57 protein-coding genes, 1 tRNA gene and 1 pseudogene are annotated in these 56,522 nt (G+C 58.7%); 26 read left to right on the top strand and 33 right to left on the bottom strand.

Features of this window, described 5'->3' with window-relative positions; all coding sequences use genetic code 11:
• Positions 1-82 precede the first annotated feature (82 nt).
• Positions 83-991, top strand: coding sequence for a LysR family transcriptional regulator (locus B9Z45_RS01280; RefSeq protein ID WP_108405429.1), 909 nt, complete (start codon positions 83-85; stop codon positions 989-991).
• Positions 992-1,117: 126 nt separating this feature from the next.
• Positions 1,118-2,521: an 8-oxoguanine deaminase gene (locus tag B9Z45_RS01275; RefSeq protein ID WP_108405428.1), complete on the top strand. Its 1,404-nt coding sequence runs from the start codon at positions 1,118-1,120 to the stop codon at positions 2,519-2,521.
• Between the two features lie 155 nt (positions 2,522-2,676).
• Here B9Z45_RS01275 and B9Z45_RS01270 read toward each other — a convergent pair whose 3' ends face one another.
• The 14 genes from B9Z45_RS01270 to B9Z45_RS01210 all read right to left on the bottom strand — a co-directional run bounded on the left by B9Z45_RS01270 (position 2,677) and on the right by B9Z45_RS01210 (position 15,585).
• On the bottom strand, positions 2,677-3,171 hold the full coding sequence (locus B9Z45_RS01270; protein WP_108405427.1) for a DUF2796 domain-containing protein: 495 nt from the start codon (positions 3,169-3,171) through the stop codon (positions 2,677-2,679).
• A 24-nt stretch (positions 3,172-3,195) separates the two neighbouring features.
• The gene (locus tag B9Z45_RS01265; RefSeq protein WP_108405426.1) at positions 3,196-3,957 is read right to left on the bottom strand and encodes a ZIP family metal transporter; all 762 of its coding nucleotides are present in this window, start codon (positions 3,955-3,957) and stop codon (positions 3,196-3,198) included.
• Positions 3,958-3,992: 35 nt separating this feature from the next.
• A complete protein-coding gene (locus tag B9Z45_RS01260) occupies positions 3,993-4,955 on the bottom strand; it encodes a succinylglutamate desuccinylase/aspartoacylase family protein (protein WP_108405425.1) in 963 nt (320 codons plus the stop codon).
• Between the two features lie 12 nt (positions 4,956-4,967).
• Positions 4,968-5,477 carry a phosphoribosyl-AMP cyclohydrolase gene (gene hisI, locus B9Z45_RS01255; RefSeq protein WP_108405424.1) on the bottom strand — a complete coding sequence of 170 codons (510 nt, stop codon included), beginning with the start codon at positions 5,475-5,477 and terminating at the stop codon, positions 4,968-4,970.
• On the bottom strand, positions 5,474-6,403 hold the full coding sequence (gene folE2 / locus B9Z45_RS01250) for a GTP cyclohydrolase FolE2 (RefSeq protein ID WP_108405423.1): 930 nt from the start codon (positions 6,401-6,403) through the stop codon (positions 5,474-5,476). The genes hisI and folE2 overlap by 4 nt, the downstream gene beginning before the upstream one ends.
• Positions 6,404-6,425: 22 nt before the next feature.
• Entirely contained in the window at positions 6,426-6,803 is a 378-nt protein-coding gene (locus B9Z45_RS01245) for a DUF1636 domain-containing protein (protein ID WP_233252035.1), read from the bottom strand.
• Positions 6,800-7,546 (bottom strand): DUF1826 domain-containing protein, encoded by a 747-nt coding sequence (locus B9Z45_RS01240; protein WP_158270356.1) that lies wholly within the window; start codon positions 7,544-7,546, stop codon positions 6,800-6,802. The genes B9Z45_RS01245 and B9Z45_RS01240 overlap by 4 nt, the downstream gene beginning before the upstream one ends.
• Before the next feature lie 90 nt (positions 7,547-7,636).
• Entirely contained in the window at positions 7,637-7,798 is a 162-nt protein-coding gene (locus B9Z45_RS17305; protein WP_233252034.1) for a hypothetical protein, read from the bottom strand.
• Positions 7,795-8,784, bottom strand: coding sequence for a GTP-binding protein (locus B9Z45_RS01235; protein ID WP_108405420.1), 990 nt, complete (start codon positions 8,782-8,784; stop codon positions 7,795-7,797). The genes B9Z45_RS17305 and B9Z45_RS01235 overlap by 4 nt, the downstream gene beginning before the upstream one ends.
• Positions 8,785-9,081: 297 nt before the next feature.
• Entirely contained in the window at positions 9,082-10,095 is a 1,014-nt protein-coding gene (locus tag B9Z45_RS01230) for an iron ABC transporter permease (protein WP_108405419.1), read from the bottom strand.
• Positions 10,092-11,069, bottom strand: a complete 978-nt coding sequence (locus tag B9Z45_RS01225) for an ABC transporter substrate-binding protein (RefSeq protein WP_108405418.1) — start codon at positions 11,067-11,069, stop codon at positions 10,092-10,094. Before B9Z45_RS01225 ends, B9Z45_RS01230 begins: the two co-directional genes overlap by 4 nt.
• Positions 11,066-11,875, bottom strand: a complete 810-nt coding sequence (locus B9Z45_RS01220) for an ABC transporter ATP-binding protein (protein ID WP_108405417.1) — start codon at positions 11,873-11,875, stop codon at positions 11,066-11,068. Before B9Z45_RS01220 ends, B9Z45_RS01225 begins: the two co-directional genes overlap by 4 nt.
• A 7-nt stretch (positions 11,876-11,882) precedes the next feature.
• Complete coding sequence (locus tag B9Z45_RS01215; protein WP_158270355.1) at positions 11,883-14,249, bottom strand: TonB-dependent siderophore receptor; 2,367 nt, start codon at positions 14,247-14,249, stop codon at positions 11,883-11,885.
• Between the two features lie 91 nt (positions 14,250-14,340).
• Positions 14,341-15,585, bottom strand: a complete 1,245-nt coding sequence (locus B9Z45_RS01210; RefSeq protein ID WP_108405415.1) for a GTP-binding protein — start codon at positions 15,583-15,585, stop codon at positions 14,341-14,343.
• Positions 15,586-15,678: 93 nt separating this feature from the next.
• On the opposite strand from B9Z45_RS01210, the gene B9Z45_RS01205 reads away from it, so the two are divergent.
• Complete coding sequence (locus B9Z45_RS01205; protein WP_233252033.1) at positions 15,679-16,116, top strand: Fur family transcriptional regulator; 438 nt, start codon at positions 15,679-15,681, stop codon at positions 16,114-16,116.
• A gap of 28 nt (positions 16,117-16,144) precedes the next feature.
• Here the strand turns inward: B9Z45_RS01205 and B9Z45_RS01200 are convergent, their stop codons facing one another.
• From B9Z45_RS01200 to B9Z45_RS01190, 3 genes are read right to left on the bottom strand one after another with little or no spacing between them, the layout of a single operon-like run.
• Positions 16,145-16,654 carry a hypothetical protein gene (locus B9Z45_RS01200; RefSeq protein ID WP_146180855.1) on the bottom strand — a complete coding sequence of 170 codons (510 nt, stop codon included), beginning with the start codon at positions 16,652-16,654 and terminating at the stop codon, positions 16,145-16,147.
• Between the two features lie 12 nt (positions 16,655-16,666).
• Positions 16,667-17,686 carry an AraC family transcriptional regulator gene (locus B9Z45_RS01195; protein WP_108405412.1) on the bottom strand — a complete coding sequence of 340 codons (1,020 nt, stop codon included), beginning with the start codon at positions 17,684-17,686 and terminating at the stop codon, positions 16,667-16,669.
• 45 nt (positions 17,687-17,731) lie between these two features.
• Positions 17,732-18,571, bottom strand: coding sequence for an oxidoreductase (locus tag B9Z45_RS01190; RefSeq protein ID WP_108405411.1), 840 nt, complete (start codon positions 18,569-18,571; stop codon positions 17,732-17,734).
• 223 nt (positions 18,572-18,794) lie between these two features.
• Between B9Z45_RS01190 and B9Z45_RS01185 the strand changes: the two genes are divergently transcribed.
• From B9Z45_RS01185 to B9Z45_RS01175, 4 genes are all read left to right on the top strand, one after another.
• On the top strand, positions 18,795-19,094 hold the full coding sequence (locus tag B9Z45_RS01185; RefSeq protein ID WP_108405410.1) for a CcdB family protein: 300 nt from the start codon (positions 18,795-18,797) through the stop codon (positions 19,092-19,094).
• A gap of 60 nt (positions 19,095-19,154) precedes the next feature.
• Complete coding sequence (locus tag B9Z45_RS16995; RefSeq protein ID WP_158270354.1) at positions 19,155-19,310, top strand: hypothetical protein; 156 nt, start codon at positions 19,155-19,157, stop codon at positions 19,308-19,310.
• A gap of 418 nt (positions 19,311-19,728) precedes the next feature.
• Positions 19,729-20,391 carry a YceI family protein gene (locus B9Z45_RS01180; RefSeq protein WP_108405409.1) on the top strand — a complete coding sequence of 221 codons (663 nt, stop codon included), beginning with the start codon at positions 19,729-19,731 and terminating at the stop codon, positions 20,389-20,391.
• 97 nt (positions 20,392-20,488) lie between these two features.
• A complete protein-coding gene (locus B9Z45_RS01175; protein ID WP_108405513.1) occupies positions 20,489-21,535 on the top strand; it encodes an Ldh family oxidoreductase in 1,047 nt (348 codons plus the stop codon).
• Positions 21,536-21,594: 59 nt separating this feature from the next.
• On the opposite strand, the gene B9Z45_RS01170 is transcribed toward B9Z45_RS01175, so the two are convergent.
• From B9Z45_RS01170 to xdhC, 5 genes are all read right to left on the bottom strand, one after another.
• On the bottom strand, positions 21,595-23,088 hold the full coding sequence (locus B9Z45_RS01170) for a tripartite tricarboxylate transporter permease (protein ID WP_108405408.1): 1,494 nt from the start codon (positions 23,086-23,088) through the stop codon (positions 21,595-21,597).
• A 70-nt stretch (positions 23,089-23,158) separates the two neighbouring features.
• The gene (locus B9Z45_RS01165) at positions 23,159-23,632 is read right to left on the bottom strand and encodes a tripartite tricarboxylate transporter TctB family protein (protein ID WP_108405407.1); all 474 of its coding nucleotides are present in this window, start codon (positions 23,630-23,632) and stop codon (positions 23,159-23,161) included.
• Positions 23,633-23,640: 8 nt separating this feature from the next.
• Positions 23,641-24,624, bottom strand: coding sequence for a tripartite tricarboxylate transporter substrate binding protein (locus B9Z45_RS01160; RefSeq protein WP_108405512.1), 984 nt, complete (start codon positions 24,622-24,624; stop codon positions 23,641-23,643).
• A 140-nt stretch (positions 24,625-24,764) separates the two neighbouring features.
• Complete coding sequence (locus tag B9Z45_RS01155) at positions 24,765-25,982, bottom strand: urate hydroxylase PuuD (RefSeq protein ID WP_108405406.1); 1,218 nt, start codon at positions 25,980-25,982, stop codon at positions 24,765-24,767.
• Between the two features lie 172 nt (positions 25,983-26,154).
• Complete coding sequence (xdhC, locus tag B9Z45_RS01150; RefSeq protein WP_233252031.1) at positions 26,155-26,952, bottom strand: xanthine dehydrogenase accessory protein XdhC; 798 nt, start codon at positions 26,950-26,952, stop codon at positions 26,155-26,157.
• A 106-nt stretch (positions 26,953-27,058) separates the two neighbouring features.
• Here xdhC and B9Z45_RS01145 point away from each other — a divergent pair, with 106 nt between their 5' ends.
• Positions 27,059-27,592: a hypothetical protein gene (locus B9Z45_RS01145; protein ID WP_108405404.1), complete on the top strand. Its 534-nt coding sequence runs from the start codon at positions 27,059-27,061 to the stop codon at positions 27,590-27,592.
• 18 nt (positions 27,593-27,610) lie between these two features.
• Here B9Z45_RS01145 and B9Z45_RS01140 read toward each other — a convergent pair whose 3' ends face one another.
• From B9Z45_RS01140 to uraH, 6 genes are all read right to left on the bottom strand, one after another.
• Positions 27,611-28,837, bottom strand: coding sequence for an MFS transporter (locus B9Z45_RS01140; protein ID WP_108405403.1), 1,227 nt, complete (start codon positions 28,835-28,837; stop codon positions 27,611-27,613).
• Between the two features lie 93 nt (positions 28,838-28,930).
• Positions 28,931-30,079 carry an MFS transporter gene (locus tag B9Z45_RS01135; protein ID WP_199221811.1) on the bottom strand — a complete coding sequence of 383 codons (1,149 nt, stop codon included), beginning with the start codon at positions 30,077-30,079 and terminating at the stop codon, positions 28,931-28,933.
• A gap of 355 nt (positions 30,080-30,434) precedes the next feature.
• Entirely contained in the window at positions 30,435-32,795 is a 2,361-nt protein-coding gene (gene xdhB, locus B9Z45_RS01125) for a xanthine dehydrogenase molybdopterin binding subunit (protein ID WP_108405401.1), read from the bottom strand.
• Positions 32,796-34,271 carry a xanthine dehydrogenase small subunit gene (xdhA, locus tag B9Z45_RS01120; protein ID WP_108405400.1) on the bottom strand — a complete coding sequence of 492 codons (1,476 nt, stop codon included), beginning with the start codon at positions 34,269-34,271 and terminating at the stop codon, positions 32,796-32,798.
• A gap of 101 nt (positions 34,272-34,372) precedes the next feature.
• Positions 34,373-34,945, bottom strand: coding sequence for a thermonuclease family protein (locus tag B9Z45_RS01115; protein ID WP_158270353.1), 573 nt, complete (start codon positions 34,943-34,945; stop codon positions 34,373-34,375).
• 106 nt (positions 34,946-35,051) lie between these two features.
• Positions 35,052-35,405 (bottom strand): hydroxyisourate hydrolase, encoded by a 354-nt coding sequence (uraH, locus tag B9Z45_RS01110; RefSeq protein ID WP_108405398.1) that lies wholly within the window; start codon positions 35,403-35,405, stop codon positions 35,052-35,054.
• A gap of 173 nt (positions 35,406-35,578) precedes the next feature.
• On the opposite strand from uraH, the gene B9Z45_RS01105 reads away from it, so the two are divergent.
• Genes B9Z45_RS01105 through B9Z45_RS01090 form a run of 4 tightly spaced genes read left to right on the top strand, consistent with a single transcriptional unit; the run spans position 35,579 to position 40,248 of the window.
• A complete protein-coding gene (locus B9Z45_RS01105; protein WP_108405397.1) occupies positions 35,579-36,244 on the top strand; it encodes a GntR family transcriptional regulator in 666 nt (221 codons plus the stop codon).
• A 19-nt stretch (positions 36,245-36,263) separates the two neighbouring features.
• The gene (gene puuE, locus B9Z45_RS01100; RefSeq protein ID WP_108405396.1) at positions 36,264-37,214 is read left to right on the top strand and encodes an allantoinase PuuE; all 951 of its coding nucleotides are present in this window, start codon (positions 36,264-36,266) and stop codon (positions 37,212-37,214) included.
• Positions 37,215-37,216: 2 nt separating this feature from the next.
• Positions 37,217-38,992 carry a 2-oxo-4-hydroxy-4-carboxy-5-ureidoimidazoline decarboxylase gene (gene uraD, locus B9Z45_RS01095; RefSeq protein ID WP_108405395.1) on the top strand — a complete coding sequence of 592 codons (1,776 nt, stop codon included), beginning with the start codon at positions 37,217-37,219 and terminating at the stop codon, positions 38,990-38,992.
• Positions 38,989-40,248 carry an ArgE/DapE family deacylase gene (locus B9Z45_RS01090; RefSeq protein WP_108405394.1) on the top strand — a complete coding sequence of 420 codons (1,260 nt, stop codon included), beginning with the start codon at positions 38,989-38,991 and terminating at the stop codon, positions 40,246-40,248. Before uraD ends, B9Z45_RS01090 begins: the two co-directional genes overlap by 4 nt.
• A gap of 15 nt (positions 40,249-40,263) precedes the next feature.
• Here the strand turns inward: B9Z45_RS01090 and B9Z45_RS01085 are convergent, their stop codons facing one another.
• Together B9Z45_RS01085 and B9Z45_RS17515 are read right to left on the bottom strand one after the other, a co-directional pair.
• Positions 40,264-41,157, bottom strand: coding sequence for a DUF2892 domain-containing protein (locus tag B9Z45_RS01085; protein WP_158270352.1), 894 nt, complete (start codon positions 41,155-41,157; stop codon positions 40,264-40,266).
• A gap of 49 nt (positions 41,158-41,206) precedes the next feature.
• Positions 41,207-41,335, bottom strand: coding sequence for a hypothetical protein (locus B9Z45_RS17515; protein WP_255561974.1), 129 nt, complete (start codon positions 41,333-41,335; stop codon positions 41,207-41,209).
• A gap of 64 nt (positions 41,336-41,399) precedes the next feature.
• Here B9Z45_RS17515 and B9Z45_RS01080 point away from each other — a divergent pair, with 64 nt between their 5' ends.
• The 6 genes from B9Z45_RS01080 to B9Z45_RS01055 all read left to right on the top strand — a co-directional run bounded on the left by B9Z45_RS01080 (position 41,400) and on the right by B9Z45_RS01055 (position 49,184).
• Positions 41,400-42,887, top strand: coding sequence for a nucleobase:cation symporter-2 family protein (locus B9Z45_RS01080; protein ID WP_108405392.1), 1,488 nt, complete (start codon positions 41,400-41,402; stop codon positions 42,885-42,887).
• Positions 42,888-43,048: 161 nt separating this feature from the next.
• Positions 43,049-45,346 (top strand): NADP-dependent malic enzyme, encoded by a 2,298-nt coding sequence (locus B9Z45_RS01075; protein ID WP_108405510.1) that lies wholly within the window; start codon positions 43,049-43,051, stop codon positions 45,344-45,346.
• Positions 45,347-45,538: 192 nt separating this feature from the next.
• Positions 45,539-46,573 (top strand): ABC transporter substrate-binding protein, encoded by a 1,035-nt coding sequence (locus B9Z45_RS01070; protein ID WP_108405509.1) that lies wholly within the window; start codon positions 45,539-45,541, stop codon positions 46,571-46,573.
• A gap of 158 nt (positions 46,574-46,731) precedes the next feature.
• A complete protein-coding gene (locus tag B9Z45_RS01065; protein ID WP_108405391.1) occupies positions 46,732-47,550 on the top strand; it encodes an ABC transporter ATP-binding protein in 819 nt (272 codons plus the stop codon).
• Between the two features lie 13 nt (positions 47,551-47,563).
• Positions 47,564-48,331, top strand: a complete 768-nt coding sequence (locus tag B9Z45_RS01060) for an ABC transporter permease (RefSeq protein WP_108405390.1) — start codon at positions 47,564-47,566, stop codon at positions 48,329-48,331.
• A 22-nt stretch (positions 48,332-48,353) separates the two neighbouring features.
• On the top strand, positions 48,354-49,184 hold the full coding sequence (locus tag B9Z45_RS01055) for an urease accessory protein UreD (protein ID WP_108405389.1): 831 nt from the start codon (positions 48,354-48,356) through the stop codon (positions 49,182-49,184).
• Between the two features lie 49 nt (positions 49,185-49,233).
• Here B9Z45_RS01055 and B9Z45_RS01050 read toward each other — a convergent pair whose 3' ends face one another.
• Both B9Z45_RS01050 and B9Z45_RS01045 read right to left on the bottom strand, forming a co-directional pair.
• Positions 49,234-50,931: an ATP-binding protein gene (locus tag B9Z45_RS01050; protein WP_108405388.1), complete on the bottom strand. Its 1,698-nt coding sequence runs from the start codon at positions 50,929-50,931 to the stop codon at positions 49,234-49,236.
• 23 nt (positions 50,932-50,954) lie between these two features.
• A pseudogene (locus B9Z45_RS01045) lies at positions 50,955-51,281 on the bottom strand (transporter substrate-binding protein); the annotation flags it as partial.
• 222 nt (positions 51,282-51,503) lie between these two features.
• Between B9Z45_RS01045 and ureA the strand changes: the two are divergent.
• From ureA to B9Z45_RS01005, 8 genes are all read left to right on the top strand, one after another.
• Complete coding sequence (gene ureA / locus B9Z45_RS01040) at positions 51,504-51,806, top strand: urease subunit gamma (RefSeq protein ID WP_108405387.1); 303 nt, start codon at positions 51,504-51,506, stop codon at positions 51,804-51,806.
• Between the two features lie 18 nt (positions 51,807-51,824).
• Positions 51,825-52,004 (top strand): hypothetical protein, encoded by a 180-nt coding sequence (locus B9Z45_RS01035; protein WP_146180854.1) that lies wholly within the window; start codon positions 51,825-51,827, stop codon positions 52,002-52,004.
• A gap of 8 nt (positions 52,005-52,012) precedes the next feature.
• Positions 52,013-52,342, top strand: coding sequence for an urease subunit beta (locus B9Z45_RS01030; RefSeq protein WP_108405508.1), 330 nt, complete (start codon positions 52,013-52,015; stop codon positions 52,340-52,342).
• A gap of 1 nt (position 52,343) precedes the next feature.
• Positions 52,344-54,062 (top strand): urease subunit alpha, encoded by a 1,719-nt coding sequence (ureC, locus tag B9Z45_RS01025; RefSeq protein WP_108405385.1) that lies wholly within the window; start codon positions 52,344-52,346, stop codon positions 54,060-54,062.
• Positions 54,062-54,691, top strand: coding sequence for an urease accessory protein UreE (ureE, locus tag B9Z45_RS01020; RefSeq protein ID WP_108405384.1), 630 nt, complete (start codon positions 54,062-54,064; stop codon positions 54,689-54,691). Before ureC ends, ureE begins: the two co-directional genes overlap by 1 nt.
• Positions 54,681-55,370: an urease accessory protein UreF gene (locus tag B9Z45_RS01015; RefSeq protein ID WP_108405383.1), complete on the top strand. Its 690-nt coding sequence runs from the start codon at positions 54,681-54,683 to the stop codon at positions 55,368-55,370. The genes ureE and B9Z45_RS01015 overlap by 11 nt, the downstream gene beginning before the upstream one ends.
• Positions 55,367-56,065: an urease accessory protein UreG gene (gene ureG, locus B9Z45_RS01010; protein WP_108405382.1), complete on the top strand. Its 699-nt coding sequence runs from the start codon at positions 55,367-55,369 to the stop codon at positions 56,063-56,065. The genes B9Z45_RS01015 and ureG overlap by 4 nt, the downstream gene beginning before the upstream one ends.
• A gap of 21 nt (positions 56,066-56,086) precedes the next feature.
• A tRNA-Ser gene (locus B9Z45_RS01005) sits at positions 56,087-56,174 on the top strand.
• 114 nt (positions 56,175-56,288) lie between these two features.
• Here the strand turns inward: B9Z45_RS01005 and B9Z45_RS16990 are convergent.
• The coding region (locus B9Z45_RS16990; RefSeq protein WP_108405381.1) for a hypothetical protein at positions 56,289-56,522 on the bottom strand (234 nt) is incomplete at its 5' end.

Raw genomic sequence — 56,522 nt, 5'->3', positions numbered from 1 at the left:
TATGGACCCCTGTGCGGTTTGGGAATTGCATTGGGGGTACTTTCATTCGATACTCCACGTATCGGATTAACCGGAGACCGCGATGGACCGCTTCAAGGAAATTGATGCATTTGTGCAAGTCATGGCCCATGGCAGTCTCGCCGCTGCGGCCCTGGCCGAGGGCGTGACGCCCGTGATGATGGGGCGCCGTCTAGACGCTCTGGAGCAGCGCCTGGGCACACAACTGGTGATCCGAACCACCCGCCGGCTGACGCTGACCGACCAGGGCGCCAGCTACCTGGACGAATGCCGCCAGTTGCTCGCGCGCTGGAACGAGGCCGAGCGTGCCGTGTCATCACAGCACCAGCGCGCCAGCGGTCACCTGATCGTGTCGGCCCCCGCTGCGTTTGGGCGACTGCATGTGGCACCCCACGCCAGCGCGTTCCTCAAGGCCAACCCGCAAGTGCAAATTTCGTTCAACCTGACCGACCGCGTGGTCGACCTGGTGCGCGAAGGTTATGACCTGGGACTGCGCATCGGGGGGCAGATCGACCCCAACTTCGTAGCCATTCACCTGGCCACCAACCAGCGTGTGGTGTGCGGCACACCAGCTTACTTTCGCCGCCGCGGCAAACCCAAGACTCTGGAAGACCTGCGCCAGCACAACTGCCTGGCGTTCAATTTGCAAGGCGGACAGCAACGCGGCTGGTACTTTCAAAAAGACGGCAAAACCGTCACCGTCAAAGCCGAAGGCAACCTGGACTGCAATGACGGCGAGTTGCTGCACCGCTGGGTCAGCGAAGGCCTGGGTCTGGGCTGGCGCTCCACCTGGGAGATTCAAAAACAACTGCAAAACGGCGAACTGGTGACGGTGCTGGACGAGTTCGCCCTGCCCGCCTACGACATCCTGGCGGTCTATGCGCAGCAAAAACACCTGCCCGCCAAGGTGCGGTTTTTCATCGAGCACTTGAAGAAAATCTACGCCCAACCGGGCTACTGGTTGCAAGGCTGAATCACCAGCACAGCCCGGAATGCCCCGCAACGCGTTGCACACCCCAAGCCCTTATTGTTCTGAAGCCCGGGGGATTCAGTCGCAACTTTTTCATACGTTTGATTCATTGCCCAACAAGACAATTTCATGACCACCCTGCTCATCCACCGCGCCCGCTGCATCGCCACGCAAGACGATGCCCACACAGAACTCAAAGATGCTTCGCTGTTGATCCGAGGTGGTCGCATTGAACGCATCATCCCGGCCGGCGAAGCCACGGACATGTTGGCCGCAGAGGTGGACGAAGTCATCGATGCCCGCTGCCATGTGGTGGTGCCGGGCCTGGTCAACACACACCACCACATGTTCCAGTCCCTCACACGGGCGATTCCAGCCGTGCAAAACGCCGAGCTGTTCAGCTGGCTCAAGGGGCTCTACCCGATTTGGGCAGGCCTCACGCCCGAAATGGTGCGGGTGTCCACGCAGGTGGCCATGGCCGAATTGCTGCTGAGCGGCTGCACCACCAGCTCTGACCACCTCTACATTTACCCGAACGGCGTGCGGCTGGACGACAGCATCGAAGCAGCGCGAAGCATGGGCATGCGCTTTACCGCCACCCGCGGCAGCATGAGCGTGGGCGAGTCGCAAGGCGGTCTGCCGCCCGACAGCCTGGTCGAAACAGAGCCCGCCATCCTCAGGGAAACCCAACGCTTGATCGAGACCTGGCACGACGCCCGCTTTGGCGCCATGACGCATGTGGCCGTGGCGCCCTGCTCGCCCTTCAGCGTGAGCCAGGACCTGATGCGCGAAGCGGCCAAATTGGCCCGCTCCTACGGTGTGCGTCTGCACACGCACTTGGCCGAAAACGACCACGACGTGGCCTACACAAAAGAAAAGTTCAACTGCACGCCTGCGCAATACGCGCAAGACCTGGGCTGGGTGGGCGAAGACGTGTGGCACGCCCACTGCGTGAAGCTCGACGACGAGGGCGCCTACCTATTTGCCAAAACCCGCACCGGCATTGCCCACTGCCCGTGCAGCAACATGCGCCTGGCCAGCGGCATCCTGCCCCTGCGCAAAATGCTCGACGCGGGCGTGCCCATCGGCTTGGGTGTGGATGGCAGCGCCAGCAACGATGCAGCCCACCTGCTGAACGAAGCCCGCCAAGCCATGCTGCTGGCGCGTGTGGGCAAAGCGCTGGAACCGTTCGGGTGTGACCGCGGCCCTGCCGACATGACACCCCGCGACGCTTTGCGCCTGGCCACGCGCGGTGGCGCGCAGGTGCTGGGCCGGGCCCAAGAGCTGGGGCAAATCAAGGAGGGCTATTGCGCCGACGTGGCGATGTTTCGCACCGACACGCTGAGCATGGCGGGCGGCGCGGTACACGACCCGGTGGGCGCCCTGCTGCTGTGCGCCAGTGACAACGCCGACTACACAATCGTGAATGGGCGTGTGGTCGTGCGCCAAGGAAAAATCACCACGGTGGACATGGGACCGCTGATCGAGCGGCACAACCAACTGGCTTTGCAGCTGACTCTGAGTGTGAACTGACCTGGCTATAACCTCCCTTTAGGACATCAGCGGATCAAGTTTGCGCTTTTTATATTCAGTCATTGGCAAGTCATTTCTTATGACCGTCACACCCACTACTGAAATAGACATTCAAAATTAGAGCTCTATGAAGCTCCCTGGCTTGGTCATCTGGTTCACCAACTCAATACAGGATTTTTAGGTGTCAAGCGAACAGCACCTTGACTTTTGAGACCAACATGCTGGACTTCAAGTCGATACATCCTTTTGAATGACTTGAAGAGGCTTGTCTCAATCGTCTTTAGCTCTGACGGATTGGCGCATCGGTAGGCATAACTTGCATCAATGTCTGCGTGTCCTCCATCAAACTTAGGCAGGCCTACTTGAGCTGATATAAGTTGGCATCCTGCACTTGGATTGACTACCCATAACAAACCCGCATCTTGTAGTATTTTTCCTGCTGCTTCAAGTGTGGCTTTTTCTTTGTCATTCTTTGGCTTCCTCTCAAAGCCAACAGCTACGTCAAGCGGAAGTTCTAAATTCAAGCTTAAATTTCCTTTATCAACAGCCACATCCAAACGGCCTTCACCATGAACATGTTTTTTTCCATGGGCATAGGCAACTGAACTTAAAAAGATCAACATCAGATAAGTCAAAAAGATTTTTTTCACCAGTTTTCTCCAACAATAAAATATTCAAAGCAATGTTATGGAAATGCCCATCAAAATACAAAGTGAATGCCACCCTAGCCCCTGAAATTCAAACTTGAGCCTGGGCAGCAAATCAGCAATGGCAATGTAGATGAAGCTGGCTGCAGCAATTATCACAATATAGGGAATCCACGCTTCAGTGTGCTCGAGCGAAAAATACGCAATGATGCCGCCAGCTACAGATGCCAAACTAGAAACGCCATTCCAAAACAGTGCTTTTTTACGCTCCCAGCCAGAAGCAAGCAATATTGCAAAGTCGCCAGCCTCCTGGGGAATCTCGTGCGCAATAACCGCCAGTGTGGTTGCCCATCCTATTGCCGGATCTGTCAGAAAAGCAGCGGCGATCAGGACGCCATCCGTGAAATTGTGAAATCCATCACCGATCAAAATTCCCAACACGCCTGCATCCCCGTGATGATGCCCTGAAGTGTGCACCTTCGAACTTATTTCCAGATGACTATCGTCCGCATCATGATGCGAGTGACGCCAGATGGCCAGTTTTTCTAAAACAAAAAAACCTAAAACGCTGGCCAGTAAAACAGGGAACACCTCTTGTGGTGTCAATCCAGAACTCAAGGCCTCAGGCAGCAAATGCAGCATGGAAGTTGCAAGAAGTACCCCAGTAGAAAAGCTGACCGCATAGGACAACCATTTCTTAGGAAGGCCAAACATCACCAGGAAAGCAGCCAATAAACTCAGCACCCCCCCGAGCAGACAAGCCATCAAAATTTGCAGGATCAAAGGCATTTAAATTTCACAATCAATCAGTGAGGACCAGGTTATCAATCAATACTCAGTCGGCTGGAAGCTTTTGCAAGATAGAACCATTCCTGATCAACCTGTGCGCTAGGGTTAGGGAACACAATCCAACCGTCTTGATCGGCAAATAGCCCTGTGCCATCCTTGCGATGAGCAATCAAGTCGCCCTGCTTGACGACTTCAAAACTTCGCCATTCACGACAAAATTGATCGTCGGGATGCAAACGGTCCACAACGCGATACATATTGATCACTTGGTGAGGACTTCGTGGTTCAGAAGGTGCTCCACTGGATGTCATGCCCAGATGCACTAAGGCCTTGCAGATGGCAGCATAGGCAAGCTCTGGCGCTGCAGTGTCTTCGTGCTGACCACATTCCAATGTGATGCCAATGCCGCCCATACGCCTCATGGTTTCAGTTGTACCCATGCCGTAATTGATGTTGGCATCCACGCCACGAACTTGGCGTTCATGCACGCCCTTGGCGTAGGTATCCAGCCAGCCTTCGACAAATCGATGAACACCCAGGCTCCGCACGAAATCTTCTTCTTCATCCGCACGGGCAAACGCCTCCAACTCACCATCGTTATTGGGCGGTCCAATCATGGCAAAGGGGATGCCCGGCGTGTGAAATGAGTGAAGATCCAAAAGCACATCGTGAGCTGCGAGCATCGGACAAAGCACGTTGCAGACGTGGTCTTCAAAGTCCTGTGGCGTTGCAGTGACTTGCATATTCCGATTCAAATTGCGCTGACCCTCACGCCGTCCATTTTGATAGGCAAGCGGATTGGTAATGGGAATCAACGTCAGTGCTCCCCTTTCAATGGAAAGCATTCCTGCTTCTATGTCTTGGCGGATTTTCTGAATGGCAACAGCTCCACAAGTCTCGTTGCCATGCACGGCCCCAAGAACGATCAACTTGGGACCTGTTTGCAAGCCCGCAAATTGGTAAACGGTCAAACTGCTTGGTGTTGTGTTGTCGTTCATTGCCTGCTCGCTTCAAAGTAGCGTGGGATTGGGAGCATCCCCGTAAACCGATTTGGGATCAAACGTTTTTGTGTTTTCTGCGAAAGAGAGCTTGCCCGTCTTTAATTCAACGGTACGGTAAAAACAACTGCGGTAGCCAACGTGGCAACTGGCAGGTTCGCTGCGTATTCCGCTTGAGAGTGACACACATAGCCACACCGCATCCTGATCGTCGTCAATGCGCATTTCGACCACGCGCTGCACCAGCCCGCTGGAACTGCCTTTGCGCCACAGCACCTGTCGGCTGCGGCTCCAGTAGTGCGCTTCTCCTGTCAGAAGGGTGAGTTCCAGTGCTTCACGGTTCATATAGCCCAGCATCAGAACCTCCCTTGTCGTGGCATCTGTGGTCACGCAGGCAATCAGTCCATCGCGATCGAATTTGGGTGCCAGTTCGAATCCTTCTTTGACCTGCTCGACCGAAATTCTGGACGCAAAGAGCAGGCCTGCTGATCCGGATGTTTCGGCTGTTATGGAGTTGCTCATATGGAACCCAATCCAATTTCAGGGCTTGACCATGCCACGGCATCATGGGGATGCAAACTCTCCAAATGGCGCACAAAAATCTCGGGGTGCTCATATCCTTGAAGAGAGGCTTTGATACGGCGTGCAGCATCTTCAACAAACATCAGGTTCTGTCCGTTCAAGGCTGCGAATGCCTGCTCATCCGCTCGCTTGACTGCGGTCTGCACTGGGGTGCCCAAGGCTTGTTCAATGCAATCGATCAGTGCCAGGATTCCTAAACTGCTTGAAGTTTCGTTGACACCGACCGTGACATGCGCTTGACTGCGTTGACTGTGTGGCGTTGCTGCACTGGCATTGTGTCGAATCCACTCAGCCACCTGATGCTTGTCCAGCGAAGGTTGCTTTGCAAATTCAGCCAGAAATGCTTGTTCTATCAATTGCCTAGCCAATGCCGCGGAACATGGACATGTCGACGAGTAAACCACTTTGACTTGAATGCGGCACTGAAATTGACCACTCATCAGAGAGGCACGGATTGTGATCGGATACGACTTCCATCCCGCGAGGCCTTCAGTGACCAAAGCTGGGCGACGCAGTAGCAAGTTGAAATTCAGTTGGAGCCTGGCGTTTTCGCTTTGACAATCCGCGTGGCTCTCAATCATGGCTTTCAAAAATTGGTGAATTCCAGCTGCAGTCAAACCCTGTCCATTCCCCATCGCGTCGAGCAATCGGTACAGCCGTGACATGTGAATGCCTTTGATGTGCGGCGCTGGAAGGTTGACCTGCACATCGGCACATGCATGCAACTCGCGGCTATACCCAGGCTCATCAACGGTCAGAGGCAAGTCAATACCCTGCATGCCAACCCAGGTGAGTGCACTGTGGCGGGGTGCGCTTTCTGATAATGAAATGTCAGGAAGAACACTGGGCTTAGTCGATTGGTTCATGGGGAAGGTTTCAAGGGTGATGTCACCCGATTGGTTTCAATGAAATCGATGGAATACGGGCAAGAATTCCCTGTCGAAGACGCTCGGGTCGAAGGTCGCGGCTGATCAAGCCATCAGCGCTGTTTTGGTGCAACTGAGCACACACCAAAATCTGTTCAGCACTTGTTTCATCAGCGGCAAGATCCCCAAACATGTAGGTGAATTTTTCATGCGCCTGGAGGGAAACCGTACAGTGCCTGTTGCAACCACTCATACATTCCACAGCACGTATCGGAAAACTCAGCCCATCACGTAAAGCCATGTTTTCTACCGCCTCCAGCAGTGCGCGTCCAGGCCGAGGATGTTCTCGTGGCAAGTCAGCTGGGCGACACAGAACGCAGACCAGTATTTCTGTACTCATGATGTGCTCCTGGTCATCGATTCCCTGGCAGCATCAAGAACGAGCACCAGACGGGCAATCCCTTGGCCGGTGATGCTTGGCGAGCGATGCACAACACCGCCTTCATGCGCCTGCCCCGGCCAGCCGCACCCTTTAAAGAACGCCACATCACCGGTCTTCATGGTCGATGCCCATGGCACTTCATCCTCTGACTTTTCTAAAGTCTGCCTGCTAAGGTCTGAGGGCACCCACATGGTGCCTGGGCCACGATAGGTACACACCATGCGCAGCGGTGTGCAATCACGGTGCCATTTTTTGCACGCATTGTCCGTGATGACATCCAGACGCAGTTGCACCTTGTCGCAAGCTGCTTGCGATAAAAAGATTCCGACCAGTTTTGCAATGTCTGCTACGAAGTCGTTTCTTGGCTGGCCATGCGGCATGCCACTGGCATCGCAGGCATCTTGCAGCGCAGGGATTGCTTCATCCAAGCAAACTTGAAGGCGGCAACACGGCAGTGTTTGGCTTGGCAGCTGCGTTAACCACGCTTGCCAATCATTGCGGACCCCACGCTGCCAGACAGTGAGTGCAACGCCCGTTTCAGCGATGGATTTCAATACTGCAGGCTCGACACCGAGCCGAACCTCCTGCGACGCTGTTTGAACGTGCAGATCTTCAAGGCATCCAGCATGGATGCTGACGTTCAAGCGAATTTCAGCCGATTCATCGACTTTTTCGACAATGGTTTGTTGGTGGTTTGTCATGTTGTACCTCCACATCAGGGTGATGCAAGCGGGCGGTCACGGGCATGGATCCACTGCTTGACTGACAGGCGCGATGTGACAAGGGATTGATCACGCGTGCGACGTACGGAACGGCTGCTGACACTGGGTCCAATACCGTCCGCATGCGATGGTGGCGTCTTTGCGTTCAAGCCATCGAGACACCGAGGGGTGAAAAAACTGCGCTTGCGCCAAAAACGCATCGACCTGTGGGGCAGACGTCTGATCGCTCATACTGACTGAACCTCGCCTGCCACACACTGCGCCAAACCCTTGAGCAAAATTTCCTTGGGCATGTCTCGACCAATGAACACCAATTTGCTCTCCCGCGTTTCACCAGGTTTCCACGCGCTGCCGTAGTCGCTGCCCATGAGCATGTGCACCCCTTGGAGCACCACACGTTTGTTGATACCTAAGATGTTCAGTACACCCTTGTAGCGCATCAGTTGGGTTCCGTAGACCTGCACGATGCTGCCCATGAAATCCTCGATCCGGTCCATGTCAAGCGGTCGGGTTTCTCGAAAAACAAATGAACTCACATCGTCGTCATGCTCATGATCGACATCAGTCAGGAAGTCAGGCTCTATCTCCAGAATAGCAGTGAGGTTAAAGCCACGGATGTCCAGCAAATCGTTGATGTCGGCCACACCATGCAGGGCTTGGGCGATCTTGGCACGGGGGTTCATTTTCACAAGCCGTTGGCGCAACTGTGCAACTTCACTGGGCGTGACGACATCGGTTTTGGTGATCAGGATGCGGTCGGCAAAGCCCACTTGCTCTTGCGCTTCGTGATGTTCGTCGAGTTGTTGCGGAGCGTGTTTGGCATCGACCATGGTGACGATGGCATCCAACACATAGTGCTGAACAATGTCTTCGTCGACGAAGAAGGTCTGGGCTACGGGTGCGGGGTCTGCAAGCCCGGTGGTCTCGATGATGACGCGGTCAAAATTCAACAGACCTGATGATTTTTTGGCCTGCAATTCGCCCAGGATGCGGACCAAGTCGCCACGCACCGTGCAGCAAATGCAGCCGTTGTTCATCTCGACGATCTGCTCATCGCCGCCCTGCACCAGCAAATCGTTGTCGATGCCGGCTTCGCCGAACTCGTTTTCGATCACAGCGATGCGGTGACCGTGTTGCTCCTTGAGGATGCGGTTGAGCAAAGTGGTTTTACCGCTTCCCAGGAAGCCGGTGAGGATGGTGACGGGGATCAGCGACATGGTGATTTCCTTTTCAATCTTGCTTCTTTCTTGCCTGCTCCCAGAAAACCTGAGAGCACGGCCACTGGCAAGCGTTTGGGTTACAAATTTTTTTATGATTTGATGCTATTGATATTCTATTCTCAATAAAGGACGGCGCAATACCCCTATGCACGGCAATGGTTGGCGGATAGGACAGGAAGACTGGCATCTCAATGGAAAAAAACACCAGGCAATATCGAGCTGTTTTGAGCTCTAGTGCGCCTCGCGCGCGGCCCTTGAGGTCATGGCGTCCTGAAGTTTCGATTGGAGAAGCGCTCAAGTTGCGGGCGGGCTGCGCCGCCAAAGCAAGCCGATGACAAAGGCCGCACCGATGCTGGCGGTAACAATGCCCACTGGAAGCTCTTGGGGAGCCATGACGAGACGGGCCAACAAGTCGCTGCCCAGCAGCAGCACAGCGCCCATCAGGGCGCAGGCAGGCACCAGCTTGGCATGCAACAAACCGGCTGAACGCCGCATCAGGTGCGGCACCATCAGCCCGACGAAGCCGATGACCCCGGCCAGTGCCACGCAGCAGGCCGTTGCCAGTGCCGTGATGATGAGTACCTGCGTGCGCAGACGCTGCGGCGCCACGCCCAGGCTGTGCGCAACCTCGTCGCCGGCCAGCAAGGCGTCCAGCGCGCGATGCCGCAGCGCCACGAAGAGGGCCAATGCACCGCATCCGGCAAAGGCCAGCGGCAGGTTGTCCCATCGCGCCAGACCCAAACCACCCAAAGACCAGAACAGCACCGAGTGTGCCGCACGTTGGTCACCAGCAAACACCAGCACATGGGTCAGTGCACCGAACAGGAATGACATGGCCAAGCCAGCCAGCACGATGCGCTCTGCGCCTTGTCCAGCGCTACGCTGTGCCAGCAGCAAAACGCCTGCAGCGGCCACCAACCCACCGGCGAAGCTGGCCAGTGGCAAGGTCCAGATGCCAAAGCGCTCACCGGTGAGCGAGATCACCGCCACTGCGCCTGCTGCAGCTCCGGACGACAGACCAAACAGGAAGGGGTCGGCCAGGTCGTTGCGCGTGACGGTCTGCAACAAGGTGCCGGCCATGGCCAAGCTGGCGCCCACCAGCACCGCCAACAGCACACGCGGCAGTCGAAGGTCGAAGACGATGGCGCGATGGGCTGCATCCGCCACACTCAGGCTGGCAGCACTGGGCTGAAACAGGCTGGCCCAAACGCTGCTGGCGTCGATGCTGACGCCGCCCAAGCCCAGGCCCATCAACAAAAGCAGCGGCAGGCTCGCCGCCAGCGCCACATGCACCTGCCAAGGCTTCATGGTGCCACGGCGCGCAATGCTCGGGCCAGTTTCTCCACCGCCTCGATATTGGCTGGCCCGGGGGTGAGCTCGGCATAACGCAGCGCAATGAAGCGCTGGTGCTTGACAGCGTCGGTGTGGCGCATGGCCGGGTGCGCTTGCAGCGTGCCCATGAGTCGGCTCGGACCCTGCCCGTCCTGATAGTCCAGCAGGATCAGAAATTGCGGGTTGCGCGCGGCCACTGCCTCCCAGGAGCTGTGGGCCCAGCTGATGGGCAGGTCATCCATGACGTTGCGGCCACCGGCCGCTTCGATCAGCGCCGTGGGCATGGCCGCAGCGCCTGCAGTGAAGGGCTTGTCTTCGCCCGAGTCGTAGACAAAGACGCGCAGGGGCGTCGCCTTCGGTGCCGTGCCGGGGACTGGCGGCGGCACCAGCGCTTGCAAGCGCTTGCGCCACTGCGCCACCAGCGCCTCTGCCCGTGGCCGTTGGCCGAACACGGTGCCCAGGCGGAGCATGTCGGTGTAGAGCAGATCCATCGTCACGCGCGAACGCGTCTGACTGGTGTGCACACAGCTTTCGGTCAGCACCAGGGTCGCAATGCCGTGGCGTGCCAGTGTAGCGGGCGTGACGTCACCGCCCGGTTTCATGCCGTAATACCAGCCGGCGAAGAACATGTCCGGACGCGCTGCCAGCAGGTTCTCCAGAGACGGGTACTTGGGTGCCAGCTCAGGAATGGCACCCAGAGCGGCATTGAACTTGGCATCGGTCTTGTACCAGCCCGTGATGCCTGTCACGCCTGCCATCTGGGCTTGCAAGCCCAGCGCCAGTGCCATCTCGGTCATGTTGAGATCGTGGATCACCGCGCGCTGCGGCGGCGCGTTGATGCGCAGTGGCGTGCCACAGTTGTCAACCGTGACAGGAAAGGCGTGAGCGCCACAGACCATGCTGATGCAAAGCAGCAGCAGCAACGCGCTCACGTTTGCGCGGAGTGTCATGCTGCCAGCCTCTCGAAGGCCCAGAGGTCGCGTTGCTCTTGCGGGTGCCGGGTGCGGACCAGGGCCATGCCGAAGACCTGAGCCACCAAGGGTGCCGTCATGGTTTCTGCCGGAGAGCCTTGCCCGACCACTCGGCCACCATTCAAAACCACCATGTGGTCGGCGAACCCAGCCACCAGCGACAGTTCATGCAGCGCTGCCACCACCGTGATGCCCAGACCGCGCACGAGATCCAGCAGTTCGACACGGGCCCGCAGGTCAAGGTGATTGGTTGGTTCGTCCAGCAGCAGCAGAGTCGGCTCTTGCGCCAGTGCACGCGCCAGATGAGCACGCTGCCTCTCGCCGCCGGACAAGGTGTGCAACCCGCGCTGCGCCGTGCCGCACAGATGGCACAGCTCCAGCGAATGAGCGACCACCTCCTGGTGGCGTGCGTTCGAGCAATGTCCTTGGTGGGGCACGCGGCCCAGCCCCACGTAGTCGTGCACGGTCAAGCGCAGGTCGGCATGTTCGGTCTGACCCACCATCGCCACCTGATGCAGGCGCCGGGATGGATGCCCAGACGGGTGACCGAGCACACCGACATGCCCATGCGCCAACCCCGGCACATCGTTCACATGGACAAGCCCCGCCGTCGGTTGCAAGCGCCCACTGATGACACCGAGCAAGCTGCTTTTGCCCGCGCCATTGGGCCCGACAACGGCACAGCGCTGGCCGGCCGCCACAATCATTTCGATGTCCTGCAACAGGTCCACACCTTGCGTGGTGCGCAGGCCCACCCGGTCCAGCCGTACAGATGCGCAGGCCATGTTTTCCTCAGAACTTCAGACCCAGAGACAATTCCAGGCTGCGTGGTGCGCCAAGCAGAACCTGGTCGGGATAGAACGGGTCGCTCCAGACGGCGTAGGTCCGGTCTGTGAGGTTGCGCACGCGCAGACTCAGGCGGGTGCTGGACTTGAGGTCCATGGACACGGCTGCATCTGCCACGGTGTAGGCGGCCAGCCTCACGGTGTTGGCATCGCTGTGGAAGCGTTCACCGACATGGCGCAACGAGCCCGACAGCTCCACCGGCCACTCGCCACCCCAACGGTAGGTGGCGCCCGCATTGGCCACCAGCCTGGGCGCATTGGGCGGTGTGTTGCCGCTGAGCGAGCCACCGGGGCCGGCATAGTCCTCATAGCGCGTGCGGTTGATCGCCAGGTTGCCCCACACACGCCAGGCCTGAGCGGTGCGCAAAGACGCCGACAACTCGGCACCGCGCGAAACCTGTTGCCCTGCCAGCGCCAATGCCTGCCCCCCTTGCGCCGCATAGACGTTGCTGCGAACGATGTCGTACAGCGCCAGCGTCGATTCGCCGCGCTTTGCCCAGAAGCTTTGCTTGACACCCACTTCCAAGCTGCGGGTGCGGGTCAGGTCCAGCGGCTGATTGGCCCGCAACAGGAAGATGTTGTTCGCGGCCACGTCGGCGGCCGTGGCGTATTGGCCATAGATCGTCAGCTCCGGCGCCACGTCCCAAGTCAGGCCCAGCCGACCGGTCGTTGGTCGCCAGGTCTTGCTGAACGGAAAACCCGTGCGCTGAACACCAGCGGCGTTGGCCGAACTGCGGTCCAGGGCAATCGACTCGTGCCGCAGTCCGGCGATCAGTGCCAGGCCGGGGCGCAGCACCAGACGATCTTCCAAGGCCAGCGCCAGGTTGCTAATGTCTGAGGTTTGTCGCTGCGTGGTCAGGAGGCCGAAGCTGCCACGCAGGGGGTCCAGCAGGCTGACGCTGTCTCCGGGAAAATTGGCCGATCCGGGCCGCTCGAACCGGGTATCGGCCCACTCTAACGCCGCCACTAAGCGGTTGCTCAGGCCGCCAACAGGCGTGTCCCACTGCAATTCGGTCTTGTTGCCGACAGTGGTCTGGTCATGGGCCACGAAGAAGCGCTCGCGATCCACCAGGCCGGTGCCGGCGTTGAAGGCCGTCACTTCGTTGTTGAACCACTCCCGGTCAGCGCTGAAGCGGTAGAACTGCGTGCGCAGGGTCAAGGCCGTGTTGGCCTGCCACTCAGCGCCCATGCGCAACCACTGCTCGTCTGCCTTGTTGCGGTTGTCCAGCACGTTGTAGTTGGTGCGCAGCGTGCGGCGATCGATGGTCACGTTGCCCAGGTTGCTGCCGTTGAAGCCCGACACGTAGGTACCCGATACCACACCCGACTGACCCTGGATGCCAGGGGCAGCGGCTGACACCAGCGGCGTGCCCCAGTAGGCACTGCTGTTGTCCTTCTTGAACTCCACCGCACCGAACAGCTTCAAACCCGGCTGGACATACCAGTCCAGCCCACCTGAGAAGTGCCAGTTTTCGTTACGGGTGTCGTTGATGAAGCCCTTGCCTGCCGAGCGGTTCAGGTCGATGCGGTAGTCAAGGCTGTCCACCGACGTGGTGCCGCCTGAACCGAAACCGCTGCGCACGGCACCGAATGAACCTGCGGACAGGTTGATTTCGTGCTGGGGCTTGCCCCGGTGCGGCTGCCGCGTGACGAAGTTGACCGCGCCGCCCGATGCGCCTTCTCCGGACATCAGCGAAGCAGGGCCTTTCAGAAATTCGATGCGATCGAGATTGCCCACGTCCATCACCCGCGAGGTCATGTTGGGCGGGCCGATCTTCAGACCGTTGTACAGCGTGTTGATCTGGCTGTTGGAAAAGCCACGCATTGAAAAGTTGGCTGGCTCAGCGGGAAAGTCGCCAGCGGTCACGCCTGTTGCTGCCTGGGCCGCCTCGGTGACGCTGCGTGCACCGCGCTCGCGCAGCAACCCCTGCGACAAGATCTCGATGGATGCGGGCGTTTCACGCACGCTCAGGTCAAGGCGAGAAGCCGAGCCGGCCGGCTGCTCCAAGGCGGTCAGCACCCGTTCACCGACGATAGTCACAGGTTGCAACGCAACCAAGCTGGGATCGGAGGCTTGTGCAGGCTGGGCCAACAGCTGGCCCCCTTGGACGGTCAGCACAAGGGCCGCACCCAACTTCACGGCACAGATTGGGAATGCAGGGCGTGGCCACCCGGACGGGAGCTTTGGAAGCGGGTGGGCCATCATCTCAGCGCTCCGGTACATGCCGTGTTGCTCTTCGAGAATGCGGTTAAGCAAGGTGGTTTTACCGCTTCCCAGGAAGCCGGTGAGGATGGTGACAGGGATCAGCGACATGGTGAATTCTTTCCATCTTGTTTCTTGAATCGTGGCAACCATCTGTGTACGACTGGGCGCTTTTCGCAGCTCTGAGGCAACAACTGTTTCTTCATGCAAGCGCCTCAGTTCTTTGCCACTCTGGAAATGGGTCAGGCAGGTCGGTCCAACCTGCGTAGCCCTTTTGGCCCTTGCGTGTCTCGGTGAAGTTCAGATGCATGGCCTTCCAAGCCTGCTCGATGGCTGCACGGTCCATCTGGCGACCAATAAAAACCACTTCATTGAGCCGATCCCCATGTGGCTGCTTCCAGCGCGCATCAATGTCGCGGCGCTCTGCGCTGCCCACAGCAGGCAAACTGCTCCTGGGCGCAGCGGCCCACCAGCGTCCCACAGGCTCATGCGTGGCCGTGTTGCCTGTTCGCGAATAGCTCACAACCCAATCGGGGCGACTGGCCAACCAGACATAGCCCTTGGCCCTGAGAAGTCCCGGCAATGGCAACTCCATGAAGGTAGAGAATCGCCACGGGTGCAGTGGCTCCCGGCTTTTGAGGACAAAACTTTCGATGCCATAGGCTTCGGTCTCTGGCGTATGCCGACCTTCTAATTCGTGCACCCATCCTGGCATCTGACTGGCGCGCTCCATGTCAAAGAGCCCTGTTCCAAGCACCTCTTTGAGCTCAATGCGACCATGGTCAGAAAAGATGATTTTCGCGACTGGATTCAAGGCTTTGACAACGGATACCACTTCATTACGACGCGTTGCGTCTACTTTATCGATCTTGTTGACCACCACGACATCGGCAAACTCAATCTGATCAGCCAACAGGGCAGCCAAGGTTCGGGTGTCTTCTGGCCCAGCCGTTTCACCACGCTGCTCCAGCAAATCGGCGCTGCTGTAGTCGGCCAGCAAGTTAAAAGCGTCCACCACGGTCACCATGGTGTCAATCTGTGCGACTTCGTTCAGTGAACTACCATCCTCATCCGTGAAGTCAAATGTTGCAGCCACGGGTAGCGGCTCGCCAATGCCAGTGGATTCAATCAGCAAGTAGTCAAACCGGCCTTCAGCTGCCAATTTTCTGACCTCAAGTAACAAGTCCTCGCGCAACGTGCAGCAAATACAACCGTTGCTCATCTCGACCAGTTTTTCATCTGTTCTAGACAAAGCGGCACCCGCATTGTTTGCGGCTTGGTCTACCAGGGCCGCATCGATGTTCACCTCGCTCATGTCATTGACGATGACCGCCACACGCAACCCCTCACGATTGGCCAGGACATGGTTGAGCAATGTGGTCTTACCTGCTCCCAGGAAACCTGAAAGTACGGTCACGGGCAAGCGTGTTGGTTTGGGGGCGGTCATGGATTTGGTGCTTGGGCTAAATAATTCTTGCGATTTAATGATAATGATATTCTATTCGCAATAAGAAATTGGCACAATGCCCTTTTTGCTGCCATGATCAGCGTACCTTTAAAGCAAACTGATACCGCAATGGAAAGAAAAACTCGGCAATACCAAGCGATCTTCGAGGTGATTGCCTATGGGGGGCGGCCATTGCTTGCACAAGAAATTCAAGAACTTGCTGCCAAAACCGTGCCGCAACTGTCGCTGGCCACGGTGTACCGACAAATCAAGTCTTTACTGGAAGACAGTTCAATTCGACAAGTTCAATTGCCGGGTCAAAACCCGCGTTACGAAATTGGCAGCCACGAACATGACCATGACCACGGTCACCACCATTACTTTCAGTGTCGTCGATGCGAAAAGGTATTTGATGTGCCAACTTGTCCTGGAAATCTTGACAAACTGGCTCCAGCAGGATTCATGGTGGAGGATCACGAGATCATTTTGTACGGGCGCTGTGGTGCCTGCGTGGGTCAGACTGCAGAATGAAATGAATTCGCATTTGCGCAAGATTGACCTAACCAGCAATGCCCGCCAGCGCACGCAGATAAGCCTCCCCGCGCGCCTCGGCAAACAGGTCCAGCGCCAGCGTGAACCCGGCTTGCACCACCAGCCCAATGCCGATGCCGGTAGCCACATCCAATTTTGATAAAAATACGATCAGGCAGACCCCCACCAGCAGCAGCACCAACTCGACGGTTTTGTACATTTTGAAATTGGCCATCACCGTGTTCATGCGCTCGGTTTCTGCTTGCTTGAACTGAGCCGGCGCACTGGCCAGCTGCGTGCTCAGCTGCGTCAGTTGCGCATCGGTGCGCGCAAAAATGGTGACGCCCACCACCAACTGCATCAATGCCACCACCACCAAAGGCAGCGCCATGAAGCGCAGCCGGTGTCCATTGCTCCACAACCAGACCGCCAGTCCTATCGCTATCAAAGCCGCCAAAATGAAAAGCACACTTTCTTGCTTCTCCCCGACAAAATAATCCGTCATGTCTTTCATCATGTGCATCTCTCCTGAGTTCATGTTTAATTCCTGTCAATGCCACTGGGCATCCATGCCCACCCGTTCCTGCCGATAGGCTGCAGGCGTGGTGCCGGTCCAGCTTCTGAAAGCCCGGATGAAGGAGTTGCTTTCCTGGAAGCCCAGCAGCCACGAAATTTCTCCGGCTGATATGTCGGTGCGGCTCAGGTAATGACGCGCCAGTTCATGCCGAACCTCACTGAGCAGTTCTTGAAACCCGACCGATTCGTCGGCCAATTGCCGCTGCAAGGAACGCTTGCTCATCGCCAGGCGCTGGGCCACGGTATCGATGCTGCTGATGCCTGCGGGCAGCGTCTCCAGCAGCACCGCCCTGACCCGCTCGCGCAGTCCGGCTTGCGCGTCCAGCGCCGACAGTCGGCTGTTCAGTGCCGGCTCAAACGCCGCCCACATGGCCATGTTGTCGGTCAAGAACGGTCGGCGTCCATCCTGCGCCGAAAACGCGATCTGGATCTGTTCAGAGGCACCCAGAGCGCAGCCCAGATAGGCTTTGTAGGGTGCAAGATTCAAGGGCAAATCTGGCACAGAGGCCGCCAAGGGCTCGACGCGCTCGCGCGTACCCAGCCGGGCCAGTTGCGTGAAGAACACCAGCTCTGAGACACCCAAGCTGCGGGGAATCGGCTCGGCGCTCCCGTAACAGCTGAGAGTGACCTGCGTGCGGTCTGCGCGGATGTCGACCCCCATGAGCAAGGGGCACATCAGGCGTTTGTAATGCGCCAGCCGCTGCAATGCGGTGTTCAGGTCGGGGCTGCACAAGCAGGCAAACAGGGCAGGGTCAAACGCCTCCACCGACATGGCCTGCGCGAGTTTGAGGGCCAGCTCGTCGCTGCCTGCGGCCTGCTCCAGTCCGCGCCACAGGTCAAAGTACTGCTCAGGCGACAAACTCGCACCCCCCGGGCGTGCAAACAGGTCACCCGGCAGCCGCGCCAGGCTCAGCACATCGGAGGGGGCGTATCCCATGTCCAGGATGAGCAGTTTCCAACCCATCTGCACGGCAAAGCGTGTGGCCTGTTTCACAGTGGGGGCCTTTCTGACGTGTCGTTAGGGTTTCGTGGGGTTGGGTTACTTGGCTTGGCTCATGATGGCCATGTCAAACAGGCGGTCCCCGAAGTATTTGCGGATGAACATCAGGGGCTTGGCCATTTTGCCGATGACGTAGCGGGTTTTCGGGCGGCTTGACCGCACAGCTTGCAGTATGGCATCGGCCACCACCGAAGGTGGCGAGGCCGCGCCCTGTTTGGCGTAAGTGCTGCGCATCGCCTTGGCCATGCCCTGCGCCATGGCTTGGTAAGGGCCTTGACCCGAACGCTGCAGCATCGGCTCCAGCATCACGCCACCCCATTCGGTCGCAATGACGCCGGGCTCGATGATCACCACCTGGATGCCAAAGGGCGCCAATTCGATGCGCAAGCAATCGCTCCAGCCTTCCACCGCGTGCTTGGTGGCGTGGTACCACGAACCCAGGGGCGTGTACATCTTGCCGCCCATGGACGAGATGTTGATGACCTTGCCCGCCCCTTGGCGACGCATGTGCGGCAGCGCCAACTGCGTGAGCCGCGCCATGCCAAACAGATTGACTTCAAACTGGTAACGGGCATCGGCCAGGCTTGAATCTTCCATGGCGCCGTACATGCCAAAACCTGCGTTGTTCACCAGCACATCGATGCCGCCATGGCCTTTTGTGATGGTTTGCACCGCCGAGACGATGTTGGCGTCCACCGAAATATCCATCTGCAGCGGTATGGCGCCAAGGGCCTGCAAATCCTCCATTTGCGCCAATCGGCGCGCCGCGACGTAGACCGTCAGACCCTCTTGCAACAGCCGCTTGGCCGTTTCTTTGCCCATGCCGGACGATGCGCCAGTGACGAGCGCCACCTGTTTTTTGGGGGATGTGGATGCCATGAAAACTCCGTTCGTAGATGTGTTGCGAGTGTTGTCATGGTCGCAGTTTGGATGCCACGCGTCACCATCGGATCACGCCAATGCGCATGCCGAAGATGCCAATTTGAAATACAAAAGTCCCGCACACGAAAGAATTAAATGGGTGGTACGCCCGTCCTTGTAGCTCTTAAACACCAGTCTGGCTGCGTGGAAAAAGAAATTTGAAACCGCATTTAACGACTGGATTGCGGCTCAAAACACCTGGGTCGAAAAGCAAGGCATCCCTTTTGTAGTCGTGGTGCAAAGCGACTTACTCGATGCCTTGGCCACGCGCATGAGCATCCCTTTGGCATTCATTGAATTTTCCGAAAATTCGCCGGACAAGCTCTGCCCGATGGTCATGGTGAACGGCCAAGGCCGGCGTGCTCTGGCACACTATTCAGCGCCCTTGCCCACTCGCAGTTTGCGGCAACAAGTTGGCAACTTGGCATATCAAGCCAGCGTTTTGATCGCAGCGATGGACGTGGTGGTTTTAGGCGTTTAACCACAGCACTCGTTACGAGCGCAGCGGTCAGCCGCGACGAACACCTCGCACTGGTGCCGTGTGGGTCACAAGTCTTTTGCCCCCACCGCCAACGCCGACTACACGATCGTGAATGGGCGTGTGGTGGTGCGCCAGGGCCTGATCACGACTGTGGACATGGGGCCACTCATTGAACGGCACAACCAGCTGGCTTTGCAGTTGGCGCTGGCTGGGTGATTGCCTAAAACCAGCGGTGTTGGACACAGGGGCCTCCAGGGCTTCGGGCAAAAGCGCCGTTGCTTGACCATTGGAGTGGCTGAGCAGACGCCATGTGCCGGCAAGCCAGTGTTTAAGCAGGGCTACGGGTATGTTTCGGCAGAAGTGTGTAATTGTAAAATTTAATTACTTTTAATTACATTTTTTTAATAAAAGGTATTTTTTTATTATTAAATTGGATTTACATTTGTGACTGCTCGGTGCATGGGTGGCCATCAGTGATCGACGATACGCAGGTTTTTTGACGTACTTTGGCCTGTATCGGCGTTTGAAATGCTCACCCATGCTGCAGCAAAGGGCCATCTGATGGTCGGCCTTCAGACTCCTGGCTGTTGGTTGGCGTTTGGTTTGCAATCACTTCTTTTTTAGAGAGCAGCGCATGATCCAACAATTTGCACATCACTGGTTTCGCATACTGTCTTTGGGCTTGGCTTTTGCCTGCGCCCTTGTCTTGGGATTTGGCGGTGCCAGCCAAGCACTGGCCAATGAAACCCCTTCGGATTGGGACATCAGTTTGGCCGATTCAAGCTTGACGTTCACGACCACCAAATCGGGCGTTGCTGGGGTTGGTGGCGCCACTGAAACCAATCGGTTTAAAAGTTTCAAAGGTGGGCTGAACAGGCAGGGCCGCATCCAGCTGCAAATTGAATTGCGCAGTGTCGACAGCGGCGTTCAAATTCGGGATGAACGGCTGAAAACTTTGTTGTGGAATGTGGCCACGCAGCCCAGCGTTCAGTTTTCTGCACAAATCGACCCCCAAAAATTGAAACAAATCAACGACGGCAAGGGCGCGGTTCCTTTAACAGTCGACGGGAAACTGACCATGGCAGGTCAATCCGTCCCCATCAAAGCCCAGCTGTTGGTGGTGGCCATGAAGGGCAACTTATGGGTCAGCACACGTGAAGCGATCGTGATCGACGCCAAAGATTTTGGTTTAACGCCAGGTGTTGAGGCTTTGCGTGCCATCGTGGGGCTGAACTTTTTGTCCACCTCTGCGCCGGTCTCTTTTCAGTTGGCGCTGAAACCCTTGTCCAAAAGCTAAGCGCAGCGCCGAGAGGGCGCGCGCATCAGACTGTTCCGAGCGGACCTGAGTCCGCCTTGTGACAGAGCATGACAGGCTTCTTTTTATGATGAAGCCCATGAACTACGCCCCCCCCGACCTTCTGGCTTTTGCCGACCATCTTTTGCAATCAGCGGGCTTGCCGCCAGACAAGGCCCATGCCGTGGCCGATGTGCTGCTGGAAGGCGACTTGCTCGGGCACACCACCCATGGCCTGGCCTTGTTGGCGCCCTATCTGGCCGAACTGGAAGCGGGCAAGATGCGCAAAGAGGGTCATCCCCTGGTGGTGTCTGACCACCCGGCTGCCGTCACCTGGGATGGTCAGCGTCTGCCTGGCCCCTGGCTGGTGTTGCAAGCCATTGAACTGGCCTCGCAACGTGCCCAGACTCAGGGTACCTGCACCGTGGTCATCCGGCGCAGTCACCACATTGCCTGTCTGGCGGCCTACCACCAGCGGGTCACCGAGCAGGGTTTGATGATGCTGTTGCATTGCTCTGACCCCAACGCTGCCAGCATCGCGCCCTTTGGCGGGCTGGACCCGGTGTTCACGCCCAACCCCGTTTCGGTGGGCATTCCCACGTCGGGCTTGCCCGTGCTGATCGACGTGTCCACCTCGTCCACCACCAACGGCATGACCAACCGTTTGCAAAAAGAAGGCGGCTTGTTGCCTGCCGAGTGGGTGATGGATGGCCATGGCCATGCCAGCCGCGATCCGGCGGTCTTATTCAATGAGCCCAAGGGTACGATCTTGCCGCTGGGGGGCATGGATTCAGGGCACAAGGGCTATGGCCTGAGCTGGATGGTCGAGGCCCTGACGGGCGGCCTGGCGGGGCATGGCCGTGCCGATGCACCCGAAGGTTGGGGCGCCACTGTGTTTTTGCAGATCATCGATCCCCGGGCTTTTGCAGGCTTGTCCGATTTCAATACGCAGATGGTCGAGGTATCGAGGCAATGCCATGCCTCGCGGCCTGCACAGGCTGACCGATGGGTGCGCACACCGGGTGAAAGGGGCTTGAAGTTGAAGGCCGACAGCGCCAGCCAAGGCGTGGCCCTTTACCCGAACATCATGCCCATGCTCTTGCCTTGGGCTGAGAAGTTCAAGACCACGGCACCTTCACCCTTGTAAAAATTCAACCCGGCACACAGGCCGGGATGTGCTGCAGCGATGGAACGAAACGTTTCGCGTCAAGCCATAACGGCCGGTTTGCGCAACAGGCGCAAAAGCACGGGGGCAAACCACACCAGGGCCGTCAGAATGGCCAGACACAAGGCGATCGGGCGGGCCACAAAAGCCGTCAAATCACCGTTGGATTTGATCATCGAGGTGATGAAGTTTTCTTCCAGCATGCCCCCCAGCACCACGCCCAGAATGGCCGGAGCTGTCGGAAACTTGTTGGCTTCCAGCAAATAAGCCAGGATGCCGGCAACCAGCATCACACCCACCTGAAAAACAGAATTATTGATGGCGAAAGTGCCCACCACGCAAAACAGCAAAATCATCGGCATCAGGATTTCACGGGGCACTTTGAGAATGCGCTTGGCCACCTTGATGCACAAAATGCCCAGGGGAATCATGATGATGTTGGCCACAATGAACAACAAGAACACCGCGTAAATGTTCTGCGGGTTGGTGGTGAACAAGGTCGGTCCGGGGTTCATGTTTTTCATGTACAGCACACCGATCACGATGGCCGTGATCGAGTCGCCCGGAATGCCAAACACCAGGGCGGGTATCCAGGCACCGGCCAGCGCACTGTTGTTGGCGGCGCCTGACTCCACAATGCCCTCCACATGGCCTGTGCCGAACTTCTCGGGCTCCTTGGAAAACTTCTTGCTCATGGCATAAGACATCCAGGCGGCGATGTCGGCGCCCGCACCGGGCAATGCGCCCACGGCCGTTCCCAGCACACTGCCACGCAATATTTGCTTGGGGTATTTTTTGGCCAGCGCCCACTGCCCTTTCAGGACGCCACCCACTTCTTCCACCACCAACTCTGCGGGTGGGCTGGTGTCCACCACGTAGCGGATGATCTCTGAGATGGCAAACATGCCGATCATCATGGCGATCATGCCAATGCCGCCCGACATCTCGGTATTGCCGAAAGTAAAACGAGGGAAACCCGCTGGATTGCCCAGTCCAACACAGGCCACCAGCAAGCCGATCAGCAACATCATCAAGCCCTTCACGGGCGCACCGGTTGAAATGAAGACGGCACAGGTCAAGCCCAGCAGCACCAACCAGAAATACTCGAACGAGCTGAAGTTCAAGGCGAAGTCGGCCAAAGCAGGTGCCGCGACGATCAACACCAAGGTGCCAAACAAGCCCCCCACAGCTGAGAACACCAGGCCCGCGCCCAAGGCTTTTTCGGCTTGTCCTTTGCGCGTCATGGCATACGCTTCGTCGGTGTACGCCGCCGATGCTGGTGTGCCGGGTATGCGCAACAGGCAGCCCGGAATATCGCCGGAAAAAATAGCCATGGCCGTTGCCGTGACCATCGCAGCCACCGCCGGAATGGGGGGCATGAAGAAGGTCACAGGCACCAGCAGCGCTGTGGCCATGGTGGCGGTCAGGCCTGGTACCGACCCCACAAACAAGCCATACAAGGAAGCGAGCACCATCACCATCAGGGTGTAGGGCTCGAACACCATCGAAAAAGCTTGGCCAACGGCTGTCCACATGGGATAAGACTCCTCAGACTGACAAAGTCATTTGGGTGAGAAACAGTAAGCGGTAAAGGCCTAAAGCCAATTACCAGGCCAAAGGCGTCAAGACACCCCAGGGCAAGGGCACGCGCAAAAGTTTATAAAAGGCAAAGTGCACCAGCAAGGTGGCCACCACAGCCCAAAAAACTGAGCGGCGCCATGGCACTTGCAGCGACCTGAACAGTGTCACCATCATGAGCACGGCGGTGATCAAAAACCCCAAGTCATCTGCGACCACGATGTAGAAAACCACCGACCCAAGCAGCGCCACCAGCGCGCGGGTATGCCTTGGCGAATTGACCCAGTCTTCCCACTCAAGCCATGGCCCATCCGTTCGATTGCGCCAGCCTTGCCAGACCAGCATCGCCCCCCCGATGCACAAGCCCAAAGCGATCAAGCCCGGAAACAAGGCAGGGCCAACAGGCTGGCCTGGAATGTTGGGGTAATTGCGCACGGCAAAGAGCACCGTAGCACCCAAGGCCATGAGCAAGAGCCCCCAAAATGCGTCGTTGATTTTCATCGATCTGCTTACTTGACCAGACCCACGGCCTTCATGGTCACACCCATTTCGGCATCGGACTTGGCCATGAATTTGGCCATGTCATCAGGTCCGCCATAAATCACGCCCAGGCCACGGCTGGTCATGAAGTCGGTGTAGTCTTTGCTGGCGACCGCCTTGCGCACGGCTTCGGCCAATTTGGCTTGAATCGGAGCGGGCAAACCTTTGGGCGCCAGCACACCGCGCCATGCCGCCATGGTCCAGTTGCTGCCAGTTGCCGACTTGAGCGTAGGCACATTGGGGTAAAGCGTCGAGGGCTTGTCGTTCATGATGGCCAGGCTTTTTACCTTGCCAGCATCGATCAGCGAACGCGCTTCGGGCAGGGAAACAGGAGCCACTTCAACGCCACCCGCCACCATGTCTTGCAAGCCTGGTGCAGCGCCGTTGCTGGGGACCCAAGGCAATGCAGCCGGATCGATTTTCTGGTCAAGCAAGAGCCCAGCAATGGCCAGGTGCCAGATGCCGCCCTGGCCTGTACCCGAAGCCTTGAATTTGCCGGGGTTGGCCTTGATGGCAGCCAGCAATTCATTCACGTTTTTATAGGGTGAATCAGCCCTGACCTGAACACCTGCCGGGTCTGCATTAACCAAGCCAATGGGGGTGTAGGAAGCGCCGGTCAAAGGCGTCAGGCCTTGCCAGTGCATCATGCCGATCTCGACCGTGGCCAAACCGATGGTGTACCCATCAGCGGGCGCTGCAGCGATGGCAGCATGACCCACCACGCCGCTGCCACCGGTGCGGTTCACCACCGTCACGGGTTGTCCCAGGTCTTTTTCGAGCAAGCTGGCCACGATGCGGGCCACCGCGTCGGTGCCGCCACCAGCGCCCCAAGGGACGATCATGGTGATGGGGCGGGTGGGGTAATTCTGGGCTGCTGCAGGCAAGGCTGCGGCAAGACAAGCCAAACCAGCAACAGCACTGGCAACCAGCGTACGGCGTGAACGGATGAACATGGGAATTCCTTTTGATTTGTAAAGCCGGGACCACATAGCACCCGCAGCATCAAAATTTATACCCATTCACCCTTCAAGCCACTAGGGTCAACCATAGATTCAGTAACTCTGGCGACTGTCCCGTTGGCGCAAAAACGCCATCAATCAATCCTTGCGCCGGCCTGAAACCAGCGCCCCAACACAGCGCGATCGTCCTCGGTCAGGCCGGTGGCATTGCCCATGGGCATTTGCCTTGTCACCACGACCTGCTGGTACATGTTTTGCGCATGGGTCTTGATGGCTTGCGGGCTGTCCAGACGCACATTTTTCATTTGCACCTGCGCACCATGGCATGTCAGGCAGTGCTGGCCCACCAGGGTTTGCACTTGGGCAAATGTCACGGGGGGGGCGGCGGGCCCCGCCGCTGCAGCAACAGGGGCTGCTGGGCGCAAGGCCACGATCACACCCAAAATCAGCACCACACCGACCAATGCAAAAGGCCAAGGGTTGGCAGCACGGCCCAGGTGGAAGGCGTGCCGCTGCACAAAGAACTGGCGAATCAGGGCTCCGGCAAACATCATCATGAACAGCAAGACCCAGCGTTGCTCGTGCGAGTACAAAAAGCTGTAGTGGTTGCTCAGCATCGCGAAGATGACGGGCAGCGTGAAGTAGGTGTTGTGCACGCTGCGCTGCTTGCCGCGCTTGCCATGGATGGCCAGGGCATTGGCATCGTAGGGCTCACCACTGGTCATGGCCGCGACCACTTTTCGCTGGCCAGGGATGATCCAGAAGAACACATTGGCGCTCATGGCCGTTGCGATCATGGCGCCGACCAGCAAGAAGGCTGCGCGGCCGGCAAACAACTGGTTGGCCAGCCATGCAACAAAAGCCACCACCACAATCATCAAGCCCGCGACGATCAACTCACCGTTTTTGCGGAAACCGAAAACGCGGCAAATGGTGTCATAAACCAACCAGAAGGCCACCAGAAGACCGACGGCTGCAGAGCCCGCCATCACAGGCGTCCAATCCATCAGGGATTTGTCGATCAGGAAGGTGCCCGCGTTGTAAAGGTAGAGCACGGTAAACAACGCGAAGCCGGTCAGCCAGGTGGAATAGGCTTCCCAATAAAACCAATGCAATTTGGTGTGGATTTTCTGGGGCGCCACCATGTATTTTTGGGGGTTGTAAAACCCGCCACCGTGCACCGCCCACATGGCACCGCCCACACCCTTTTCGAGCAAATCAGGCGAGTTGGGTTTTAGCAGGTTGTTGTCCAGAAAGACAAAGTAAAACGAGGAGCCAATCCAGGCGATGGCGGTGATGACATGCACCCAGCGCAGCAATAAATTGGCCCATTCCAGCAGATACGTTTCCATGAAAGATCTCCAACCTGCTCACCACCGCGGGCCCTGTGAGCGGGTATTCGGTCGCGAACATGAACCAAGGGTTCGTGCGCCGCTGCGACCAGTGCACCGAAGTGTATACAGTTTATCCGTTTGAATCCAGCGCTGACCAGGCTTCGACATCAGGGGAAACCATGATCTTCTCTCAAAGCGACTGCAAAAGTTGTGCAGCCACGGCCACAGCAATGACCTCGGGTTCTTTGCCCGAGATGCCCTGCACACCAATGGGACAGGTGATTTGGGAAATTTCTACTTCGCTGAAGCCCCGGTCCTCCAGCCGATGCCTGAAGGTGGCCCATTTGGTCTGGCTGCCGATCAGGCCCACAAAGGGCAAGTCCGCCTTGTCGCGCAAGCGCTTCAGGCAGGCCACCACGATGTCCAGGTCTTCGGCATGGCTGAAGCTCATGATCAGCACCCGGCTGCGCGGGGCCAAATCGGCCACGGCCGCCTGCACCGGACTGGAGTGTTCGCAGGCCACGCCAGCGGGCACATCGGCCGGGAAAATTTCATCACGGCTGTCGATCCAGCGCACAGCAAAAGGCAAGGGTGCCAAACAGCGCACCAGCGCCTTGCCGACATGCCCGCCCCCAAACAGTGCCAATGGGGTGCGCGATGGCGTTAGCTGAGGGCTCAGTCGTGGCAGGTCGTTGGCGTCCACCTTTTCAAAGGACAACTCCAGCGCGCCACCGCAGCACTGCCCCAGGCTGGGGCCCAGCATTTGGCGCAATGTGACTTGTGCGGTCTGCCCTGCCAACATTTGCCGGGCATGGGCCAGGGCCTGAAACTCCAGGTGGCCGCCGCCTATGGTGCCCTCTTCGCCTTGGGCAAAAACCAGCATGCGCGTACCGGCCTCTCTGGGAACAGAACCTTGGGTGGCCAGCACGGTGACCAGCACAGCGTTTTCTGTGTTCAGCCGCTTCAGGGCTTGCTCAATCCAGTTCACTCTAATTGTCCATTCAAAGTTGGGGCTCGAACTTGTTTGTCCTTCGGGCGGAGTCGGTGCCACAATCGTGGACCAGAGCAGAGTATGCCAAGGACAAAGGCTTGCCATGAACAAACGTTTGCACCCGATTCAAAATGCACTGCCCCGCAGCTTGCTGGGCCTGGGCGCTGCCACCTTGGGCTTTTTAAGCGGGTGCAGCACGCCACCGCCTGCGGTGCAAGCGCCGCCACCACCGCCGCCAGCGGCCAAAGTGCCGCAAAGCGTCATCGTGCCCCCTCCCACTGCCCCGTCTGGCCCCGCCTCAATGGCTCGGACCAGCAAAGAGTACCGCAAGGACGCTGCAGGGCATTTGTACGGCCTGCATGCGCACCGTATCTACAAGGGCCGGATGCCGCCGCTTTTGGAGGCTGTCGGCGTGCTGAATGTGGACATCGACCAAAAAGGCTCGGTGAAAGCCGTCAACTGGATGCGCGCCCCCATGCATGTGCCGCATGTCATGGCCGAAATCGAGCGCATGGTCAAAGCTTCTGCGCCTTACCCCATCCCCAAAAACCTGAGTCAGGTCACCTACACCGATGTATGGCTTTGGCACAAGAGCGGCAAGTTCCAGCTCGACACCCTGACCGAGGGCCAGGACTGAAAAAGCGCCAGGCCCAATTCAGGCCGTCTGCACCTGTTCGTGCGAAGCACCCGGCAACAAAGTCAAAATCAGGGCGGTGGTGAGCGAAAAACCCGCCAACAACAACAGTGACGAGCCAAAGCCCATGGCCTTGACCACTGGCCCCAGGGCCCAGACCGACAAAGAACTCACCGCAAACGACACGCCCAGGCGCATGCCCGAGACGCGAGAGCGCAATCGGTCATCCACATAACGGGCAATCATGAAATCGGTGAAGGGAATCGCCCCGAAGATGAACACCATCACGCCGGTCAGTGCGATCAACAGCCACCAACCCTGCGCCTGCGAAGCCAACACCAGCATGGGAATCTGGGCCAGCACCATGACCATGAAAAACCGTTTGAGGGGAAAGCGGTTGATCAAGTGCCCCACCACCACCTGGGCCAACGAAGCCACGGCATAGACAAGGGCCAGCAAGAAGCCCAAAGAGACCGGATCTTCCACCACGCCTTGGAAGCGCTCGACCAGCAAGTGGCTGTTGCCATTGGTTGTGAAGTTGAACAAAACACTGCTGGTGATGGCCGCTGCCGTCATCACCACCAAAGCCCGGGCCAGCAGGGGCGCAGACAGACTCACTTTGGCACCGCCCCTGCGTTTGGCAGGGGCAGAAACTTCTTGCGGGCAAGCGCGGGCAAACACCCAGCCACACACCATCGCCGCCACGCCCGGCAAGACAAAAGCAGCCCGCCAACCCATCCACTGAATCAGAAAACCCGTGATCAAGGCCGCCACCGCCACACCCAGATTGCCCGCCAGACCATTGAAGCCAATCGTGGCACCCGGGTTGGCAGAACGCTCCAGCAACATGGGAATGCCCACCGGGTGGTAAATGGAAGCGAACAGTCCGATCAGGCTCAGGCTCAAGGCCAATTGCCAAACCGTTTGCGCACAGGCCGTCAGGATCGATGCTGCGCCAATGCCAAAAAAGAAAACCAGCATCATGCTGCGGCGGCCCCACAAGTCGCCCAGTCGCCCCGCTGGCACAGACCCCAGACCAAACATTAAAAATGCACCTGCGCCATAGGGCATGAGGTCTTGCCATTGGGTCAGACCCATATCGGCTGCAATCGAGCTGACTGCCGCTGCAAAAATCAACAAAAACAAATGGTCCAGCGCATGGGCGGTGTTCAGCAAACCCCTGACCACACGGGGATGATCAGCAGGCGCTTCGGGCTTGTCGGTGGTTGAACTGTGAAAGGTGGGCATGGGCTGTTCAGGCTTTTTTATCAAGGCACGAGCGTCTTGGCACCCATGCACCAGCACTTTGCACGCAAGGCCACATTGGCGCTGTCGCTTTGGTCACAGGGGTGCATTGGCCGGGGCGTCCTTATCCCAGATGTGCTGGCGCCAGTAAACCGCCATGGCCCCCGTCAGCAGCAGCCCCAAAGCCGAATACAAACCCGCCGTAGCGGTGTAACCAAAGCGCTCTATCAGTGGGCCGGACAACAGCAAGCCCAAAGGCAAACCCCAGAGCAAGGCCATGCCCGCATACAAGTGGGTGCTGAAGGCGAACATGACATCCACCAAAAACCACACCACGCCAGCCACCACCATGGTTTGTGCGGCGCGAAACTGATAGCGGTGAGAACTCAGCACCACCGACCCCACCAGTCCGCCAAAGGCGAAGCTGGCGCCCAGCCAGCCCAAACCCGTCTGATTGGTCAGGTAAATGTTTTTGGCCACATAGGGCAGCAAGCCCAAAGAGAATGGAAAGGCCAGCAGGTTGACCAGAAAAGCCAATGCCATGGCCGCCATGAGCACGGGGCGCGTCCACACATAGCCAAAAGCCAGCTGCAAGTCACGCACCGGCGACACGCGCACAGCGGCCGTGGGTGGGGCGGGCACATCCGACACGCCCCGCGACAGCAAAAAACTGAGCGTATAAAGCGCGGTGATCAGCACATAGGCCCAAGTCATCCCCAACAAAGCCACCACGCCTGCACCGGCCAAAGCGCCAGCGATGCGGGCCGAATCCGAAGTGATGCGCGAGATGCCGAGGGCGCCCAGCAAATGCCGTGGCGGCAAAGTCTGCGCAATCAAGGCGTTGCGCATCATCATGTCGGAAGGCCTCAGAACACCGGCCAAAGCGGCCATCCACAACACGGTCAAAGGCGTCAGCGCATTGAGCCAGGCCAGCAGCATGAAGCAGGCCGCGAGAGCCGCGTAGAGGGCGCGTGACAGGTACAACATGCGCCGGTAGCCGAATCGGTCGCCCACCACCCCAAACAGAGGCGACACCAAAGCACCCAGATACTGCAAGGAAGCAAAGACCACCAGCATCATGACCGAACCCGACTCGACCAGAATGAACCAGCCCAGCACGATGGACTCCATCTCGAAAGCCCATGAAGTGGCCAGATCGGCTGGCCACTGAAAACGGAAACTCCGGACGCGGAAAGGATCACGCCAGTGCATGGCGGGCAGCGCTTCAGCGGCAGAGGGTTTCACGGGCGCAACATCTCACACAAGTTTGGGGGATACCGCTGCACATGGCCCTCATGCCATTCAGGCATGCCGCTGCGCCTGCACGGATTCAGTCCTGATCTTGGGCAAGAGGCCGCGGCAAGGACTGCCTGCTGGAAGAAGATGAAGAAGACTGCGAGGGGGCTGCAACAGGCTCGGGCATGAAACACATCTTTTCGCCATCCCAGCGCTGACCACACCAGCAAAGGCCTTCGGCGTTGATGATGCATGTGCCAGTGCCGCAGCACCTTGGATCGTTTGACATGGGCCTGCTCCTGAAATCTGGGGTTGTATGAACTGAAGGATGCCTGAAAACACTTCAGGCATCCCGCCGGCATCTTTACAGCCCTGCAGTGGCCTTGGCTTTTTCGCAGGCCATCAAAATGCGTTCGGGTGTGGCCGGGGCATCCATGTAAACCACGGCTTTGTGGTTGGCACTGGCGGCGACCGCATCGCGCAAAGCGAAGAAGGCCGACAGGCCCAACATCAATGGGGGCTCGCCCGTGGCCTTGCTGTTGAACGGCGTGGGCTTGAGGTTGATGTTGTCGAACAAGGACACCTTGAAATGCTCGGGGATGTCGCCCGCCACCGGGATTTTGTAGGTGCTGGGGCCGTGCGTGAGCAACTTGCCTTTTTTGTCCCAGATGCATTCTTCCATGGTGAGCCAGCCCATGCCTTGCACATACGCGCCTTCGATCTGGCCTTTGTCCAATGCCGGGTTGATGCTGCGGCCTACGTCGTGCACGATGTCCACGGCTTTGAGCCACCACTCGCCCGTGCGGGTGTCGATTTCCACTTCGCTCACGGCAGCGCCGTAGCAGTAGTAATAGAAAGCACGACCGCTCAGGGTGGTGAAGTCGTATTTGATTTCTGGCGTCATGTAAAAGCCGGTGACGCTCAGGCCCACGCGGTCGAGCCAAGCTTGCTTAGTCACATCGGCCCACTTGACGGACTTGCCACCGCCGTGCAGTTCGCTGTTGGAAAAACTCACCTCTTCAGGCTGGCAACCGAGCATGCGGGCCGCCACAGGTTTCAGGCGCTCGCGCATCTGCGCAGTGGCATTCATGATGGCCGCGCCGTTGATGTCGGCACCGCTGGACGCCGAGGTGGCCGATGCGTTAGGCACTTTTTGTGAGTCGGTCGCGGTGATGCGCACTTTGTCGACGCCGATGCCCAGTCCGTCAGCGCAAACCTGTGCCATCTTGGTGTTCAGGCCCTGGCCCATTTCGGTGCCGCCGTGGTTGCAGCTGACCGAGCCGTCCATGTAAATCACCAACAACGCCCCGCCCTGGTTCAGGTGGGTGGCGGTAAAGCTGATGCCGAACTTCAGGGGCACGAGAGCCAAACCCCGCTTGCGGCTTTTGCTTTGGGCATTGAAGGCCTGCACGGCAGCGCGGCGCTCGGCGTACTTTGATTCTTGTTCCACCTGATCGATCACTTTGTCACCCACCCAGTCTTCAATCAACTGCTTGTATTGGGTGGTCATGGTGTCGGGCGTGCCACTGATGGCCGGGTCTTTGTAAAGGTTGAGCTTGCGCACCTCCAATGGGTCTTTGCCCAAAGTCATCGCAATCTCGTCCATCACGGTCTCGATGCCGAACATGCCTTGTGGGCCGCCAAAGCCACGGAATGCGGTCGCGCTTTGCGTGTTGGTTTTGCAGCGGTGGCTGAGCAGCTTCAGGGCCGGGATGTGGTAGGTGTTGTCGATGTGCAAGCAAGCGCGGTCGTTCACCGGGCCGGAGTAATCGGTGCTGTAACCGCAACGCGACATGAGCGTGATGTCCGCACCCAGGACGCGGCCCTTGTCATCAAAGCCCACTTCGTAGTCGATGCGGAAATCATGGCGCTTGCCGGTGATCGTCATGTCGTCGTCGCGGTTCACGCGCAGCTTGACGGGCTTTTGCAGCTTGAACGCCGCCAAGGCAGCGCTCTGGCTGAAGATGCTGGCGTTGCCTTCTTTGCCGCCAAAGCCGCCACCCATGCGGCGGCAAATCACCTCCACATCGTTGGTGTGCAGGTTCAGGGCGTGTGCGGCTTCACGTTGGTTGCCATCGGGGTGCTGGGTCGACACGTAGAGCGTGAGCTGACCGTCTTCTTTTGGCACCGCATAGGTGATCTGGCCTTCCAGATAAAACTGCTCTTGTTGGCCGGTACGGGTCGTGCCCTTGATCTTATGCGGGGCGCTGGCAATGGCGGCTGCGGCATCGCCGCGGGTGATGCCCTTGGGCGGCATGATGAAACTGTTGGCTTCCATCGCCTCTTCCACCGTCAAGATGGGCTTGAGTTCTTTCACCAGCACCTTGGCTTTTTTCGCGGCTTCGCGGGCGTAGAGCATGTCACGTGCCACCACCACAGCCACGGCTTGGCCCACAAACTCGACCTTGCCTGCAGCCAAGAAAGGGTCGTCGTGCACGATGGGGCCGCAGTTGTTTTCGCCGGGAATGTCTTTGGCGGTGTAGACCGCCACCACTCCGTGCTCACGCAAGATGGCAGCGCGGTCAATGCCGTCGCCGATCAACTCACCATGCGCCACGGGCGACAAAATCAGCGCGGCATACAAGGTTCCGGCGTGCTCGGGGATGTCGTCGATGTAAGTGGCCGAGCCCGTGACGTGCAGGTGCGCCGACTCGTGCACGACGTCAGTGCCTTGTTGAACACCCGATGCAGGCAACAGGTTTTTGATGGGGGTAGGAGCGTTCATTCAAGCCACCTCTTTCGTTTGTTCTTCGATGAATTCAAGCACCAGATTGCGTGCGACCAAAGCGCGGTAGGCCCAGGTGGCGCGCAGGCCGTCGCGGGCCGTGAAGCTGGCGGCAATGGCAGCATCCAGGTCGGCCGCTTTCACATCAACAGGGAATTGGCCTTCCAGCAGTGCCTCCAGTTTGGGGGCGCGGCATGGCGACGGAGCCAAGCCGTTGTAGGCCAACTTCACGCCGCTGAGCTTGCCACCCTTGAGCGAGTAGCTGATGGCCGCACAGGTGGCCGAGATGTCTTGCTCAAAACGCTTGCTCACCTTGTGGGCGCGAAAGACCTGACCTGTCACCGGCTTGGCCAACTCAATGGCTTCGATGAACTCACCGGCTTCGAGCACGGTTTTCTTCATGCCGGTGTAAAAGTTTTCCAACAAGACCTTGCGGGTTTTTTCGCCCCGGCGCAGCACCAAAGTGGCCCCCAAGGCGATCAGGCAGGGCATGGTGTCGCCAATAGGCGAACCGTTGGCGATGTTGCCCGCCAAAGTGGCTGTCGACCGGATGGGGGGCGAGCCAAAGCGGCGCAGCACTTCCACAAAATCGGGGTAGGCCTTGGCCAGCAAGGCCTCGGTGGTGGTCAGCGACACGGCAGCACCAATGCGCCAGCTGATCGCGGTTTCTGTCACCTGGCGCAGCTCGGCCACATTGCCCAAATACATGATGTGGTCAGGGCGCACAAACTGCTTGTTCACCTGCAGACCGATTTCGGTGCTGCCGGCCAGCAGCGTGGTGCTGGGGTTCTTGACCAGGTAGTCAGCCACCTCGGCAAGGGTGGCGGGCGAGACGAATTCGTTGCCCTTCTTGGTGCGTACCACCGGTTGCACGATGATGTCGCCGTCCAGGCTGAGTGTGGGCACACTGGAGCGCTTGATTTGTTGGAGCAACGGCACATCGGCGCTGTCGTCCAGCTTGAGGGCTTCGGGCTTGGCACAGGCCTTGGTCGCCGATTCGATGATTGGCTTGTAGCCTGTGCAGCGGCAAAGGTTGCCGCTGAGCGAGTCGGTGATCTGCTGGCGATTGGGCATGGGCAGAACCTGAACCAGGTTCACCAGGCTCATCACGATGCCGGGGGTGCAAAAGCCGCACTGCGAGCCATGGCACTTGATCATTTCTTCCTGTACCGGGTGCAAGCTGCCATCGGCATTTTTCAGGCTCTCGACCGTCTTGACCGATTTGCCGTCCAGTGAAGGCAGCAACTGGATGCAAGAGTTAGTGGCTACATAGTCCACCCCGGTGCCCGCGGCGTTGAGCTCACCCACCATCACCACGCAAGCGCCGCAATCGCCCTCAGCGCAGCCCTCTTTGGTCCCGGTGCGGTGCAACTGCTCGCGCAGATAGTCCAGAACGGTGGTGGTGCGGCGCTCGCCCTGGGCTTCGACGATTTGGCCGTCGAGCACAAAGCGCACAGTGTTGGTGACTTGGGTCATGTTGGGAGGGGAAGTTTAATTAGACGGTAAGAAGCAGATTTTAAAGAACCTCGCCACACCTGAGAAAAATATTCTTGCGTTTAATTGGGGTCAGATCCCGATTAATCGGAAGGCGCGTCCCCATTGGGACATGAAGCAGGTACTTTGGCATCGACTCCGTTGCGGAAGACCCAGGGGGCAACGGCAGGCGCACCCCATAAACCCAGTGCAGCGGCCCGAGCCGAGGTCTGAGCAGCTGCATAGGCCTTGCGCAAACGGATTTCAATCTCGCACTGGTAGGCCTCGTAGTACCAGGCGGCACCTGAAGACACCTGTTTCAAGCTGACATTTGTGCAATCGGGCTTGAAGACCGTTCCCACCACCCTTTCATAAAGGTCTTTTTTGGCATACGTGACAGTCACACGCTGGTTCAGCACCAGCGTTGCCAAATGGTCCCTGGATTGGATTCCCCAGGCTTGCGACAGCTCGGGTGCGTCGATGCTGTCCAGCCGGATCGACTGCCCATTCACCGTGATCGTGTCGCCATCGTGCACCGAAGTGACCGGGCCTTCGATGCGACCAATGCCTGTGGTCACGCCGCAATAAGACAAGGCCGATGATGGAACGGGCATACCGCCATCCCCACCGCCGCCACAAGCCGACAAAAAAGCGACCAAAAGAGCCCATAAATGCATTCGCATGCATACATCGTAATCACTATGGGTGCCGCAGCGAAACTAAATTTTTGAAGCCATCGAGAACTTTCCCGCCTCTTTGCACGCGGGTCAGAACCCCATTTGCTTAAGAACCACGGTAGGTCGAGTAGCTCCACGGGCTGACCAACAGCGGGACGTGGTAGTGCTGGTCTTCATGGGCCACGCCAAAGTCGAGGCTGACCTGGTTCAAAAAGTTGGGCTCAGGCAAATCGACGGCTTTGGCCTTGAAATACCCGGCAACATCGAACACCAGCCGGTAAGTGCCCTTGCGCAGGCTGGCATGGTCATACAGCATGCCGTCCGGGTTGCGACCGTCGCTGTTGAGCGTGAAGCTTTTGACCAGGGTGGCTTGATCGCCCTGGGTGGTGAAGAGGGAAACCTGCATGCCGGCTGCGGGGCAGCCGTTCATGGTGTCCAGAACGTGTGTACTCAATCCCATGGTCTTGCTCGCTTGTCTTGAATGTTGGAGGGCAATGAAGGCGGTTTGAGAAGGCCATTTTGGCCCACATTAAACCAGTCGACCGAAGTGTATACAATTTTGCTTTTTGTGGCTATGATTTCTGCGACTGAAACAAAACACCCGGGGTAAAACCCCGAAAGGGACCACGCGACATGGAAACCTCCACCACGCACCACATCGTCGAATCGCTCACACGCGCCATTGTCGAGCACCGACTTTTGCCCGGCTCCAAGTTGGCCGAGCAAAAGCTGGCCGATCACTTTGGTGTTTCGCGCACTCTGGTGCGGCAAGCCTTGTTCCAATTGTCACAAAACCGCCTGATCCGGCTGGAACCCGCTCGAGGCGCCTTCGTGGCCGCGCCCTCGGTGGAGGAAGCCCAACAGGTTTTTGCCGTGCGGCGAATGCTGGAGGCAGAGATGACCCGTGCCTTTGCAAAACAGGTCACCCCCGAACAAATCACCGCACTGAAGGAGCACATCAAGCAAGAACGTGAAGCCGTGACACAAGGCGACATCACAGGCCGCACCGAGTTGCTGGGCGACTTCCATGTGCGCATGGCCGAACTCATGCACAACGATGTGCTGGCCCAGGTGCTGGGTGAATTGATCTCGCGCTGCGCCCTGATCACGCTGATGTACCAGTCGCGCAACGAGGCCGAACACTCCACCGACGAACATGTGACGATCGTGGCCGCGCTCGAAGCCAAAGACTCTGACCTGGCTGTGCGCCTGATGCACGAACACCTGCTTCATGTTGAAGCCAGCCTGACCTTCGACCGCAAAGTGCCCACCCAAGACATCGCCATGGCCTTGTCCTGATCCTCATCCAGCCAAAACCATGCGCACCTACGACACCACCCTGCCCTACCCCCGTGACCTGAAAGGTTACGGCCCCAACCCACCCCACGCCCAGTGGCCCGGCGGTGCCCGTGTGGCCGTGCAGTTCGTGTTGAACTACGAAGAAGGTGGCGAAAACTCGGTGCTGCATGGCGATGCGGGTTCGGAGCAGTTTTTGTCTGAGATGTTCAGCCCCCCCGCTTTTGCCGATCGGCACATCAGCATGGAAGGCATTTACGAATACGGCTCGCGGGCTGGCGTGTGGCGCATCCTGCGCGAATTTGAAAAACGCGGTCTGCCGCTCACCGTTTTTGGCGTGGCCACCGCGCTGCAAAAGCACGACGATGTGACCGCCGCCTTCAAAGAACTGGGCCACGACATCGCCTGCCATGGCCTGAAGTGGATCCACTACCAACACATTGACGAAGCCACCGAACGCGCCCACATGGCCGAAGCCATGGCCATTTTGCAAAAGCTCACCGGCGAGCGGCCCCTGGGCTGGTACACCGGTCGCGACAGCCCCAACACGCGCCGCCTGGTGGCCGACTTTGGCGGCTTTGAATACGACAGCGATTATTACGGCGACGACCTGCCTTTTTGGATGAAGGTCCAAAAGACCGACGGCACGGTGGCGCCTCAATTGATCGTGCCCTACACGCTCGACTGCAACGACATGCGCTTTGCACTGCCTCAGGGTTACTCGCACGCAGACCCCTTCTTTCAGTACATGAAAGACACTTTTGATGTGCTGTATGCCGAGGGTGACCCCAACGGTGACAACGCCCCCAAGATGATGAGCATCGGCATGCACTGCCGCCTGCTCGGTCGCCCGGGCCGCATCACCGCGCTGCAACGCTTTTTGGACCACATCCAGTCACACGACAAGGTCTGGGTGGCACGGCGCATCGACATTGCCCGGCACTGGAAGACGACGCACCCCTTCAAGGAATAAACATGCCATTGACATTGGAACAACTCAACAGCGCATCGCAAGCCGATGCCGCGCACATGCTGGATGGTCTTTACGAGCACTCCCCCTGGATCGCCGAAAAGGCGCTGGGTGAGCGCCCTTTCCAATCGCTGGCCCACCTCAAACACGCCATGTGTGAGGTGTTGGCACATGCCGGGCGCGACGCTCAGCTGGGCCTGATCCGCGCCCACCCCGAACTCGCGGGCAAGGCCATGGTCAGCAAGACGCTGACGGCCGAATCCACCAACGAGCAAACCAAGGCAGGCTTGACCGATTGCACACCCGAAGAATTTGCCAAGATCCAAAAGCTCAACGCCGACTACAACGCCAAGTTCGGCTGGCCCTTCATCTTGGCGGTGCGCGGTCCGCGCGGCCTGGGCTACAACAAACAGCAGATCATCGACGCGTTTGAGCGCCGCCTGAACGGTCACCCCGATTTCGAGCTGGCCGAATGTCTGCGCAACATCCACCGCATTGTCGAAATCCGGCTGAACGACAAATTCGACGTAGAACCCACACTGGGCCAGCAGGTCTGGGACTGGCAAGAAAAGCTGGCACAACACTCTGACCCCGGCTTTGCCGAGCTGGGGCAACTCACGGTGACCTATCTGACCGATGCACACCGTGCTTGCGCCCAACGCATCAGCCAAAACATGCACGACTGCGGTTTTGACGAGGTGCACATCGACGCTGTAGGCAACGTGGTCGGGCGTTACCACCCGGCCAAAACCGGTGCTCAATACCTTCTCACAGGCTCACACTACGACAGCGTGCGCAATGGCGGCAAATACGATGGGCGCCTGGGCATCTTTGTGCCCATGGCCTGTGTGCAGCAGTTGCACCAGCAGGGCAAACGCCTGCCTTTTGGCATCGAGGTGGTGGCCTTTTCCGAAGAAGAAGGCCAGCGCTACAAGGCCACCTTCCTGGGCTCTGGTGCCCTCATTGGCCAGTTCAACCCCGCCTGGCTGGACCAACAAGACGCCGACGGCATCACCATGCGCGCCGCGATGCAGCATGCGGGGCTGTGTGTGGATGACATCCCCAAAATCCAGCGCGACCCGGCACAGTATCTGGGCTTTGTCGAAGTGCACATCGAACAAGGCCCGGTGCTGAACGAAGTGAACATCCCGCTGGGCGTGGTGACGTCCATCAATGGCAGCGTGCGCTACCTGTGCGAGGTGATCGGCACCGCCAGCCACGCGGGCACCACCCCCATGGACCGCCGCCGCGATGCGGCTTGCGCCGTGGCCGAACTGGCGCTCTACATGGAGCAACGCGCCTCCAAGGATGGCGACAGTGTGGCGACGATTGGCCAACTGCAGGTGCCCAATGGCTCGATCAATGTGGTGCCTGGTCGCTGCTTGTTCAGCCTGGACATGCGCGCCCCCACCGATGCACAGCGCGATGCGCTGGTGGCCGATGTGATGGCCCAGCTGAACCGCATTACCGAGCGCCGCGGCGTGCGCGTGAAAGCCGAGCTGACCATGAGCGCCGCCGCTGCGCCCAGTGCCCCCGAATGGCAAGCGCGCTGGGAACGTGCCGTGACCGCCCTGGGCGTGCCGCTGTTCAAACTGCCCAGCGGTGCAGGCCACGACGCCATGAAATTGCACGAAGTCATGCCGCAGGCCATGCTGTTTGTGCGCGGTGAAAACGCAGGCATCAGCCACAACCCGCTCGAATCGACCACCAGCGACGACATGCAGCTTTGCGTCGACGCCTTCACCCATGTTTTGAACCAACTCTCTCAGGAACTGTCATGAGCGCTACCGAAGCCCAAGCCCAATACCAACAACTCGACGCCTGGATCGATGCGCACTTTGATGAACAGGTCAAGTTCTTGCAGGCCCTGGTGCAGGTGCCCACCGACACCCCACCCGGCAACAACGCCCCGCACGCCGAGCGAACCGCTGAGTTGCTCAAGCCCATGGGCTTTGAGGCCGAAAAGTACCCTGTGCCCGAATCAGAGGTGAAAGCCTACGGCCTGGAAACCATCACCAACCTGATCGTGCGCCGCAAGTACGGCGAAGGCAAAACCATTGCCCTGAACGCCCACGGCGACGTGGTGCCGCCCGGTGAAGGCTGGACACACCCGCCCTACGGCGGCGAGATCCACAACGGCGCCATGTACGGCCGCGCCACCGCCGTGAGCAAGTGCGACTTCTCCACCTTCACCTTTGCCACCCGAGCGCTGGAATCACTCAAGGCCCCGCTCAAGGGTGGCGTGGAACTGCACTTCACCTACGACGAAGAGTTTGGCGGCGAAATGGGCCCCGGCTGGCTGCTGGCCAAGGGCCTGACCAAGCCCGACCTCATGATCGCTGCCGGCTTCAGCTACCAGGTGGTCACTGCACACAACGGCTGCCTGCAAATGGAAGTGACCGTGAATGGAGAAATGGCCCACGCCGCCATTCCCGACAGCGGCACCGACGCGCTGCAAGGCGCTGTCCATATCCTCAACGCCCTGCACGCGCTGAACGCGCAATACCTGAAAGTCACCTCCAAAATCGAGGGCATCACCCACCCGTATCTGAACGTGGGCTTGATCGAAGGCGGCAACAACACCAACGTGATGCCCGGCAAAGTCAGCTTCAAACTCGACCGCCGCATGATCCCCGAAGAAAACCCGGCCGAGGTCGAGGCTTCCATACGCAAAACGATTGCATACGCCGTAGCAAGCTTTAACCCGCCCCGCGGCGGCAAACAACTGAAGGTGGATATCCGGCGCATGCTGCTGGCCAACGCCATGAAGCCCCTGCCCGGCAACCAGCCGCTGGTCGATGCGATCCAAAAGCACGGCGAGCAAGTCTTTGGCGAAGCCATTCCGGCCCTGGGCACCCCGCTCTACACCGATGTGCGCCTGTACGTGGAGCGCGGCATCCCGGGCGTGATCTATGGCGCAGGCCCCCGCAGCGTGCGCGAGTCCAACGCCAAACGCGCCGACGAGCATGTGCAACTGGAAGACCTGCGGCGCGCCACCAAAGTGGTGGCTCGCACGCTGCTGGATTTGTTAGCTTAAAGGCCAGCTCGGGCGTCAGCCCCTTTGAAGGTACACCTTCACAAAGCTGCTTTTCAGCTTGTCGGCCTGGTCTGACAAGCCATCGCGCTGTTTGGCTTGCGCCATCGCCATCAATGCATCCAGATGCTGGCGAATGGCCTGAATTTCGGCATCGTTGGCTTGTTCTTCAACTTGTTGGAGCTTCTCGCTGACAGCAGGGTAAAGCAGGACGATTTTTTGAACCGCCTGCGCTTGCGCAGCATCGAGCACCAACTCCATGCTGTCGTGAAAATCGACCAAAGCTACTGACAACATTGAAAACCCATTGCGCTTGAGCATCTCCTGGAACACGGGACGCACCTTTTCCAGATCCAAATGCGCTTGATGCAGATCTCCGCTGCGAACCCCTGGCTCAACGCTGGACAAAATGGCCTGCACTGAAACGAGATTCGCACTCAAATTGGTGTCTTTGCGCAATGCGTATGGGCGATATTTTTTGTACTTTGACTGGAAGGCTAACCATGCGGGCATCAAGTGGTCATATTCGGCATTGGCTTTTTCCCGCTCATCTTTGCCTGTCAAGAACAAGGTTTGCTTGTAAAAATGGTTCATCGCATTGAACTCTTCCAAAAAGAGTTTTCGACTGAAAAACATGCTGCCGTAGCTGCCACCCACACACAACGCCAGCAAAGCCGCCCACCCCAAAACTTTCCATGCTGTGCCCATCTCATATGCTGAAAGGCTTGCGGTGCTCACCCCGAATAAACGGTAAACCGGACAAACCTGAACCCAAGCTGTTCCACCCAGAATCACTGCACCCGCATAAGCGGCCCATTGCCCTGATCCGGCCAACCAGAAGTACGCCCATTGGGCCAACACGATGGCCAATGCCATTCGCGACCAACGGTCAATCAGATGAATATTTTTCATTACAAAGCTTTGTGTTGGGTACCTCGAAAGGTTTTCGACGGCTACCAGTTCAAGTATCGGCCCCCATGCCATTGCTGAATTTGATCTTGATCACTTTGGGTGCACCCATGGCGTGTTTGAGAGCACTGGGGTAATTACCGAGGTTGGTCTCGTATTTTTTGTATACAGTTTGGAACACAAAGAAGCACACATCTAGTTTCTTTGGCGTTTCCTCAACCGTTTATCACCTAGGAGAGTCCTCCATGAGTTCAACCATTCACCCCGTGGACGAGAAACTGCCCACGGGCAAGCTCGCCGCTTTGGGCCTGCAACATGTGCTGGTGATGTATGCCGGCGCTGTGGCCGTGCCCCTGATCGTCGGCCGCGCCCTCAAGCTGAGCCCGCAAGACGTGGCTTACCTGATTTCGGCCGACCTGTTTTGCTGCGGCCTGGTTACCTTGATCCAGTCGCTGGGCGCCACCCAGTGGTTCGGCATTCGCCTGCCCGTGATGATGGGCGTGACCTTTGCCTCCGTGGCGCCCATGGTGGCCATGGCCAACGCCAACCCGGGCGAATTGGGGGCGCAGCTGATCTTTGGCTCCATCATCGGGGCGGGCATCATCTCGATCCTGATCGCCCCGCTGGTCAGCCGCATGCTGCGCTTTTTCCCGCCCGTGGTCACCGGCACCATCATTGCCGTGATCGGCATCAGCCTGATGCGCATCGGCATCAACTGGATTTTTGGCAACCCGTTTGGCCCCACCGCGCACAACATCGTCACGCCTGAGCACAAGCAATGGCTCGATGCCGCGGCCGCAGCCGCTAACGCACCGGGCTCCATCTTGCCCGCCATGCCCAAAGACCTGGCGCTCTTGCCCAAAATGCCCAACCCCAAATACGCCGAACTGACAGGCGTCGGCATTGCCGCGCTGGTGCTGGTGTCGATCTTGGTGATTGCGCGCTTTGCCAAGGGCTTTGTGGCCAACATTTCCGTGCTTTTGGGCATCGTGATCGGTGGCGTGGTGGCCACGGCCATGGGCCTGATGAACTTCGACAAAGTGGGCAAAGCCGCCTGGTTTGATGTGGTCATGCCTTTCCACTTTGGCATGCCCATTTTCGAGCCAGTGCTGATTTTGACCATGACCCTGGTCATGATCGTGGTGATGATTGAATCCACCGGCATGTTTTTGGCACTGGGCGACATGACCGAAAAGAAAGTCGACCAAGCGGCCCTGACACGCGGTTTGCGCACCGATGGCCTGGGCACGCTGATTGGCGGCATTTTCAACACCTTCCCCTACACCAGCTTTTCGCAAAACGTGGGCTTGGTGGCCGTCACTGGCGTCAAGAGCCGATTTGTGTGCGTGGCGGGTGGCCTGATTCTGGTCGCGCTGGGCTTGTTGCCCAAGATGGCCGCCTTGATCGAATCGCTGCCCACCGTGGTGCTGGGTGGTGCGGGTCTGGTGATGTTTGGCATGGTGGCGACCACCGGCATTCGCATTCTGGGCAATGTGGACTTCAAGAACAACCGCTCCAACGCCATCGTCGTCGCGGTCTCGATTGGCATTGGCATGATCCCGCTGATCGCACCCAACTTCAAGCAGTGGATGCCACACGGCCTGCACCCGCTGATCGAGTCCGGCATTTTGCTGGCCTCCATCACTGCGGTGACTCTGAACCTGTTCTTCAACGGTGCCAACGGTGACAACCGCGACGCGATCGAAGCTGCCAAGCAGGCCGAAGCGCATTGAGTTTTGCCCCAACGACATCGGGGCGCAGGCCTTGACTGAAAAAGCCAAGCCAAGTGCTTGGCTTTTTGCTTTTTATGCACGTAATCCACAGCTTGAACCGGCAGACAAATGGGTTACGCTTTGTCAACTTTTATGTTTTTTCCTTGATTGAGACAACAGCCATGAGCGACAACATCTCCCCCGCAGAACAAGCCTTGCGCGACGCTGCCCGTGACTACCACCGCTTTCCCACACGCGGCAAGGTTTCGGTCAACCCGACCAAGCCCCTGTCCAACCAGCGCGATCTGTCGCTGGCCTACTCGCCAGGTGTGGCTTATCCCTGCTTGGACATCGCCGCCGATCCGTCCAAAGCACACGAATTCACCTCGCGCGGCAACCTGGTGGCCGTGATCACCAACGGCACGGCCGTGCTGGGTCTGGGCGACATTGGCCCCTTGGCGGCCAAGCCCGTCATGGAGGGCAAGGGCTGCCTGTTCAAGAAGTTTGCGGGCATCGATGTGTTTGACATCGAGCTGGCCGAGCGCGACCCGGACAAGCTGGTCGAGATCATTGCCGCCATGGAGCCGACTTTGGGCGGCATCAACCTCGAAGACATCAAGGCGCCCGAGTGCTTTTACATCGAAAAGAAGCTGCGCGAGCGCATGAACATCCCGGTCTTTCATGACGACCAGCATGGCACCGCCATCATCGCATCTGCGGCCATGCTCAACGGCCTGGAGCTGGTGGGCAAAGACATCGGCAGCATCAAGCTGGCCGTGTCGGGCGCCGGCGCTGCGGCCATTGCCTGCCTCGACGTGATGGTGGGTCTGGGCGTGAAGACCAGCAACATCTTTGTCTGCGACTCCAAGGGCGTGATCTACGAAGGCCGCCCCGGCGGTTACGACGAATCCAAAGCCCGCTACGCCCAAAAGACCGAGGCCCGCAGCCTGGCCGATGCGGTCAACGGCGCCGATGTGTTCCTGGGCTGCTCGGCCCCCGGCGTGATGACGGTGGACATGCTCAAAACCATGGCCCGCGACCCGGTCATCCTGGCCCTGGCCAACCCCGAACCCGAAATCCGGCCCGAACTGGCCAAGGCCGCCCGCCCGGACTGCATCATTGCCACAGGCCGCTCGGACTACCCGAACCAGGTCAACAACGTGCTTTGCTTCCCCTACATCTTTCGGGGCGCCCTGGACTGCGGTGCGACAAAGATCACCGAGGCCATGAAGCTGGCTTGCGTGCGCCAGATTGCCGATCTGGCCAAGGCCGACATCAGCGAAGAAGTGGCCAGCGCTTATGCGGGCAAAGAGTTGTCGTTTGGCCGGGACTACCTGATCCCCACGCCTTTTGACTCGCGCCTGATTTTGCGCATCGCGCCCGCTGTGGCCCAGGCCGCTGCCGATTCGGGTGTGGCCACGCGGCCCATCACCGACATGGACGCCTACCGCCAGCAGCTGCAAAGCTTTGTCACGCAGACCGGTCTGCTGATGCGCCCCATCTTCAATGCCGCCAAAGCCGTTCCCCAAAACGCCAAGCGCGTAGCCTATGCCGACGGCGAAGACGAGCGCGCGCTGCGTGCGGCCCAGATGGCCATCGATGAAAAACTGGCCCACCCGATCCTGATCGGCCGCCCCAACGTGATTGCCGCGCGCATCGAAAAAGCCGGTCTGCGCATGCGCCTGGGGGTGGATGTGGACAACGTCAACCCCGAGGAAGACGCCCGCTTTCGCCAGTACTGGGAGCACTACCACCAGCTCATGAAACGCGATGGCGCCACACCGGCTGTAGCCAAAGCGGCCGTGCGCCGCTCCAACACCATCATTGGTTCACTCATGGTCTCGCTGGGCGATGCCGACGCCATGATCTGCGGCCTGGCAGGCACTTACATGACGCACCTGGAACGCATCGACAGCATTTTGGGCAAGCGCACTGGCGTGGCCAATTACGCCGCTGTGAATGCCATCATGAGCAACCAGGGGCCGCTCTTCATCACCGACACCTACGTCAACGAAGAGCCCAGCGCCGAGCAGCTGGCCGAGATCGCTTACATGGCGGCGCAAGAAGTGAAGCGCTTTGGCATCGTGCCCAAAGTGGCCTTCCTCTCGCATTCGAGCTACGGCTCGTCCAAGCGCGCATCGGCCCGCAAGATGCGCCTGGCGCGTGACCTGTTTGTGGCGCAGCACCCCGACATCGAATGCGATGGAGAGCTGCATGGCGATGCGGCTTTGCAACCCGACATCCGCAGCGCTTACCTGGAAGACAGCTCGCTCACTGGCGCGGCCAACTTGCTGGTGTGCCCGAACCTGGACGCGGCCAACATTCTCTACAACGTCATGAAAACCACCACCAGTGGCGGTGTGACGGTGGGCCCCATCCTGATGGGTGCAGCCCGCACCGCGCACATCCTGACCCCTGCGGCCACGGTGCGCCGGGTGCTGAACATGACCGCCCTGGCGGTTGCGCAAGCCCACCATTAAAGTGTCTTGGCGCCGCCCTCTGTGGGGCGGCCGCCCCAAACACACCATTTTGGTGCATTCGACTGTCGATTGAGGCACTCGAAACGGGCGTTTCTAGGGGATGTACCTGACACCGGCGCTCCAAAGCATGCTGGATAATGGCACCGATTTTGCTTGACAAGATTGACCGTTTATCTGACCCTGGAGCCCACCATGAACAAGCGTTTTTTACTCAAGGCCACCGCCGTGTTGGCCGCTGTTGCCGCATTTGGCACAGCCCAAGCCCAAACCACCCCCATCAAATTTCAGATGGATTGGCGTTTTGAAGGCCCTGCTGCTTTCTTCCTTGTGCCGGGTGCAAAGGGCTACTTCAAGGACGCCAAGCTGGATGTGACGGTGGACTCCGGCAACGGCTCAGGTGGCGCAGTCACGCGTGTGGCTTCTGGCACCTACGACCTGGGCTTCGCCGATCTGGCTGCCCTGATGGAATTCCACGCCAACAACCCCGACGCACCCAACAAGCCTGTGGCCATCATGATGGTCTACAACAACACGCCGGCTTCGGTCATGGCGCTCAAGAAATCCGGCATCAAGACCCCCGCAGACCTGGCAGGCAAAAAGCTGGGCGCACCCGTGTTTGACGCCGGTCGCCGCGCCTTTCCGATTTTTCAGAAAGCCAACGACATCGGCAACGTGGCATGGACCGCAATGGACCCACCGCTGCGTGAAACCATGCTGGTGCGCGGCGATGTCGATGCCATCACCGGCTTCACCTTCACCTCGCTGCTCAACATCGAAGCCCGTGGCGTGAAAGCCGAAGACGTGGTGGTCATGCAATACCCTGACTTTGGCGTCAAGCTCTATGGCAACGCGATCATCGCCTCGCCCAAAATCCTGAAAGAAAACCCTGCTGCCGTGAAAGCGTTCCTGAGCGCCTTCACCAAGGGTGCCAAAGACGTGATCGCCAACCCAGCCAAAGCCATTGAATCGGTCAAGGCCCGTGACGGCATCATCAACACCGCACTCGAAACACGCCGACTGCAACTGGCCATCGACACCGTGATCAACAGCCCATCGGCCCGTGCCGAAGGCTTTGGCCAGATCAGCGGCCCCCGCATGACACTGATGGCCTCGCAAGTGTCCGATGCCTTCAACACCAAGACCCGCGTCAAGTCCGAAGACATCTGGAACGGCTCGTTCCTGCCTTCGGCCAAAGAGCTGGACATCCTGCCCAAGCCCAAGAAGTAAAGCCACCAGGTGACCAGCCCGCACTGAGCGTTGGTCATCCTGTCTAACCAAGGCCCTTGCGGGCCTGCCAACAGCCCACTCCAACGCAGCCTGCGCCAGTGGGCTTTTGCAAAGCGCAAGCTGTATACACTTTCGAACACCATTTCAAAGTTCACACCATGTCCCAAGACGCATTCGTTGATTTTCAGAATGTCTGGCTCGCCTACAACGAGGAGTTGCTGGCGGAAAACCACTTTGCAGTGGAAGACATCAACCTGCAGGTCAAGCAAGGCGAATTCATCGCCATCGTCGGGCCTTCGGGCTGCGGCAAGTCGACCTTCATGAAGTTGACCACCGGCCTGAAAATGCCCAGCAAAGGCCGCATCCTGGTCGATGGCCAACCCGTCACCGGCCCGCTCAAGATCAGCGGCATGGCGTTTCAGGCATCCTCGCTGTTGCCTTGGCGCACCACACTTGACAACGTCTTGTTGCCCCTCGAAATCGTCGAGCCCTACCGCTCCAATTTCAAGCAAAAAAAGGCCGAGTACGCTGAGCGCGCCCGCAAACTGCTGAGCACCGTGGGCCTGGCCGGGTATGAAGACAAGTTCCCCTGGCAACTGTCGGGCGGCATGCAGCAACGCGCCAGCATTTGCCGCGCCTTGATCCACGAACCCAAAATGCTGCTGCTCGACGAGCCCTTTGGCGCGCTCGATGCCTTCACGCGCGAAGAACTCTGGTGCATCTTGCGCGACCTCTGGACCGAGCAAAAGTTCAACGTCATCCTGGTCACGCACGACCTGCGCGAATCGGTGTTTCTGGCCGACACGGTGTATGTGATGAGCAAGAGCCCCGGCCGCTTTGTGGTGAAAAAAGAGATCGACCTGCCACGCCCGCGCGATCTGGAGATCACCTACACCCCCGAGTTCACCAACATCGTGCACGAGCTGCGCGGCCACATCGGTGCCATTCGCAAGACCGGTGCAGTCATCAACCCATAAACGGGAGACCCTCATGAACAAAAAATCCCTTGAAAGTTGGTCCCCCTGGATCTTGCTGGTGCTGAGCATCCTGATCTGGGAAGGCCTGTGCCGCGCCTTCAATGTCTCGGAATTCATCTTTCCCAGCCCTTGGCGAATCGCGCAGCAAACCATCGAATACCGCGATGTGATCGCCGGCCATGCCTGGCGCACCTACTGGGTCACCATGGTGGGCTTTGGCATCGCCATCGTGGTGGGGGTGTTGCTGGGTTTTGTGATCGGCAGCTCGCGCCTGGCCTATGCCGCCGTGTACCCGCTGATGACCGCCTTCAACGCGCTGCCCAAAGCCGCCTTCGTGCCGATTTTGGTGGTGTGGTTTGGCATCGGCATCGGCCCCGCCATCCTCACGGCTTTTCTCATCAGCTTTTTTCCGATCATGGTCAACATCGCCACCGGTCTGGCCACACTCGAGCCCGAGCTGGAAGACGTGCTGCGCGTACTGGGTGCCAAACGCTGGGATGTGCTGATCAAAGTCGGCCTGCCCCGCTCCATGCCTTACTTTTATGGCTCGCTCAAAGTGGCGATCACCCTGGCCTTTGTGGGCACCACGGTGTCCGAGATGACCGCCTCCAACGAAGGCATCGGCTACCTGCTGATCTCTGCTGGCTCGGCCATGCAAATGGGCCTGGCGTTTTCGGGCCTGGTGGTGGTTGGGGCCATGGCCATGATCATGTACGAGCTGTTCAGCGCCATTGAAAAGCACACCACCGGCTGGGCACACCGCAGCACGCAAGGCGAGTGAAGCGCAAACAACGCGGCAACGCATGACCTGGCACGCCAGCCTCAAGCTGGACTACACGCTCGAAGCCGAGCGCAGCGTGGCCCGCTATCTGCACCAGGGCCCGCTGCGCATTTTGCAAAGCCTCTACCCCGAAGGCGATGCGGTCTGCCACAACGTGGTGGTGCACCCGCCCAGCGGCCTGGTGGGCGGCGACACCCTGGACATTCAAGTCACCGTGGGCGCTGGTGCCCATGGCCTGGTGACCACGCCCGGCGCCACCCGCTTTTACCGATCAGATGCTGGCCTGGCCACGCAGCAAGTGCATGCGCGGGTTGAAGCAGGCGCCCGGCTGGAATGGTTGCCGTTGGAAGCGATTGCCTACAACCAGTGCGACGCCCTCAACCGCGCCGTGTTTGACCTGGCCCCCGGGGCCGAGATGATGAGCTGGGACATCACGGCTCTGGGGCTGCCCGCTGCCGATCTGCCGTTCGTGCAAGGCACGTTCCGCCAGCACATGGCGGTTTCAGGCGCGTGGCTGGAGCGCGGCACGGTCAACGCCACCGACACCCGCTTGATGGACAGCCCGCTGGGCTTGGCGGGTCAGCGCTGCATGGCCACGCTGGTCTTTGCAGCAGGCAGCGCCCTGTCGCCCGAGCGCAGCGAACGCGCCCTGGCCTGCGCCCGTGATTTGCTGGAAGCCTCGCCCCTGCGCTTGCAAGCCGGCGCCACATCACCACACCCGCAAGTGATCGTGGTGCGCGTGCTGTCACCAGTCACAGAGCCTGCGATGCAGCTGCTGCGCCAGGTATGGGCCGCTTGGCGCGAAGCCATGTGGGGATTGCCTGGCACCTTGCCCCGGCTCTGGAACCTCTGATGGGTTAATCAGGTGCCCAAACCGCACTGGCCCATCGCTGCGCACACGCTCAATGGGGCAGCGGCACCAGCAACTGAACCAGGGTGCCAGGTTGGCTGCTGGACAAAGAAAGATGGCTGTTGGACACGCTGAGCCTGCCACCCACGGCACGCGCGCGTGCCATCATGTTTTTTTGACCACGCCCCCGAACGGGCTGCCCGACGATGCCGACGATGCCGACGATGCCGACGATGCCGACGATGCCAACGATGCTGACCGTGCTGTCGATGCCGACGCCATCGTCTGCCACCGAAACTGTCAACAGCCCGCCCACTTGGTCATAGGTGAACTCAAGGTGAATGTTGGTGGCCTTGGCGTGCTTGAGGGCGTTGTTCAAGGCTTCTTGCACCAGTCGTAGAATTTGCAAAACAACCTCCGGAGAAACTTCTGGCGCATGCTCAACTTCCAGATTCCAGTGCAATTTGAGGGGAGTGCCCGCCAGCCTTTGCTGCGTTCTAAACCGGAAATCAACCAGCGCATTCGGCAGGTAATTGTCGCTGTTGCCCAGTGTGTCCACCAGCAGATAAAGGTCACCAATGCTCTCTTCCAGCAAGCGCCCCAAACTCTCTTGTGACATCTGATTTTGCTCGACCATCATTTTGGCAATGACCAACTGCGAGCCAAAACCATCGTGCATGTCTTGCAGCATGTGTTGACGCTCTTGCGTTCTTGAGCGGTCTATTTCTGTATTGAGCAAACGGTCGTGCAGCGCATTGAGTTCATCCGTGCGCTCTGCCACCCGCAACTCCAGCTCAGCACTCTGGTTTTGCGACCGAATCAAGGCGAAAGCCAACAACACCAACAACATGCCGCCAAACATGAACAACACGCCGCTGTAAGAATAAGGAATGAAATACATGCCGACAAAAGAAGAGTCGCCCGTGAACCTTAACCAGTCAAAGCTGCTGGCCACCGTGATCAAGCTCATCATGATGCTGGCAAAGATGTGCTTGACCTGGCGCGTCTTCCAGGTCCAGTAAAACAAAAGCGCAGGCATGCAAATGATGGTCAGCAACAGCGGGATGTAAAGCACCGTCACCCACAAGCGGTTGTTGCCTGACAAACCAATCAGGGCCACGGACAACACGGTGTAAGCCAGCACACCCCACTGAATCCGAGGGGTGAGCTTGTCAAAAAAGGAGGCGAACATCAAGATCAACAAGTGCCCCGATGCAAACCGGCTGGCAAACACAATCCAGCTGAACCACTCCGAATCGATGGGCGGCCGGCTCATGAAAACGCCGCTGTTCGCGAAAGCATTGGCCATGCTGGTCAGGCCAAACCACAGGTGCACAGAACCCTTTCGCAATGCCACCGCCACCACCAAAGCCATCACGCCCAGCAAGCCCGATAACCAGGTCAGCCCAGTGACCAGGTCCACTTGCAGCCAGTAACGCCACTGGTAAAACCTGCTTTCCAGCGCATGGATAACTCCCACCGTGACGGAGGACAAGCCGTTGTTCTGGCGACCGTTGGCGAATATCTCAAACCGGATCTCGTTTTGCCCAAGCTTCCAGAAAGTGGTGGGTGTCGTGAACAAGTAGGGTCGGTGCAGACAACGTACTTCTTTCAGTTGCCCACGTTCACAGGCCCCAAACAGTTGGCCGTTCACATAAACGTTGCCAGACAACGACATTTTGGGCACATAAATACCCAGCGGTTTTTCGGGCAGTGTGGCCAGATCCAGCAGCAGCGTGTAGCTGACCAAGCTGCCCTCTGGCTAAAAGTCTAGCAACCAAAAATCACGGAAACTTTGTCCTGGCCGAGCAACTGTTTGGTTTTTTCGGCAAACAAAGGCCAGTTGGATGCGGGGTCAACAATCACGGGCTCGAGCTTTTTGCCCAGCACGCCACCTTTGGCATTGATCTCGTCGATGGCCATGAGCACGGTGTCTTTCAACACGGTTTCAGAAATGGCCATGGTGCCCGACAAACTGTGCAGCACACCCACCTTGATGGTGTTGCCCTCTTGCGCTTGGGCCTGAATTGCAAAAGTCAGACTGCCAGCAGAGATGGCTGCAGCAGACGCGAGGGCTTTGAGGTTGCCACGACGGTTCATCATGAGGTCACTCCATTCAGGAATTAAGTTGTTCAACAAAAAGGCGATGCGCTTGCAACGCTGCAACCCTTCCTGCAATCAACGTGCCAACCCAAGGGGGAACCCTGATTCACCCCAAAATGGCGTGCGACTTCCTTGGAAATTCGACCCTCCCCTATTAAGGGCACGCTCTTTGCTTAATTCAATGCATTGCATGCACCAACTCTTTCAGAACGCACCAAAATGGAACTCACTCCCCGCGAAAAAGACAAGCTGCTGATCTTCACGGCAGGCCTTTTGGCCGAGCGGCGCAAAGCACGCGGCCTCAAGCTCAACTACCCCGAGGCCATTGCCCTGATCAGCGCTGCCATCATGGAAGGCGCACGGGATGGCAAGACCGTGGCCCAACTCATGAGCGAAGGCCGCACTGTGTTGACACGCGCCGATGTGATGGACGGCATCTCTGAAATGATCCCCGACATTCAGGTGGAAGCGACTTTCCCCGACGGCACCAAGTTGGTGACCGTGCACCAACCCATTGTTTGAATGGCCAAGGAGTTCCCCGTGAAAAACCATCGCAAAACGGCCTTCAGCGCCTTGATGTTGTCCAGCCTGCATGCACCGCTCTGGGCGCATGACGGGCACGGCCTGCTGGGCAGCCACTGGCACGCCACAGATGTCAGCGGCTTCGTGGTGGTCATCGTGCTGGCCATCGCAGCCTGGGCCATTGGCCGCCGCAAATAAGGATGGTCATGACACCCGGAGAGTTTTTAATTGACCCTGGCACCCACGCACTGAATGTGGGCCGCCGCACGTGCACCTTGGTGGTTCAAAACACCAGCGACCGCCCCATTCAGGTGGGCTCGCACTACCACTTTGCAGAAACCAACGCGGGCTTGCGCTTTGACCGCAGCAAAGCCCAAGGCATGCGCCTGAACATCACCTCGGGCACCGCGGTCAGGTTTGAACCTGGCCAGCAACGCACGGTCGAGCTGGTGGACTACGCAGGCGATCGTGTGGTGTTCGGCTTTCGGGGGCTGACCAACGGCCCACTGGCAGACAACGCGCAGAAAGAGTCCTGACATGGCCCACATCGATAAACGCGCTTATGCCGAAATGTTCGGCCCCACCGTGGGCGACCGCGTTCGCTTGGCCGACACCTGTCTGGTGATCGAGGTCGAAAAAGACTGCACACTGCAAGCCGGCAGTTACGGTGAAGAAGTCAAGTTCGGCGGAGGCAAGACGATCCGCGACGGCATGTCGCAGTCGCAGCGCACGAACGCGCAAGGCGCGATGGACTGCGTGCTGACCAATGCGCTCATCATCGACCACTGGGGCATTGTCAAGGCCGACATCGGCCTCAAGGGCAACCGCATCGCAGCCATTGGCAAAGCGGGCAACCCCGACACACAACCTGGCGTTGACATCGTCATCGGGCCTGGCACCGAGATCATCAGCTGCGAAGGCCTGATCGTCACTGCAGGCGGCATCGACAGCCACATCCACTTCATCGCACCCCAGCAAATCGACGAAGCACTGGCCAGCGGCGTGACCACCATGCTCGGCGGCGGCACGGGGCCTGCCACCGGCACCTTTGCTACCACCTGCACGCCGGGCCCTTTCAACATCGAACGCATGATGCAAGCGGCCGACGCCTTTTCGATGAACCTGGGTTTTCTGGGCAAGGGCAACGCCACATTGCCTGCGGCGTTGCACGAACAAATCAACGCCGGCGCGATTGGCCTGAAGCTGCACGAAGACTGGGGCACCACGCCCGCAGCCATCGACAACTGCCTGACGGTGGCAGAAGAGACCGACACGCAGGTGGCCATTCACACCGACACGCTCAACGAATCGGGCTTTGTGGAAGACACGGTGGCGGCCTTCAAGGGCCGCACCATTCACACCTTTCACACCGAAGGCGCAGGTGGTGGTCATGCGCCCGATATTTTGAAAGTCGTGGGAGAGGCGAATGTGCTGCCCTCTTCGACCAACCCCACACGCCCCTACACCATCAACACGCTCGACGAGCATGTGGACATGCTGATGGTCTGCCATCACCTGGACCCATCGATTGCCGAAGACCTGGCCTTTGCCGAAAGCCGCATTTGCAAGGAAACCATTGCAGCCGAAGACATCCTGCAAGACCTTGGTGCCATCAGCATGATGAGCAGCGACAGCCAAGCCATGGGGCGGGTGGGCGAAGTCATCATCCGCACCTGGCAGACGGCGCACAAGATGAAGCAGCAACGCGGCAGTTTGCCGGGCGACACCGATCGCCACGACAACGCCCGCGTCAAGCGCTACATCGCCAAGTACACGATCAACCCAGCGGTTGCGCACGGCATGAGCCACGAGGTGGGCAGCATCGAAGTGGGCAAATGGGCCGATCTGGTGATCTGGAAACCCGCCTTCTTTGGCGTGAAACCAGCCATCATCATGAAAGGCGGCTTCATTGCGCTGGCAGCCATGGGTGACCCGAACGCCTCGATCCCCACACCACAGCCTGTGCACTATCGCCCCATGTTTGGCAGCTTTGGCGGTGCGCTCACGCGCAACTCGCTGACGTTTGTGTCGCAAGCCGGTTTACAGGCGGGCATTGGCGCACGCTATGGGCTGGCCAAGACCTTGTCGGCTGTCAAAAACATTCGCAAAGTGGGCAAACGCGACATGGTTCACAATGATTACGCACCCCGCATGGAAGTCGATGCACAAACCTACGCGGTGCGCGCCGACGGCCAATTGCTGGTGTGCGAACCCGCCACCAGTTTGCCCATGACCCAACGTTACTTTTTGTTTTGATGATCACCTGCTCCAAACGCATGCCCCAGGGCCAAGGACTGGCCAAAGTTCTTGTACAACGCGCCGCCACGGTCACGCTGGATTGGGACACCCGTCAAAAAAGCCGCTTTGACGCTGTCGACAGCTCGGGCCGCAGCATCGGCGTGTTCTTGCCGCGCGGCACAGTGGTGCGTGGTGGCGATGTGCTGGTGGCCGAAGACGGCTCGCTGATCCGGGTCGAGGCTGCGCCGCAAGATGTGCTGCGCATCACCGCCTGCGAACAGCACGGCTCACCGTTCGACCTGACCCGCGCGGCCTACCACCTGGGCAACCGCCATGTGCCCATTGAGCTGCAAGCCGATCACCTGAAGATCGAACCCGACCATGTGCTGGCCGACATGTTGCGAGCGATGCACATGACCGTCGTGCCCGTGTCAGAGGCTTTCGAACCTGAAAACGGCGCCTATGGCGAGCACGGCGGATCCTCACATGGGCATGGGCATAGCCACGCTCAAGACAGCGACCACAGCCACACACACGGCTCCCATGCCCCTGCGCCACAGGCAGCGCCGAAACGCGTGGCCATCCCGATCCGCGCGGCCCATGCCGAGCCGCATGTGCACGGCCCCGATTGCAAGCATGAGCACTGAGACCGCGCCCTCGGGTCTGCTGCAACTGATCTGGCTTGCATCGCCTGCACTGCCCATCGGGGGGTTTTCTTATTCCGAGGGCCTTGAAGCCGCGATAGAACACGGCCTGGTGCACGACGAAGCCAGCGCCACACACTGGGTGATAGACCAACTGCACCTGACGCAGTCGCGCGGTGACATGGCCGTCTTGGCCCAGGCCATCCCGGCATGGCAAAGCGGCGATACGCTGCGACTCAAAGCCCTGAACGACTGGGTCATGGCCACCCGCGAAACAGCCGAGATGCGCTTGCAAACCGAACAGATGGGCCGCTCTTTGCTCGACTGGTTGCGCAACCTGCAACAAGCCTCTGAGGCCCAACTGGTCTGCTGCGCGCAACTGCCGACCACCTACCCTTTGGCCATGGCACTGGCTTTGTCTTTGGCACCAGCGCCCATCGACCAAGCCCTGCAAGCCCATGCCTTTGGCTGGGCAGAAAACATGACACAGGCCGCCCTCAAGGCCGTGCCCTTGGGCCAAAGCGCAGGACAACGCATGCTGGCCCGACTGGCGCGCGAAATTCCTGTGGCTGTGCAAACAGCCCTGCTTTTGAGCGATGAAGACCGCCAAGCCTTCAGCCCCATGCTGGCCATCTTGTCGGCCAGACACGAAACACAATACTCCCGAATTTTCAGATCATGAACACTGCCCTGCACCACATTGCCAACCGCACCAAAAAGCTGCCCCCACTGCGTGTGGGCATTGGCGGGCCGGTTGGCTCCGGCAAAACCACCTTGCTCGAAATGCTGTGCAAAGACATGCGCGAGCGCTGGGACCTGATCGCCATCACAAATGACATTTACACCAAGGAAGACCAGCGCCTGCTCACCGAGAGCGGCGCCCTTCCCGCCAACCGCATCATGGGCGTGGAAACAGGGGGCTGCCCGCACACGGCCATACGCGAAGACGCATCCATCAACCTCGAAGCCATTGACCGCATGCTGGAGAAATTTCCCGATGCCGATGTGGTCTTCATCGAAAGCGGCGGCGACAACTTGGCCGCCACCTTCAGCCCGGAGTTGAGCGACCTGACGATCTACGTGATCGATGTGGCCGCAGGCGAAAAAATTCCCCGCAAAGGCGGCCCCGGCATCACCAAGAGCGATTTGTTCGTCATCAACAAGACCGACCTGGCACCCCACGTGGGCGCATCGTTGGAGGTGATGCGGGCAGACACCGACCGCATGCGCCCCAACCGCGAAACACGCCCCTGGGTCATGACCAACCTCAAAACGCTGGATGGCCTGAGCGAAGTGGTGGCCTTTATCGAAAAAAGGGCATGCTGGCCCAAGCTTGAGCCGCTTTTGGTCTGCACGCCAGGCAAAACGCGGCTTTAAATCGTTACAATCTGGCCGCAAGGAAGCGTGGCAGAGTGGTCGATTGCACCGGTCTTGAAAACCGGCGACTCGTAAGGGTCCGTGAGTTCGAATCTCACCGCTTCCGCCAGACCTCAAAAACCCTAAAATAATGAGTCAAATCAATGACTTACGATTTTAGGGTTTTTTGCTTTTCACACCTGTATTTCATACCTCCGTAACTGGGGATATTCCGAGAATTACTTTATTCAGGTGCCATCGTTTTTCCTTGCCTTTCATTTCTCGGCTTGGAATGCATCCAGCCTACTGAACTCTTGGCAAAAGTGATGTAAAAAAAACCATTTCCCCTAGCAGGCTGCTGAAATACCCCATTCGCGAGCGCAATTTCGCCCCGCATGGTTTTGATTTTTTTGATTTTCCTTTCGCATTCTGATATTCCCTTCGTTTTTTGTTCGCCTTGGCCCACTTGTAAGCCCAT

It is taken from the genome of Limnohabitans sp. 2KL-17, assembly GCF_003063415.1.
GTDB lineage: Bacteria > Pseudomonadota > Gammaproteobacteria > Burkholderiales > Burkholderiaceae_C > Limnohabitans_A.
This window is presented reverse-complemented; position numbering and strand designations above follow the sequence as displayed.

What these genes read in the sequence shown, in the direction of transcription:
- B9Z45_RS01280 (WP_108405429.1), top strand. Translation starts at nt 83, where the DNA reads ATGGACCGCTTCAAGGAAATTGATGCATTTGTGCAAGTCATGGCCCAT.
- B9Z45_RS01275 (WP_108405428.1), top strand. Translation starts at nt 1,118, where the DNA reads ATGACCACCCTGCTCATCCACCGCGCCCGCTGCATCGCCACGCAAGAC.
- B9Z45_RS01265 (WP_108405426.1), bottom strand. Translation starts at nt 3,957, where the DNA reads ATGCCTTTGATCCTGCAAATTTTGATGGCTTGTCTGCTCGGGGGGGTG.
- B9Z45_RS01260 (WP_108405425.1), bottom strand. Translation starts at nt 4,955, where the DNA reads ATGAACGACAACACAACACCAAGCAGTTTGACCGTTTACCAATTTGCG.
- hisI (WP_108405424.1), bottom strand. Translation starts at nt 5,477, where the DNA reads ATGAGCAACTCCATAACAGCCGAAACATCCGGATCAGCAGGCCTGCTC.
- folE2 (WP_108405423.1), bottom strand. Translation starts at nt 6,403, where the DNA reads ATGAACCAATCGACTAAGCCCAGTGTTCTTCCTGACATTTCATTATCA.
- B9Z45_RS01245 (WP_233252035.1), bottom strand. Translation starts at nt 6,803, where the DNA reads ATGAGTACAGAAATACTGGTCTGCGTTCTGTGTCGCCCAGCTGACTTG.
- B9Z45_RS01240 (WP_158270356.1), bottom strand. Translation starts at nt 7,546, where the DNA reads ATGACAAACCACCAACAAACCATTGTCGAAAAAGTCGATGAATCGGCT.
- B9Z45_RS17305 (WP_233252034.1), bottom strand. Translation starts at nt 7,798, where the DNA reads ATGAGCGATCAGACGTCTGCCCCACAGGTCGATGCGTTTTTGGCGCAA.
- B9Z45_RS01235 (WP_108405420.1), bottom strand. Translation starts at nt 8,784, where the DNA reads ATGTCGCTGATCCCCGTCACCATCCTCACCGGCTTCCTGGGAAGCGGT.
- B9Z45_RS01230 (WP_108405419.1), bottom strand. Translation starts at nt 10,095, where the DNA reads ATGAAGCCTTGGCAGGTGCATGTGGCGCTGGCGGCGAGCCTGCCGCTG.
- B9Z45_RS01225 (WP_108405418.1), bottom strand. Translation starts at nt 11,069, where the DNA reads ATGACACTCCGCGCAAACGTGAGCGCGTTGCTGCTGCTGCTTTGCATC.
- B9Z45_RS01220 (WP_108405417.1), bottom strand. Translation starts at nt 11,875, where the DNA reads ATGGCCTGCGCATCTGTACGGCTGGACCGGGTGGGCCTGCGCACCACG.
- B9Z45_RS01215 (WP_158270355.1), bottom strand. Translation starts at nt 14,249, where the DNA reads ATGTCGCTGATCCCTGTCACCATCCTCACCGGCTTCCTGGGAAGCGGT.
- B9Z45_RS01210 (WP_108405415.1), bottom strand. Translation starts at nt 15,585, where the DNA reads ATGACCGCCCCCAAACCAACACGCTTGCCCGTGACCGTACTTTCAGGT.
- B9Z45_RS01205 (WP_233252033.1), top strand. Translation starts at nt 15,679, where the DNA reads ATGATCAGCGTACCTTTAAAGCAAACTGATACCGCAATGGAAAGAAAA.
- B9Z45_RS01200 (WP_146180855.1), bottom strand. Translation starts at nt 16,654, where the DNA reads ATGAACTCAGGAGAGATGCACATGATGAAAGACATGACGGATTATTTT.
- B9Z45_RS01190 (WP_108405411.1), bottom strand. Translation starts at nt 18,571, where the DNA reads ATGGCATCCACATCCCCCAAAAAACAGGTGGCGCTCGTCACTGGCGCA.
- B9Z45_RS01180 (WP_108405409.1), top strand. Translation starts at nt 19,729, where the DNA reads ATGATCCAACAATTTGCACATCACTGGTTTCGCATACTGTCTTTGGGC.
- B9Z45_RS01175 (WP_108405513.1), top strand. Translation starts at nt 20,489, where the DNA reads ATGAACTACGCCCCCCCCGACCTTCTGGCTTTTGCCGACCATCTTTTG.
- B9Z45_RS01170 (WP_108405408.1), bottom strand. Translation starts at nt 23,088, where the DNA reads ATGTGGACAGCCGTTGGCCAAGCTTTTTCGATGGTGTTCGAGCCCTAC.
- B9Z45_RS01165 (WP_108405407.1), bottom strand. Translation starts at nt 23,632, where the DNA reads ATGAAAATCAACGACGCATTTTGGGGGCTCTTGCTCATGGCCTTGGGT.
- B9Z45_RS01160 (WP_108405512.1), bottom strand. Translation starts at nt 24,624, where the DNA reads ATGTTCATCCGTTCACGCCGTACGCTGGTTGCCAGTGCTGTTGCTGGT.
- B9Z45_RS01155 (WP_108405406.1), bottom strand. Translation starts at nt 25,982, where the DNA reads ATGGAAACGTATCTGCTGGAATGGGCCAATTTATTGCTGCGCTGGGTG.
- B9Z45_RS01145 (WP_108405404.1), top strand. Translation starts at nt 27,059, where the DNA reads ATGAACAAACGTTTGCACCCGATTCAAAATGCACTGCCCCGCAGCTTG.
- B9Z45_RS01140 (WP_108405403.1), bottom strand. Translation starts at nt 28,837, where the DNA reads ATGCCCACCTTTCACAGTTCAACCACCGACAAGCCCGAAGCGCCTGCT.
- xdhB (WP_108405401.1), bottom strand. Translation starts at nt 32,795, where the DNA reads ATGAACGCTCCTACCCCCATCAAAAACCTGTTGCCTGCATCGGGTGTT.
- xdhA (WP_108405400.1), bottom strand. Translation starts at nt 34,271, where the DNA reads ATGACCCAAGTCACCAACACTGTGCGCTTTGTGCTCGACGGCCAAATC.
- B9Z45_RS01115 (WP_158270353.1), bottom strand. Translation starts at nt 34,945, where the DNA reads ATGCATTTATGGGCTCTTTTGGTCGCTTTTTTGTCGGCTTGTGGCGGC.
- uraH (WP_108405398.1), bottom strand. Translation starts at nt 35,405, where the DNA reads ATGGGATTGAGTACACACGTTCTGGACACCATGAACGGCTGCCCCGCA.
- B9Z45_RS01105 (WP_108405397.1), top strand. Translation starts at nt 35,579, where the DNA reads ATGGAAACCTCCACCACGCACCACATCGTCGAATCGCTCACACGCGCC.
- puuE (WP_108405396.1), top strand. Translation starts at nt 36,264, where the DNA reads ATGCGCACCTACGACACCACCCTGCCCTACCCCCGTGACCTGAAAGGT.
- uraD (WP_108405395.1), top strand. Translation starts at nt 37,217, where the DNA reads ATGCCATTGACATTGGAACAACTCAACAGCGCATCGCAAGCCGATGCC.
- B9Z45_RS01090 (WP_108405394.1), top strand. Translation starts at nt 38,989, where the DNA reads ATGAGCGCTACCGAAGCCCAAGCCCAATACCAACAACTCGACGCCTGG.
- B9Z45_RS01085 (WP_158270352.1), bottom strand. Translation starts at nt 41,157, where the DNA reads ATGAAAAATATTCATCTGATTGACCGTTGGTCGCGAATGGCATTGGCC.
- B9Z45_RS01080 (WP_108405392.1), top strand. Translation starts at nt 41,400, where the DNA reads ATGAGTTCAACCATTCACCCCGTGGACGAGAAACTGCCCACGGGCAAG.
- B9Z45_RS01075 (WP_108405510.1), top strand. Translation starts at nt 43,049, where the DNA reads ATGAGCGACAACATCTCCCCCGCAGAACAAGCCTTGCGCGACGCTGCC.
- B9Z45_RS01070 (WP_108405509.1), top strand. Translation starts at nt 45,539, where the DNA reads ATGAACAAGCGTTTTTTACTCAAGGCCACCGCCGTGTTGGCCGCTGTT.
- B9Z45_RS01065 (WP_108405391.1), top strand. Translation starts at nt 46,732, where the DNA reads ATGTCCCAAGACGCATTCGTTGATTTTCAGAATGTCTGGCTCGCCTAC.
- B9Z45_RS01060 (WP_108405390.1), top strand. Translation starts at nt 47,564, where the DNA reads ATGAACAAAAAATCCCTTGAAAGTTGGTCCCCCTGGATCTTGCTGGTG.
- B9Z45_RS01055 (WP_108405389.1), top strand. Translation starts at nt 48,354, where the DNA reads ATGACCTGGCACGCCAGCCTCAAGCTGGACTACACGCTCGAAGCCGAG.
- ureA (WP_108405387.1), top strand. Translation starts at nt 51,504, where the DNA reads ATGGAACTCACTCCCCGCGAAAAAGACAAGCTGCTGATCTTCACGGCA.
- B9Z45_RS01030 (WP_108405508.1), top strand. Translation starts at nt 52,013, where the DNA reads ATGACACCCGGAGAGTTTTTAATTGACCCTGGCACCCACGCACTGAAT.
- ureC (WP_108405385.1), top strand. Translation starts at nt 52,344, where the DNA reads ATGGCCCACATCGATAAACGCGCTTATGCCGAAATGTTCGGCCCCACC.
- ureE (WP_108405384.1), top strand. Translation starts at nt 54,062, where the DNA reads ATGATCACCTGCTCCAAACGCATGCCCCAGGGCCAAGGACTGGCCAAA.
- B9Z45_RS01015 (WP_108405383.1), top strand. Translation starts at nt 54,681, where the DNA reads ATGAGCACTGAGACCGCGCCCTCGGGTCTGCTGCAACTGATCTGGCTT.
- ureG (WP_108405382.1), top strand. Translation starts at nt 55,367, where the DNA reads ATGAACACTGCCCTGCACCACATTGCCAACCGCACCAAAAAGCTGCCC.